Here is a 54963-nt window from a genome sequence, read left to right on the forward strand (position 1 = left end):
GACGACAAGCGCGCGCTCGACGCCTATCGCAAGGCGCTGGCCGTCAATCCGCACCTCGAAAAGATTCCCGACCAGGTCAAGTCGCTGACCGAGAAGGTCGAGGGACGAGATATTTAGCCTCAAACTCCATTATGTCTCGAGTGAACGCGGCTGCTTCGGATTAACCACGATCGCAAAGCGCGGCATCGTGAGCCCTATTGCCGGTGCCGCAGCAGGCCTACCTGCATGGCAGGAGCAAAAGCCATGAAGCGTTTGATCTTTGCAGGTGTGTTGCTGCTGGCGTCGGGAACGTTGAGCTTCGCCGACGGACTGTTCTGGGTGGTCGGCAACCGCGCCACCGGAAAATGCAATATCGTGACCAGCAATCCGGTCATCATCGGCGATATCTGGTTCGGCGACGGTCCCTACAAGTCCAAGGCCGATGCCAAGCTTGCCCGCTCGACCATCCGCGCCTGTCCCGCGCCCACGCCGGACGAGGAAAAGGAAGAGGACGGCACGAACTAGTCTGCCATCAATGCAGGGCGTTGCCGCCGCGTTCGACCGGGCCGCGATCGATGGCCGCGGCGTAGGCCTTTGCCAGCTCCGTTTCCAGGTGCTCGTTGATCAGCAGCAGCGCCCGCACGGCACCGCGCAGATCGCCGTTGCAGCTCGCCACGATCTCGTCGATCGCAGTGTCGTTCGATCTGAAGCTCATCGAAAATCCTCCGGTTCAACCAGGACGAATATGCCGGTCTTTCCTAACAATCTCCTGAGGTTGCGAGGAGGATCGGCGCCCACCCGCACATAGATGGCGGAACCGACCATGGCGATTATAAGGAAGCCGCGATGACGGCCGGATGAAGTCGATCCCCTCTTGTGCTTCTCCGGTGATTGATGTTGATTTCATTGAGCTTTTCATTCGGCAATTGTGCACATATCCACAGCCCGGCATTTTCGGTGGAAGACGGCAGGCCGCCCCAGCGAAACTGCCACCCAGTAAGCTCGTAACTGCCCTGTGCCCAGGATCACCCGGATTCCCTTCATGATCGTGATGTCAGTCGTGACGGCGCTGGTTCTGCTGGCGCTGGTCACGCAGGCTGGAATCGTCGCCGTGCAGTGCGCCTACCCGCCGCAGGGCGAGATGGTCGAGGTCGACGGCGCGACGCTTCACGTCGTCGATATCGGCCCGCGCGATTCAGGATTGCCGATCGTGATGCTGCACGGTGCGAGCTCCAATCTCGAAGCGATGCGGCGCCCGCTCGGCGACCTCCTCGCCAAAGACCACCGCGTCATCCTGGTCGACCGCCCCGGCCACGGCTGGAGCACGCGCGCGCGGCGCCACGATTCCACGCCGCAGATCCAGGCGCGGATGATCGACGAGGCGTTGGGCAAGCTCGGTATCGATCGTGCGGTTTTCGTCGTTCATTCCTGGAGCGGTGCGCTCGGCGCGCGGATTGCGCTCGATCATCCCGGCCGCGTCGCCGGTCTGGTCATGCTCGCACCCGTCACCCATCCCTGGCGCGGCGGCGTCGGCCGCTACAACGAGATCATCGCAAAGCCGGTGATCGGTCCGCTGCTCGCCTACACGATCACCCTGCCGCTCGGTTACTTTCTGGCCGAGCCTGGTGCGCGCAGCGTGTTCCTGCCGCAGATGATGCCGGATGGATTCGTTCAGGATTCCGCGACACCGCTGCTGCTGCGCCCGCGCGAGTTCATCGCCAATGCCTATGATCTGGTCACGCTGAAGCAGGCGGTGACCGAGCAAGCCGCACGCTACGGCGAGATCTCGGCGCCGGTCACGATCATCGCCGGCGAGCCGGACAAGACGGTGAAGACCGACATCCATGCCCGCCCGTTTGCGGCCATGGTGCCGCAAACGAAGCTGATCGTGCTGCCCGATCTCGGCCATATGGTGCAGAACGCGGTGCCGGACCTCGTGAAGGCGGAGATCGAGACGATGCTCGGCGGGATCCGACGGGCCGCGCGGGGCCAGGATCCGGCCGGTTCAGCTTCAACGAGAAATCCCTAGCTGCGGAATTTGCCGTCCTGATGGAGCAGTGGCAGGCTGTCGCTGCTGCCCGAGGCAACCACCCTTCCGATAAAGATCGAGTGCGTACCGAATCCGGTCTGCTGCTCGACCAGGCACGCGAAGTATGAAGTGCAGTGCTCGATGATCGGGCAGTGGTTGGAGCCGAGACTGTAAGGTACATCCGCGAACGGCTCGACGGGCGTCGAGGCAAAGTGCGTCGCGAGCCGCTCCTGTTCAGCGGAGAGGACATTCACAGTATAGGCGCCTGATCGTTCGATCAGCGCGTGTGAGCGGTTGGCCCTGTTGACCACGATCAGCAGCGACGGCGGATCGGCGGACACGCTGCACACCGCGGTGGCGGTCATGCCGTTGAACAGGCCGCCGCTGCCGCTGGTGATGACGCTGACCGTCGCCGCCATGCGCCGCATCGCAGCCTTGAACGCCGCTGGTGCGATACTGGCGAGGAGGTCGACGTTGCTGCCCTGCGCAGGCTGCACCTCACGCTGTCCCATCGGCGATCCCGAGATGGTCGCGCAACGTGACGCCGGCATAGTCGCGGCGGAACAGGCCCTTGTCCTGGAGGATCGGTACCACACCGTCGACGAAATCCTCGAAGGTGTCGGGGAGAAACGCCGGCGACACAACAAAACCGTCTGCGGCGCCGGAGGCGACGATATCGGCCATCTCGTCGGCGACGTCCTTGGCAGTGCCGACCAGCCGCGGGCACATCACGCCGCGGCCGTAGATGCGCCCCGCGTCGGCGATGCTGATCGGCTCGCCTGCCGCGATGCTCTTCAATGCATTGATGTTGCCCTGACTGCCCGACGACGTGACCGACTCCACGGACTCATCGAGCGGCAGTGCGGAGAAATCGGCATTGGCGTGCGCGCCGAGCGTGGACAATCCGACCAGCGGATCGACCAGCGAATCGTGCAGGTCGCGCTTCTCCTCTGCCTCGGCGCGGCTCTCGCCGATGAAGGGCATGATCGCCATCAGAATCCGGCTGGCATCGGCGGGCCGGCCCTGCTGCGCCAGCGCAGCGTGAACTTCGGCGGTGAACTTGTGCATCCGCTCCATATTCGGCTGCAGTGCAAAGATCACCTCCGACCAGCGTGCGGCGAATGCCTTGCCGCGCCCGGACGAGCCAGCCTGGATGACCACCGGCCGTCCCTGCGGACCGCGCGGGATATTCAGCGGGCCGCGCGATTGGAACCATTTTCCGGAATGGTTGAGATAGTGCACTTTGCTGGGATCGGCGTAGATGCCGCGGGCGCGGTCGAGGACCAGCGCGTCGGGCTCCCAACTGTCCCAGAGCTTGAAAGCCACTTCCATGAACTCGTCGGCACGGTCGTAGCGCTCGTCATGGCCGAGATGCGGCACGTTGCCGTAATTGAGCGCCTCGCCGTCGTTCATCGACGTCACCACGTTCCAGGCGGCGCGCCCGGCGGAGATGTGGTCGAGCGTGGCGAATTCGCGCGCGATATTGTAGGGCGCGTCGTAGGTGGTGGACCTCGTCGCGCCGAGGCCGATGCGGCTGGTCACCGCCGCCAGCGCCCCCAGGATCGGCATCGGGTCCATCCGTGTCGCATCCTGGTCGCCATGGCGAATGCCGGTCACATGGCTTGCGCCGTAGCGGTCGGCGATGGCCAGCCGGTCGGCGAAGAACATGAAGTCGAAGCGCCCGCGCTCCAGCACCTTGGCGATGCGCGTGTAGTGCTCGAGGCTGAGAAAATCCGTGGTGTGTTTCGGATTGCGCCAGATTGCGTGGCTGTGAACCACCGGGCCCGCGATCAGGAAGCCGCAGAGATGCATCGTTTTCGATTTGGCCAATTTGTCCTCCCGCATAGGTTCGCGTGTGGCGCCGGCGGCAGCCGGCGCCTTGTCCTTCTTCCCAGTGTCTCGTCGTCTTCAGGTCACGACTTCGACGATCTTGTTCTTGCCCTTCTCGATGACCTGATGCAGGAACGAGCGGTTGAGCTGGTCGCCGCGTTCGTCGAAATCAACGGTGGCACCGGCGCCGACGAAGTTGATCTTCTTGCCGGCCCGCACCATCTCCAGCGCTTTCAGGATGTCGTCGACTTCCTCGCCCGGTGGATTGCACACCTCGCGGATCGATTTCACCCATACCGCAGCTTCCTGGGTCTTGGCGTGCTCCATCGCCAGCGCGGTGACGCAGACCTGGTCATGGGTGTTGCCGGCGAACAGGAACGCGGTGCCTTCGGGGGCGCCCATCAGCTTGACGAACTTCTTGTAGGCGGCCGAGTCCATCGGCGGCGCCGGCTGTAGATGGTGGATGCCTTCGGCCACTTCGGGCGTGACGCTCCTCAAGTAGGCGCCGTCGGCGTCGGCACCTGTGCCGAGCCCGAGAATCTTTGACTTGAAGCCGCCACGATAGACTTCCTTGCTGATGGCGACGAAGTCGGTGAGCAGCGACAGGCAGAACACGCCGTCGGGCTCCGGGCCGAACGCCTTCTCGACTTCGGCGCGATACGAAGCCTGATCCGGATTGTACTGGACCACGTCGATGACCTGGCCGCCCAGCTTGGCCATCTCGGCCTTGAACGGCTCGATCATCGAGATCACGAACGGGTTCTGCTGGGCGAGAATAGTGACCTTCTTCAGTTTGAGGCTGGTCATCACCTTGGCGCCGGCGGGACCCCACTGGCTGCTCTTGGCCTGGAAGCGGTAGATCAGACCCTTGGTGTCGCCGTCAGTGATGCCGTTGGCCGAGGCCGAAACCATCTCCACTTTGTTGGCGGCGAGGATCAGCGGCTTGGCCGCCAGCGCGATCGGGCTGCCCCAGAAACCGCCGACCAATTCGACCTTGTTGACATCGAGCAATTTGCGTGTCGCGGTGACACCGACCGTCGGGTTGGTCTCGGAATCCTCGACGTAGAGATGCAGCTTGCGCCCGCCCAGGATTCCGCCGGCATCGTTGATGATCTTGACGACGAGATCGGCGGCTTTTTTCATGTCGGGCCCATAGGGGCCGGTGGCACCGGAGAATGGCAGAACCATTCCGATCGGGATTTCCGCGGCCTGCGCCAGTGCCGACGCTCCGGTGAGGCCGGTCAGCGATGCCGCACCCAGTCCGGCGAGCACGTGTCGCCGGCTGATCGTTGAATCCATCATCGCAAGTCTCCGTTGTCATCAGTTGAGGAAATGTGGGGTGGAAGAATCGGTTGAGTGTCCTGGGGTTCAAGTGGAGCAAGGAAAGCCGCGAGCCGGTCGGCGGCGCTGCCGTCGTCGATCTGCAGCGCATCGTTGAAGCGGTTGTAGAAGCCGGCAAGTGCGATACGCAGCGTCAGCTCGACGATTTCGGCCTCGGAGAAGTGCCTGCGCAGCCGATCGAAGACGTTGTCGCGGATCCGCCCGGCGTTCTGCGTCACCAGCGTCGCGTATTCGACCACAAGGCGGTCGACCTCGTCGAAGGCGGGATGGTCGGTGCTCGGAAGTGCGGCGATCGCGTCCGCCGGCAGCCCTTCGACCGCGAGCACCGGCGAGTGGCTGGCGACGCAATAGTTGCACGCGTTGAGCTGGGAGACCACGACGATGGCGAGTTCGATGTAGCGCCACGTCACGCCGCGCCGCGCCTTCAACTCCATCAGCATACGGCAGAGATGATCGAGCGCAGGAGGCACATGCGCAAGCACCGCGGCCTGATCGCGGAAAGGGCCGTAGGACACGAAGCGGTCGTAAACTTCGGCGATCTCAGGTGCCAGTGCTGACGAAGGCAGGGGGGTGACGCGCGGCATCAGGACGTCCCTTCATGATCGGGGAAGAAGTCGTTGGCTTTCCGTTGCGGCTCCGGCAGCAGGCCTTGCGGGCGGAGGATCAGCAGCAGGACGATACCGAGGCCGATCAGGCCGAGCCGCAGCGCCGCCAGCTGGGTGCCGTCGATCACGGCAAATGCATCCTTGAGAAAACGGGTGGCCTCGAGCAACACCATGATGGTGCCGGCACCGAAAAGCAGGCCGAAATTGGAACCACGACCACCTGCAATCACGGCCATGAAGGCGTAGGCGGTGATGATCGAGGTGAACTGGCTGGGATCGATATAGGTCAGGTAGAAGGCGTGCAGCGCGCCTGCCGTGCCCATCACCGCGCCGCCGGTTGCGAATGCTTTCACCCGTAGCAGCAGCACGGGCTTGCCGAGCGCCGCCGCCACAGTGGCGTCGTCGCGGACCGCTCGCAGCGCGCGCCCAAAAGGCGAGCGCACCAGCGTCTCCAGCAGCACAAAAACGATCGCCACCAGCACCAGGGCGAACGCGGCCAGCATCAGGTCGTACTGCCGCGGCGGCACCAGGTTGACGAAGGGACGGGGAATGTCGGCGATGCCGACGGCGCCGCCGGTCAGCCAGCTTTCGTTCAGCAGCAGGATGCGGACGACTTCGCCGAAGCCAATGGTCACAATCGCGAGGTAATTTTCCTCGAGCCGGATCGACAGGAAGGCGAGCACCGTGCTGATCATCGCGCACAGGGCGGCGGCGGCGATCATCGCGGGGAACCATCCCAGCGGCGGTGCCAGCAGCGCGGTGGTGTAGGCGCCGAGCGCGACGAAGCCGACCACGCCGAAATTGACCAGCCCGGCGACGCCCCATTGCACGTTCAGCGCCAGCCCCACCAGGGCGGAGACTGCGACCAGGACGATCAGGGTGGTGAGATAGGCGATCACTTGCGCACCGCCTTCCCGCCGAACAGGCCGCGGTTGCGCACCAGCAATAGCAGCAGGATCACCGCAAAGCTGACGATCTGCCGGTAATTGGTGGGCAGCACCAGCGAGGACAATTCTTCAGCAAGCCCGATCACGATGGCACCGACGATGGCGCCGGTCGGACTTCCCAGTCCGCCGAGGATGGCCGCGGCGAAGATCGGAATCTGGTAGTTCCAGCCGAGCAGCGGATCGACGGCGCGGTCCAGTCCGGCGAGGACGCCCGACAAGGCGGTGAGGCTTCCCGCGATACACCAGGTGATACGCGCGATGGTCTGGCGCTCGACGCCGCGCACCGCGGCCAGTGCCGGATTGTCGGCCACTGCGCGCATCGCCCGTCCGAGCGGCGAGGCATGAAGCAGCAACTGAATCAGGATCACGCAGGCGATCACGACGATGGCCGTGATCAACTGCTCCTGGTTGATGCGCAAACCATGCCATCGGATCGGCCGGGCCACCTCAAAAGCGAAATTGCGGGTCGCATTGCCGAACGCGAAGCGGCAGATGTTCTCCAGGACCAGCGATATTCCGAGCGAGGACACCAGCAGCGTGATCGATCCGCGGTCGCGCAGCCGGGAATAGACCAGCACGTCGCAGAGCATCGCGACCAGCGCCATGACGACCGCCGAGGCCACGGCGGCGACTGCGAGCGGCATGCCGAGCAGGCTGTTGGCGACCCAGGCGGCATAGGCGCCAAACGTCAGCATTGCGCCGATGGCGAAGTTCGGGAATTTCAGGATACCGAAGGTCAGCGTCAACGCCAAAGCCGGCAGCGCCAGCAGCAGGCCCGTAACAAAACCGTTGAGGACGAGTTGCGCGATCATCTCAGCCTGCCTTCGCGAAGAACAGGTCGGCAAGATCGGCGTTCGAGATGTCCTTGGCCGGCGCCCGCAGACTCTTGCGTCCGGCCACCAACACCATGACCTCGTCGGCGATTCGCAGTGCTGCCGCGACGTTTTGCTCAACCAAAAGCACGGTGACGCCACTCTCGCGCACCCGCACCACCGCTTCCATGGTTTCGCCGACGAATTTCGGTGAGAGCCCCGCCGACGGTTCGTCGAGCAGCAGCACTTCGGGATTGGCGAGCAGCGCGCAGGCAAAGGCCAGCATCTGGCGCTGGCCGCCTGACAGATTGCCGGCCAGCAGTTTCGGCCGCGCGGCGATCTCCGGAAACAGCGCCATCACCAGTTCCCGCTGCGCCGGTCCGACGCCGGGACGGCCGCGCAGGAATTCGGTCGCAAGCTTGAGGTTCTCGCGGATGGTGAGGTTGCCGAACACATTGGCTTCCTGCGGCACATAGGCAAGCCCGGCCATGACGCGCCGTGCCGGCGACAGGGCCGTCACGTCGCGGCCGGTCACCGCGATGATGCCGGCACGAGGCCGCAGCAGGCCGGCGAGCGTCTTGACGAAGGTCGACTTGCCCGAGCCGTTCGGACCGATCACCGCCAAAACGGTTTCCGGCGCCTGATCGATGTCGATGCCGCAGACGATGTCGCCGCCGTTGCCGTAGCCAGCGCGCAAGCCCTGCACCGAAAGTGCTGGAGTGACCGGAGGCATGCTCATACCCCCAACCCGAGATAAGCGTCGATGACGCGGGCATCCGCGGTGACTTCGGCAAAGCTGCCCGAGATCAGATTGGTGCCTTCCGCCAGCACGTGGACATGGTCGCAGATCGCACCGATCAGGTGCATGTCATGCTCGACGATGCCGAACGAGATACCGTCGGCCTTCAATTCGCGGATCAGTTCGATGATGTCCTTCAGTAACGGCGGCGCGACTCCGGCGGCAGGCTCGTCAAGCAGCACCAGCGTCGGCTCCAGCAGCAGCACGCGCGCCAGTTCCAGCAGCTTCTTTTGGCCGCCCGAGAGCGCCGAGGCCGAATGATCGGCCAGTTTCCACAGCCCGATCCGCTTCAGCACGTCGCGGGCCTTGGCCGCGTGGCGGGCTTCCTGCTCGCGCACCGTGGCGCGGGCGAACAGCGCTCCCGAGATGACCTCGCCGCGCTGGTGAAACGGTGCCAGCAGCAGGTTTTCCAGAACCGTCAGGCCGCCGAGTTCGCGCACGATCTGGAACGTTCGGACCAGCCCGAGCGTGGCGACCCGGTGCATCGGCTGTCCCGTGACGTCGCGGGCGTCGAAATGAACTGTGCCATTGTCCGGCTTGACCAGGCCCGAGATGACATTGAGCAGCGTCGTCTTGCCGGCGCCGTTCGGCCCGATCAGGCCGGTGACCTGGCCTCGTTTGAGCGACAGCGAACAATGATCGAGGGCGGCGAGGCCGCCGAAATGCTTGCTGACATCTCTGACTTCGAGCAGCGCCGTCATATGAAGCGCTCGCGAAGTGGTACAGGGAAGCGCCGACGCGGGCGATAGGCTTGGCTACAAAATAGGCGCATGTGCTCGCTTATTGGGCGTAAGCTATTTACTTTGCTGAGGAATTTTGACGGTACTTGATGCCGAAGGCAAATTTATTGTGCTTCGCGATAAGCCAAGTTTTGCTTATCAAGGGCCATGCGACGCCCGCTCGAAATTGCTCTGCTGCGGACCTTTGTGATGCTGGTCGAAGAGCGCGGCGTCACCCGCGTGGCGCGACGGCAGAATCTCACCCAGCCAGCGGTCAGCCTGCAATTGGCGCGATTGGAAGAGGCCGCCGGGCAGCGCATCTTCGAACGGGACCGGAGACACCTCCGATTGACCCGACATGGCGAGATCCTGCTGCCCTACGCCCGGCTGATGCTCAAACTGCACGACGACGCCCGCGCGCGGTTGTCGGCGGAGGACATCGCGGGCCGGGTCACTCTCGGCTGTCCCGACCTCTACGCGGCGTTCCTGCTGCCCCAGACCCTGGCGCGGTTTCGCGCCTCCTATCCCGGTGTCGAAGTAACGGTGCGCTGTGCGCTCAGCGCGCAACTGGCCGAGGAGATATCAAACGGGCGGCTCGATGTCGCGCTGGCGACCCGTATGCCGCACGTCCATCCCAAGGTCGGCAGCGTCACCCTGCTGCGCCATGAGCCGCTGGTCTGGCTGGGCGCCGAGAATGGCGCCGCCTTCAAGGCCGATACAATTCCGCTGGCCATGCTGCCTGACGGCAATCTTTACCGCGACTACGCGCTGGCTGCGCTCAACGAGGCTGGCCGCACGTGGCGAATTTCCTGCATCTCGGAAAGCATCGCTGGGATGGAGGCAATGGCGCTGGCCGACGCCGCCGTGATCGTGCTGGCGGCGTCGGTCAAAGTGAACGGACTGCGCCGACTCGACGCCGAAGACGGCCTGCCGCCGCTGCCTGATGTCGATCTGATGTTGTGGCAGCGCGAACCGGGATTAATCCCCGCCGCCGATCATCTGGCAGCTTATATCATCAAGGATATCGGGACGACCGCTGGGAGAGATGCCTGAACGGCGGCCCCTCCACGCTTACTGCTTGATCTTCCCGTCCTTGTCGAACTGCGACACATAGGTCCAGAGATTGTTGATCTCGGTCTCGTTCTTGATGCCGGCGAACGCCATCTTGGTGCCGGGGATCTTCGCCTTGGGGTCCTTGATGTATTCCTTGAAGGTGGCTTCGTCCCAGGTGATGCCGGAATTCTTGTTCGCGTCCGAATAATTGTAATCCGGAGCGGTTCCCGACTTGCGGCCGTTGAGACCGTTGAGCTCGGGGCCCACCTTGTTCTTGGCGCCTTCGCCGATCGCGTGACAGGCCAGGCATTTGTTGAACGACGTCTTGCCGGCCGCGGCATCCTGCGCCATCGCGGCGGGTGCGGTGGCAATCGCGGTGAGGATCGTCAGTGCGCCAAAAATCAGTTTTGTCATCGGGTGCTCTTCGTCTCTTCCCTGGTGGGTGTGGCCTGGTCAGTCTCTTGCCTGATCGGCAATCGCCCGGCCTGCCGGTTTTGGCAGGCCTGCTTGGCTTGGACAAGCCACCAAACCATGACAGGTTTCATGATTTCCTGCTTGTCCCAGAGCGAACTCGCTTGAGATCGTCGATCAGACTTTCGGATGGCCTACCCAAACAGGCGCGGACGTGATTGATTTGCCGAGACAAATTGATCGTTCCGGCGCGAGCCGGAAGGATATGCCATGAAGGATTTGATATGGCCATCATGATGCCTGCGAGCGACCAGGCCGTGCTCGCGCGGCGCGCCGGGATCATTGCTGCGTTGCGTGCGATCGTGCCCGGCGAGGGCGTGATCGATACGCCTGCCGAGATGCGGGCCTATGAATCCGACGGGCTGACGGCCTATCGGCAGCCGCCGATGGTCGTGGTGCTGCCCGATACCACCGAGCAGGTCTCGCTGATCCTGAAATATTGTGCAGAGCAAGGCATCAAGGTGGTGCCGCGCGGTTCCGGCACCTCGCTGTCCGGCGGGGCACTGCCACTCGAGGACGGCGTGCTCCTCGGCCTTGGCAAGTTCAAGCGCATCCGCGAGATCGATTTCGACAACCGCGTCGTCGTCACCGAGCCCGGCGTCACCAATCTCGCCATCAGCCAGGCGGTCGCCCATGCCGGCTTTTACTACGCGCCCGATCCGTCCTCCCAGATTGCCTGCTCGATCGGCGGCAATGTCGCGGAGAATTCCGGCGGCGTGCACTGCCTCAAATACGGCATGACCACCAATAACGTGCTCGGCTGCGAGATCGTGCTGATGAGCGGCGAGATCCTGCGCATCGGCGGCAAGGGGTGCGAAAATTCCGGCTACGACCTGATGGGCGTCATCACCGGCTCCGAAGGCCTGCTCGGCGTCATCACCGAGATCACGGTGCGTATCCTGCAAAAGCCGGAGACGGCGCGCGCGCTGATGGTCGGATTCGCCGAGGTCGAGGCGGCCGGCGAATGCGTGGCGCGCATCATCGGCGCCGGCATCATTCCCGGCGGCATGGAGATGATGGACAAGCCGGCGATCCACGCCGCCGAAGCCTTCGTCCATGCCGGCTACCCGCTCGACGTCGAGGCGCTGCTCATCATCGAGCTCGACGGTCCCAAGATCGAGGTCGATGAGCTGATCACGCGCGTCGAGACCATCGCGAACGCCTGCGGCTCGACCACCTGCCAGATCTCGACCTCGGAGGCCGAACGCAACCTGTTCTGGGCTGGCCGCAAGGCCGCCTTCCCGGCGGTGGGCCGCATCTCGCCCGACTATCTCTGCATGGACGGCACGATTCCACGCGGTGCGCTGCCGAAGGCGCTGGCGCGCATCCGCGAGCTCTCGGAAAAATACCAGCTCGGCTGCGCCAACGTGTTCCATGCCGGCGACGGCAATCTGCATCCGCTGATCCTCTATGACGCCAACAAGCCCGGCGAGATCGAGCGCGCCGAAGCCTTCGGTGCCGACATCCTGCGCGCCTGCGTCGAGTTCGGCGGCGTGCTCACCGGCGAGCACGGCGTCGGCATCGAGAAGCGCGACCTGATGCCGGAGATGTTCACCGAGATCGACCTCAACCAGCAGCAGCGGCTCAAATGCGCCTTCGACTCGCAGGGCCTGCTCAATCCCGGCAAGGTGTTTCCGACCCTGCACCGCTGCGCCGAGCTCGGCCGCATGCATGTGCATGCGGGTAAGCTGGCGTTTCCTGATATCCCGCGGTTCTAGCGTCGGTCGCTACAACGCGCCAAATTTGCTTTCCGCTCTCAACTTGGATACCGGCTTAGTCGTGGATACGCTTAAAGTCAGAGACGCCAAAGACGTCGAAGAGGTGGTGCGCGCGGCGATTGCCAATGAGCAGCCGCTCGAGATCATCGGTCATGGCAGTAAGCGCGGCATCGGCCATGCCATGGCGACCAATGCGGTGCTCGACGTCTCCGCGCTGAATGCCGTCACCGCCTACGAGCCCAACGAGCTCATCGTCACGCTCCAGGCCGGCGCGCCGCTCGCCGACGTGCTGTCGCTGATCGATGCCAAGAACCAGCAATTCGCTTTCGAACCGATGAACACGGCGCCGCTGCTCGGCACGCCCGCGCTTGGCACCATCGGCGGTATGATTGCAGCCGGGCTCGCCGGCCCGCGGCGCATCAGGGCGGGCGGGGCGCGCGACCATCTGCTCGGGGCGCACGCCGTCTCCGGTTTCGGCGACAGCTTCAAGACCGGCGGCAAGGTGGTGAAGAACGTCACCGGCTACGACCTCTGCAAGCTGCTGGCGGGCTCCTGGGGCACGCTGTCGGTGATGACCGAGGTCACCCTGAAGGTGATGCCCAAGCCGGAGGCCGAGCGGACGCTGCTGCTGCGCGGGTTAGATGATGCCGCCGCCAACAAGGCCATGACCGCGGCGCTCGGCTCGCCCTTCGACGTTTCCGGCGCGGCGCATCTGCCGGCATCGACCCTCCGGGGCGGAACCGAGGCGCTGGGCGATCTCGCCGCCGAGGGTGGGTCGCTGACCGCGCTGCGGCTCGAAGGCATCACGGCCTCAGCCGCTCACCGCGCCGGTTCGCTGCGTGAATTGCTGGCGCCGTTCGGGGCCGCAACCCTGATCGAGGACGCGGCCTCTGCGTCATTGTGGGCGACCATCCGCGACGTGCTGCCGTTCGCGGCCGGCGGCGCGTTCGGGCCCTGGCCGGTCTGGCGGATCGTCTGCCCGCCGGCCTCAGGCGCTGCGCTCGGTACGCTCTTGGCGCGGGAGACGGGAGGCGACGTGATCTACGATTGGGGCGGCGGGCTGATCTGGGCGGCATTGCCGCCGAAGGACGACGCGCATGCACCGGCGGTGCGGATGCGTGCCAATGCCGTCGGCGGCCACGCCACGCTGATCCGGGCGGCCGAGGATGTCAGGCGCGATGTCGACGTCTTCCATCCGCAGGCACCGGGTGTTGCTGCACTAAGCGAGCGGGTGCGCGCCAGCTTCGACCCGAAGACCATTCTCAACCGGGGACGCTTGAGGCGGGGCGCTGCTGAATGAAGACCGAATTCTCACTGGCGCAGCTCGCCGACCCTGATATCGCGGAAGCCGACAAGATCCTGCGCGCCTGCGTCCATTGCGGCTTCTGCACCGCAACCTGTCCGACCTATGTGCTGCTTGGCGACGAGCTCGATAGCCCGCGCGGCCGCATCTATCTGATCAAGGAGATGCTGGAGAAGGACCAGGCGCCGACGGCCGAGGTGGTCAAGCATATCGACCGCTGCCTGTCGTGCCTGGCCTGCATGACGACCTGCCCCTCAGGGGTGAACTACATGCACCTCGTCGACCAGGCCCGGGTCAGGATCGAGCAGCGCTATCAGCGGCCCCTGGCCGAGCGGCTGCTGCGTCAGGTGCTGGCTTTCGTGCTGCCGCACCCGCAGCGCTTTCGCGCCAGCATGCGGCTGGCGCGGCTGGCCCGCCCCCTTGCCGTGTTCCTGCCGACGCCTCGTCCCTCGGCCACGCCGGGCCTGATCCAGCGCCTCAAGGCGATGCTGGCGCTGGCCCCGAACCGGCTGCCGTCGCCCGGCCCCCTCCCGGGCAGTGTGTTCGCGGCGCTGGGCAAGAAGCGCGGCCGGGTCGCGCTGCTGCAGGGCTGTGCCCAGCAAGTGCTGGCGCCGCGCATCAACCAGGCTGCCATCAGTCTTCTCACCCGGCACGGCATCGAAGTTGTCCTGGTCCGGGACGAGCAATGCTGCGGCGCGCTGACTCATCACCTTGGTAACGACCACGATGCGCTGGCGCGGGCTCGCGCCAACGTCGCGGTATGGTGCGCGGAGGCCGCCGGCGAGGGGCTCGACGCCATCCTGGTGACGGCGTCCGGCTGCGGCACGGTGATCAAGGACTACGGCTATCTGCTGCGCGAGGACGCCGCATTCGCGTCCGATGCGGCGAAGGTGTCCGCGCTTGCCAAGGACATCACCGAATACGTTGCCGGCCTCGGTCTCGCGACCACTGCGATAGGCGACAACATCGTCGTTGCCTATCACTCAGCATGCTCGTTGCAGCATGGGCAGAAAATCACGGGGCTTCCGAAAGAATTGCTTTCCAAGAATGGATTCGTGGTGAAAGATGTACCGGAGAGCCATTTGTGTTGCGGTTCGGCGGGGACCTACAACATTCTCCAGCCCGAGCTTGCGGGCCGGTTGCGCGATCGCAAGGTCGCCAACATCGCAAGCGTCAAGCCGGACATGATTGCCGCGGGCAATATCGGCTGCATGGTGCAGATTGCCAGTGGCACGTCAGTTCCGGTCGTACACACGATTGAGCTTCTCGATTGGGCTACGGGCGGGTCGCGACCGGCATTGAACGCGCAAGTTTGAGCTTTCAAGCCCGAGCTTTCGTCCGGAGGCGGCGCTGGAACGACGCCCGATCGACCATTGTTCGTCGACAACAGGAGGACCACGATGGCGAAAGCGAAGAAGAAAAAAAGCAAGAAGGCCAAAAAGGCGAAGAAGGCTGTAGCGGCGAAGAAATCCGCGAAGAAGGCGGCCAAGAAGTCCGCGAAGAAATCTGCCAAGAAGTCTGTCAAGAAATCCGCCAAGAAAGCTTCGAAGAAGGCCGCGCCGAAGAAGGCCAAGAAGGCCGTGAAGACGTCGGCCAAGAAGGCGGCCAAGCCGGCTGCACCGAAGAAGGCTGCGAAGAAAGCGGCACCGAAGAAGGCGAAGGCAGCTCCCGCGCCGAAGCCGTCAGCGCCGGCGGCAACTCCGGCTCCCGAGCCGGCCGCCGAGACGAGCTGGGCGATGCCTTCGTCTTCTGCGGAAGCCGCACCGGCCGAGGGGCAAGGCTAGCTCCCATCCAGCGAGCGCGATCGCCAACAGGGAAGGCCGCTGCGGTGACGCTGCGGCCTTTTTGCATCGCCGCAAGGAGCTCCGGAAGCCGTCTCCCCCTCGCCCGTCTGATTCGTAGCTTGATTGTCACGCCATCTGCCGTCCCCGTACTTGCACGGACTCCTCGTGCACCTTGGCATGCAAATAATGTGATCGAGAAGACACACAGCCCGACAACCTTTCGTGGAATCGTCAAAACGCCCAAAAAGTCGGCAGATGCCCGTGATTTTTGCTTCACGACCCTCGTCTCTCAATCCAGATTGCCGCGGTAACGCAATTTTGCAGACAGGTCGTTTGCCCCGGGGGCTTCCGGGATCCGACTGGGTAGAACTGGCGATGGGGATCGAAATGAAAAAAGTGGCTTTGTTGGCAACGGCGCTGGCAATGGTGACGACGGGTTCGGCATTTGCGGCGGACATGGCGGTGAAGGCCAAAAAGGCTCCCCCGGTTGTTGCCTTTGACCCCTGGGATATCGCCTTCGGCGCCGCGATCATGAACGACTACATCTTCCGCGGTATCACCCAGTCGAACCACAAGGCGTCAGTCGCGGCCTATTTTGAGCCGCGCTACAACGTCACCAAGGACCTGCAGCTGTACGCCGGTGTGGCCGGAGAGAGCATCTCCTTCCCCAATCGCGCGGCCGCCGAGATCGACATTTACGGTGGTATTCGCCCAACCTTCGGTGCCTTCGCCTTCGACGTTGGTGTTTGGGGTTATCTGTATCCGGGCGGCACCTGCTACTATGGCGGTGGCGCTGTCACCGACACCGCAGGAAACGCGCTGAACGCAGAGTGTATCGCCAACACCCTGACCAACCTCAACGTCGCGAAGAGGGATGCGAGCTTCTACGAAGTCTACGGCAAGGTGACCTACACCGTGAACGATAGCTTTTCGTTCGGCCTCAACGAATTCTATTCGCCGAATTTCCTCAATACCGGCGCTTGGGGCAACTACCTGTCGATCACCGGCAAGTGGATCGCGCCGAGCACTATATTTGGCGCGAGCGGCGTTGGAATGTACGTTTCGGGTGAGTTCGGCCGCCAGTGGTTCGGAACTTCGGATTCCTTCTATGGCGTGGCTCAGCTTGCTGGCTTCCCGAACTACACGGCAGGTATTCCCGAGCCCAGCTATAACACCTGGAACATCGGCGTCGGCTTCACCTATAAAGTGATGACGCTGGATCTGCGTTACTCCGACACCGATTTGAGCAAGGGTGATTGCAACGCCTTCACCAGCGCGTTCAACGCCACCGGCACCACTAACGTCACCCCGATCAATCCGGGCGGTGCTAGCTCCAATTGGTGCGGCGCGGCCGGCGTTGCCAAGCTGTCCTTCGACCTGACCGCGATGACCAACCTGAAGTAAGTTCCTCCCGGAACGACGTGGCGAGGGCGGCAGAGCAATCTGCCGCCCTTCGCTTTTCTACGCTCGTCCTTTTATACGCTCGTCAATGGCCGGGCTTGACCCGACATTGACCCGCGACCACGCAGCGCTCTGGTCTCAACGCGCCGCGGTCGGCTCCTGCGCCGGCGCATTGGCTTTGCCGAGCACGTGGATATCGCCGTCATTCGCCAAAGCCACCTTGCGGGTGTGGAAAGCATCCAGCGTCGAGCGGTGGCCGATCGAGACGATGGTGGCCTGGGGCAGCTTCTCCGTCAGCAGCCGATAGAGCCGGTCCTCGGACGGCTCGTCCAGCGAGGCGGTCGCCTCGTCGAGGAAGAGATAGTCGGGGACGTGCAGCAGTGCGCGGGCAAGGCCGAGGCGTTGCTGTTCGCCGAGCGACAAGGTCCGGTTCCAGTGACCGTCCTCGTCGAGCCGCTCAGCCAGGCGCGGCATGCCGACCGCAATCAGGGCGTCGCGGATCTTGTCGGGCGTGATCGAGCCGTGCTCGGCCGGATAGATCACGGCGTCGCCAAGCGGTCCGACCGGGAAGTAGGGTCGCTGCGGCAGCATCATCAGCTTCGACGTCGCAGGGATGGCGATCTTGCCGCTACCAAATGGCCAGACCCCGGCAATGGCCCGGAACAGCGTCGACTTGCCCGAGCCCGACGGGCCGGTCACCAGCACGCGCTCCGAGGGCTGGATCGTGAAGCCGTCGGCTGCGACCAGAGGTGTGCCGTTCGGCAGCTTGACCAGCAACTGCTCCAGCGCGATCGCCTTGCCGTTCGATGGTGCGACGTCGATGGTCGGCTCGAGCGCCGCGCCGTGGGTGGCAGAGCTGACCGACATCTCGAAGCCATCGAGGCGGGCGATCACCGCGCGCCACTCTGCGAGCGAACGATAGGCGGTGACGAAGAAGGACAGCGCGTCCTGCACGCTGCCGAACGCCGAGCCGGTCTGCATCATGTCGCCGAGCTGGATGCGCTTGGCGAAATAGGCGGGTGCCACCACCACATAGGGAAAGATCGTGGCGGCCTGGCCGTAGCTCGCCGTGAAGGCGGTGAGGCGCTTGGTCCGGCTCATGATCGCGTACCAATTGCCGATGACGAAGCCGAAGCGCTGCAGCAGACGCCCTCGCTCGGCGTTCTCGCCCTTCAACAGGGCGATCTGCTCGGAATTCTCGCGCACGCGGATCAGGTTGAAGCGGAAATCCGCCTCATAGCGTTGCTGCTCGAAATTGAGATTGATGAGCGGGGAGCCGATCCAGTGCGTCAGCGCGGTACCGACAATCGCGTAGGCGAGTGCGCACCAGACCAGAAAACCGGGCACGAGGATATCGGTGCCGTAAATGTACAAAGGTGCCTTGTAGGACAGACCCCAGAGGATGACGACGAACGAGGCCAGCGTCACGATCGAGGACAAGAGGCCAAGGCCGATGGAGAGCGTCTGTTCGACGAAATTCTTGACGTCCTCGGTGATGCGCTGATCCGGATTGTCGGCGGCGTCGCCCTTGAGCTGCATGCGGTAATGCGTGGCGCCGCGGAGCCATTCGCCGAGATAGTGCTGCGTCAGCCATTGCCGCCAGCGGATCTGGAGCCATTGGTTCAAATAGAGCTTGTAGACGGCCAGTGCGACGAAGGTGAAGGCGAGGCCCAGGAAGATCCAGACCTCCTTGACGAATTCGGGCAGATCGTAGGCCTGCAGGGCGCTGTAGAATCGGTTTTGCCACTGATTGAGCAGCACGTTGATCGCGACCAGCACCAGCTCCATCGCGACCACGACGGCGAGCAGGCCGCGGCCGACCCATTTGTCCTCCGACCGGAAATAGGGAATCGCGATTCGCCAGACGATTGCGAGCGTGGCGCTGATGTTCTTCACAGAGCAGGGTCTCCTGGGGGGTGCATAAATGCCCTGCGCCAAGGGTTTGAGGCAATGGCGGAAATGGGCGCGCTTAGACTAAAGTCGCAAGTGCTGCAATTTGCGTTGTCTTGTCGCAGCCCGCAACCCTAGCATGGGGTTCGACGGCGCGGGGTGGGGTGCTTCGGGATTTCGCGAGCTTGTGAGCGGGACGGGAACCGCCGCATTCGCGAGGAATTCGCGTCCAGCTCGGGGGTTATCGCTTCCAGCGTCAAGCAGGTCGGCTCTCCACGCGGGCCGTCTGCCACAAACATGCGTGGGGGAGGAAGACCATGTGGAATCAAGTCTATGATCCGCTGCACAGCCCTGTGCTGTCGACGATTGCGGCGGCGGTGCCGGTCGTCACGCTGCTGGTCCTGATCGCCAGCGGCCGCGTCCAGGCGCATATCGCTGCGGTCATCGCCGTGATCGTGGCCAACCTGATCACGATTTTCATCTTCACCATGCCGGCGAACATGTCGATCCGCGCCTCGGTGCTGGGGATCGTCACCGGCTTCTTCCCGATCGGCTGGATCGTCCTCAACGTCATCTTCCTCTACCAGGTGACGGTGAGCACGGGACGCTTCGAATTGCTCAAGCGCGCCATCGGCGGCGTCACCGAGGACCGGCGGCTGCAATTGCTGCTGATCGCGTTCTCCTTCGGCGCGTTTTTCGAGGGCGCCTCCGGCTTCGGCACGCCGGTCGCCATCACCGGTGCCGTGCTGATCGGCCTAGGCTTTTCGCCGCTCGCAGCAAGCGGCCTGTCGCTGATCGCCAACACCGCGCCGGTCGCCTATGGCGCGCTGGGCACGCCGATCCAGGGCCTCGCCTCGGTCACCGGGCTCGATCCCTACATCCTCGGCGCGATGGTCGGCCGGCAATTGCCGTTCTTCTCGCTGATCGTGCCGTTCTGGGTGGTGTGGGCGTTCGCGGGCTGGAAGGGCATGAAGGATATCTGGCCGGCGATCCTCGTCACCGGCATCTCGTTCGCAGTTCCGCAATTCGTGATCTCGAACTACATCAATCCCTGGATCGTCGACATCGGCGCGTCGCTGATCTCGATGGGCGCGCTGATCCTGTTCCTCAAGGTCTGGCAGCCGAAGCAGCTCTGGCTGTCGCCGGCGCTGCGCGGCCGCGATGAATCGGCAGCCACCATGGCGGCCGCAAAGCCGCTCGACAAGACGCCGCTGACGCAGGGCGAGCTGTTCAGCGCGTTGCTGCCGTGGATCATCGTCTGCATCGTGATGCTGGTCTGGGGCAATGGCGGCTTCAAGACCTGGGCGAATTCGATCTTCGTCTGGAATTATCCCGTCCCGGAACTGCACCAGATGATCAACAAGGTGCCGCCGGTCGCGCCCAAGCCGACGCCTGAGGGAGCGGTCTTCGGCTTCACCTACCTGTCGTTCACCGGGACTGGCATGCTGATCGCGGCGATCATCTCCGGCATCCTGATGGGCGTCGGGCCCGGCCGGCTGGTCACGGAGTATGGCCGCACCATCCGGCTCTGCGCGATCTCGCTGATCACGATCTCGGCGATGCTCGCGATCGGTACCTTGACGCGCCTGTCCGGCGTCGACGCGACGCTTGGTTTGGCGTTCGCCGCGACCGGCGTGCTCTATCCCTTCTTCGGCACGCTGCTCGGCTGGCTGGGCGTGGCGCTGACGGGATCGGACACGGCGTCCAACGTGCTGTTCGGAAACCTGCAGAAGATCACCTCAGAGCAGCTCGGCCTGTCGCCGATCCTGATGGGCGCGGCGAACTCGTCCGGCGGCGTGATGGGCAAGATGATCGACGCGCAGTCGATCGTGGTCGCCTCCACGGCCACCAACTGGTACGGCCATGAGGGCACGATCCTGCGCTTCGTGTTCTGGCACTCGATCGTGCTGGCCTGTCTCGTCGGTGTGCTCGTGACGTTGCAGGCCTATGTCTATCCGTTCACGGCAATGGTCCTGAAGTAGCAGGCCACGTCCGGCTGCGATGCAAATCCCCGCGGAAGTCTCCGCGGGGATTTTTGCGTGCGAGCGAACCTTCTCAATGAGCCCGCAGTCTTATAGAAGGTGCCGCAAATCAGGTCGGTCGAGAGGTCTCATGGTTTCGCTCAAGCGATTGGTGTGTGCTGCGGTTGCAATGCTCGCGATGTCCATCGTCGCGCGTGCCGAGGACGGCTTTCCGTTCGGCACCGAGATGACGCTGGAAGCGCTGCCGCAGGCAGGCTCGAAGCGGATACCGAACATCGAGATCGGCGACCATGGCGAGGTCGTGCTGGAGCTCTGGTGCAAGGGCGGCAAGGGCCAGTTCTCGGTCGCCGGCAACACCGTGATCTTCGTGCCCGGCCAGATCCAGGATCGCAACTGCCCGCCCGCGAGGGCCCAGGCCGACGACGAACTCGTCACGGCGCTCAGCAGTGTCGAGACCTGGAAGCGCCAGGGCGACGTGCTGACGCTGATCGGCCCGAAGCCGCTGCGTTTCAGGACGACGGGGAATTAGCCACGGGCGTGTCCCGGACGCGCTGCAACGCGTAGCGTTGCTGCGCAGAGCCGGGACCCAGGACTTTATCGGCGACTTCGCTTGCGGCCTCTGGGCCCCGGCTCGCAGCGCTTGCGCGCTGCGTCCGGGGCACGAGAGCCTACTTCCACACCGATTTGTCGGCGTCCCAGCGCTGGCCCTTCAGCTCCTTGGCGAGCGCCTCGATCGAACCGTTGTCGTCGGGCTGATCGCCTTCCTCGTCGATCGAGGCGTCGTCGGAGAGATTGAGCTTGGCGCCGCTGCTCTCGTCACTGGTCGTCGTCGCGGGACTGCCGATCCAGAGCATGAGCTTGTCGGTCGTGCCCGGTCTGTCGGGCGAGACGAGCCCCGCAACCTCGATCGTGTCGGTGAGATCGAGTGCGGGGAAATCCGGGTTCGGCCGCTTGAACACCAGCTTGAGCTTGCCCGTGGCGGGGTTGAAGCTCTGCGAGACCGGCTTTGCCGCGAGCGTCCGGCTCAAGACGTTCGCAACAGTGGCCGCGAGCTTGTCCTTGCTGATCTTGTCGCCCTCGCGCCAGTCGGCAGCAGTGAAGCGGATGGTGCGGTCCATCTCGGTCATGCCCGCGGTCCAGCCCACGGCGGTGACGCCCGGCATCGCCTTGAACTTCGCCAGCAGCGCGCCGGCGCGCTCGGGATCGACCGACATGTTGATGGTCTGCTCGCCCGCACGCAGCGCATCGCAGCCGACGGTAAGGCTCGCCAGCGTCACCTCGACCGCCTGGCCCTTCAGGCTCTTCAGGAAGTCGGTCGCGGCGTCGAGCTTGACCTTGACCGCGATTGCCTCCGGCGAGACGTCGGTGAAATCCTTCGGCTGCGGCGTGATGCCGTCGTCGGAGGTCTGGTTGTCCTGGAACTCCTTCTCGCTGAGATCGGAATTGTCGGGCGAGGTCACCTCGGTCACCACCTGGCCGATGCTGATCTGGCCGCGGAATTCGAAGCTGTCCCCGCTCTGCTTGCGCAGCAGCTTGACGCTGACCGGCGCCTTCTCGTTCATGCTCTGCGTGGTGCCGGTCAGGGTCTGGCCCGCGACCTGGAGGTTGACGACGAAGCGGTCCTTGCGGTCGGAATTCTTCGCGACGGGGTAGCAGACGTCGAGCACGGCCGCCGTCACCGTCTTGCCCTGTCGCGTCTCTTTCAGGATCACGTCGGCATTGCCGTCCATCAGCCCGTCGATCGAAGTGAAATAGCGTGTCTCCGGACCATTGGGCGTCGTGGCCTTCGGCGACAGCTTCATCTGGGCGGAAGCGGGCTGCGGAGAAACTGCAAGCAGGGCCGCCAAAAGGGCTGTCGAACAAACCAGAAGCGCACGCATCGATGAAATCCTCGCGCAACGGGCATGATCCGGGAAAAGTGTGAAGCGGTTTTCCGGGAGCATCATGCCCAAACAATTCGAATCGGCGCGTCACCGTAGTGGGTTTTGGCCACCGGTTGAATCGGAAAGCAGGGTCGGCAAAAAAGAAGGCCGCCCGGAGGCGGCCTTCGCAATGCTGTGATGGAACGGAGGCTTAGAAGCCGCCCATGCCGCCGCCGGCGGGCATCGCGGGCGGGGCTTCCTTCTTCGGCGTTTCGGCGACCATGGCCTCGGTGGTGACCAGCAGGCCGGCCACGGAGGAGGCGTCCTGGAGCGCGGTGCGCACCACCTTGGCGGGATCGATGATGCCCTTCTCGATCATGTCGACATAGTCTTCGGTCTGGGCGTCGAAGCCGAAGGTCTCGGACTTGTTCTCCAGGATCTTGCCGACCACGATCGAGCCCTCGACGCCGGCATTCTCCGCGATCTGGCGGATCGGGGCTTCCAGCGCCTTCAGCACGATGTTGATGCCGGCCTGGACATCGGCATTGGCGTTGGTGAGACGGCCGACCGCCTTCTTGGCACGCAGCAGCGTGACGCCGCCGCCGGGGACGATGCCTTCCTGCACCGCGGCGCGGGTCGCGTTGAGCGCGTCCTCGACGCGGTCCTTCTTCTCCTTGACCTCGATCTCGGTGGCGCCGCCGACGCGGATCACCGCGACGCCGCCTGCGAGCTTGGCGAGGCGCTCCTGGAGCTTCTCACGGTCGTAGTCCGAGGTGGTTTCCTCGATCTGGGCCTTGATCTGGCCGACGCGGGCCTCGATCTCCGGCTTCTTGCCGGCACCCTTGACGATCGTGGTGTTCTCCTTGTCGATCACGACCTTGCCGGCGCGGCCCAGCATCTTCACCGTGACGTTCTCGAGCTTCATGCCGAGGTCCTCGGAGATCAGCTGGCCGCCGGTGAGGATCGCGAGATCCTCGAGCATGGCCTTGCGGCGGTCACCAAAGCCCGGCGCCTTCACCGCGGCCACCTTGAGGCCGCCACGGAGGCGGTTGACGACCAGGGTGGCCAGCGCCTCGCCCTCGACGTCCTCGGCGATGATGACGAGCGGCTTGCCCGACTGCACCACGGCTTCCAGCACCGGCAGCATGGCCTGCAGGCCCGAGAGCTTCTTCTCGTGCAGCAGGATGAAGGCATCCTCGAGCTCGGCGGTCATCTTCTCGGGGTTGGTGACGAAATAGGGGCTGAGATAGCCGCGGTCGAACTTCATGCCCTCGACGATGTCCACCTCGGTGTCGAGCGACTTGTTCTCCTCGACGGTGATGACGCCCTCGTTGCCGACCTTCTGCATCGCCTGGGCGATCATCTTGCCGATGGCGGCATCGCCGTTGGCGGAGATGGTGCCGACCTGGGCGACCTCGGAGGAGGCGGCGACGGGCTTGGCGCGCTTCTCGATGTCCTTGATGACGGCCGCAACCGCGGTGTCGATGCCGCGCTTGAGGTCCATCGGGTTCATGCCGGCGGCAACCGCCTTGGCGCCTTCGCGCACGATGGCCTGGGCCAGCACGGTCGCGGTGGTGGTGCCGTCACCGGCGAGGTCGTTGGTCTTGGAGGCGACCTCGCGCAGCATCTGGGCGCCCATGTTCTCGAACTTGTCCTCGAGCTCGATCTCCTTGGCGACGGTGACGCCGTCCTTGGTGATGCGGGGCGCGCCGAACGACTTCTCGATGACGACGTTGCGGCCCTTGGGGCCGAGCGTCACCTTGACGGCGTTGGCGAGAATATCGACGCCGCGCAGCATGCGATCGCGCGCGTCTCCGGAAAACTTGACGTCTTTGGCAGCCATTTCTGCAATCCCTCGTGTTTGGTGATGTGTTGTTTCGTGCTGCGGCGCGCTCTCTTCGTCATTGCCGGGCTTGACCCGGCAATCCATCCCCTGGCGAAGATTGATGGATGCCCGGGTCGTCTAGCGCGAAGACGCGCTTCGCGCTTCTGCCCGGGCATGACAACGGCGCATTCAGCGGCTGTTCAGGCGGGTGGCCTTAGGCCATTACGCCCATGATGTCCGACTCCTTCATGATCAGGAGCTCTTCGTTGTCGATCTTGACCTCGGTGCCCGACCATTTGCCGAACAGCACGCGGTCGCCGACCTTGAGGTCGATCGGGGTCAGCTTGCCGGTCTCGTCGCGGCCGCCGGGGCCGACAGCGACGATTTCGCCCTGGGACGGCTTTTCCTTGGCGCTGTCCGGAATGATGATGCCGCCCTTGGTCTTTTCCTCGGCGTCGATACGTTTGACCACGACACGGTCATGCAGCGGACGAAATTTGGATTTAGCCATGACGTTTCCCTCTGGAGGCTCGCTTCGGAAGTAGTGGAAGTGGGTGGGCGGCGCTTCCGTCCACCCCTATCCCAGGGATCGAACGGCGCGCTTAGCAATCGGGCTTTCCGAGTGCTAATAGTGGGCCCGGAAATATGGCTTGGCCGCGATCCTGTCAAGCAAAGGTGGTTAAGCGATTGGTGAGGCGGATATAGGATGGTGGTATTGGAAACTTGTTCGGGGCGCCGGCGTATCAAAGGACGTCATTGCTCCGGCAGCGTTTTTACGCTTGGCTGTAGGAGGGGTGCGGCCATGGTCTTGTCCGGGGGAATGCCATGATCAGTTCAGCTCACGCGCGCACGGTTGCCAATCTGGCCGCCGCCTCTTGTCTGGCGCTGCTGCTGGGCGCCTGCGGCGGCGGCTTGAGCCTGCCGTCCTTCTCGTCGTCCTCGCCGCCGCCCGAAGCCGAGCCCGGCACCGGCCCGGAGATGCCGGCGACCATTCGCGCCGACGAGATCGTCGGCCGCTGGGGTCTCGCCTCGTTCCAGAACCCGGCCGACCGCGCCCGCACCGAGGCTGCCGCCCGGGCCCAGTGCAAAAATCCCTACGTGATCACCGCCGGTTCCTCCGGCGGCGTGATCATGCATCTGGCCGACCAAGCAACGCCGCAGGAGCTGCGGCTGAAGGGCTCGCCGAGCGGCAAGAACTACATCGGACCGGCGGGCCCGACCCCCGGCGAGCAGGACCGCGAGATCGTCTCCTTCGACGGCCGCGTCCTGATCACCCGCTTCATCGACAAGGACGCCGCCACCCGCTACGGCAACATGGTCTACGTCCGCTGCGCGCCAAGGGCCTAAAGGCGACGGTGCGACTTTCCCTTCTCCCACAAGGGAAGAAGGAAGGGAGCCGCGGCGCTCTCCAAAAACAAAAAACGCCGGCCTCAGGGCCGGCGTTTTGTTTTTCTCTCTGTCGGGTCCGCTTAGTCGAACAGCGCGTCGATGTCGTCCTGCGAAGCGTCGCCGGCGATCCACCGGGCGTCAGTCGCGCGATATGGACTGCCCCGCGAGGAGCGGAGCGTACGCAGCGAGCCTGCGGAATACGAATTCAGTAAAGAGCCGCACGCGCTTCGTCTTGCGTGTCTCCCCCTGCGTGAGAAGCCAGAGCGTTCCATGCATGTGCAGGCCGGTGCCCGGCACCCTCACCAGCACAGGGTCGGCATCTCCAACAAAGCACGGCAGTATCGTCATCCCGAGCCCTTGTCGTACTGCAACGATCTGCGCCTCGCCGTCCGTGGTCTTGAACGGAACACCTGTGGTGCGAACTTCACTCTCGCGGGCCCAGTCGGGGATGCCATGGCTGCTTATGACGATCCACCGGATGGGATTCGGCGCACCCGCCTGCCAGGCGGCTAGTCGGTCGCGGGAAATGTAGACGCCGCCGAACAGATCCGGTCCCTTCAAGCCGTGAAGATTGAGCGGCAGGGTTTTGCGGTCGTAGACGACGCGGATCGCGACGTCGGCCTCTCGGTTAGTAAGATTTGCCAGCTCGCCGGACGACAAGATTTCCATCTCGATGTCCGGATGCAGACGTGCGAAATCGGCGAAGTCCGGCATAAGCAGGTGGGTCGCGAGGGTCGGCGCCGTCGTCACCCGCAGAAGTCCGCGGACGCTCTGGTCGCGCCCGAATACCCGCGTCTCCAGCTGGTGGGACGACGCTTCCATCTGGTTCGCGAGGTCGAGGACTTCCTCGCCCGCAGCCGTCAGGCGGTAGCCCGCGGGCAGCTTTTCGAACATCAACGCCCCGAGGCGTTCCTCAAGCTGGGCGACGCGTCTCAGTACGGTCGCGTGGTTTACGCCAAGGCTCTTGGCGGCAGTCCGCACCGAGCCTCCGCGCGAGACGGCAAGAAAGTAGCGAATGTCATCCCAGTCGATCATGGTGCAATCTAGCACCACATGGTGGCCCTTCCAAAGCCCTTAGCTAGGGAATCATGTCGTAAATCATAGCCTTCGGTGCAAGCTCGGGCGACCGCAGCAACCGATTATCGTGGGCGGTGTTAATCGCCGGACCGGATCGTTTTCGCACCACCGATGTGCGCTTTTCCGCACTCACTGCCTGACGCCGGCAGATCTATGTCGAGGCTGTCGGGGGCATCCCCAACGATCAGAGGCGGAAGCCTGGAAGGAAGCAGTCATGGGTAAGCTTGAAGGTAAGGTTGCAGTCATCACGGGCGGATCGAGCGGCATGGCGCTGGAGAGCGCCAAGCGGTTCGTGGAAGAAGGCGCGTACGTCTTCATAACGGGCCGGAAGCAGGAGGCGCTCGACGAGGCGGTCAGGCTGATCGGCCGCAACGTGACCGGCGTGCGCGGCGACGCGGCCAATCTCGGCGACCTCGACCGTCTGTTCGACACGGTCAAACGGGAAAAGGGCAGGATCGACATCCTGTACGCGAGCGCTGGCACAGGCGAAGCCGTCCCACTGGGCGAGATTACGGAGCAGCATTTCGATGCGACCTTCGGCCTGAATACGCGCGGCACGCTGTTTACGGTCCAGAAGGCGTTGCCGCTGTTCAACGACGGCGGATCGATCTTCATGACCGGGTCGGTCGCCTCGCTCAAAGGCTTTCCCGGCTACAGCGTCTATGCAGCGAGCAAGGCGACGCTGCATGCGTTCGCCCGCGGATGGCTCAACGAGCTCAAAGGCCGGAACATTCGGGTGAACGTGCTGCACCCGGGGCCGATCGCCACGCCGATGCAGGACCAGGTGCTCAGCGCGGAGGCGAAGAAGATGTTCGAATCCCTGATCCCGCGGGGAACGATGGGGCGTCCCGAAGAGATCGCCGCGGTCGCGGTCTTCCTGGCATCCGACGATTCCAGCTTCGTGAACGGGTTGGAGCTGTCCGTCGACGGCGGCTTCTCGGCCGTCTGACATCGCGCCGAGCAAAAACGGAGAGATACGATGAGCACCGAAGAGAATGTCCAGCTCGTGAAGAATTTCTTTGCAGCCATGGGCAGCAGCAACGCGCGCGATCTGTTGGCGTTGGCTGCCGAAGATATCGAGTGGATCATTCCGGGCGAAGGCTGGCCGCTGGCAGGCACGCACCGCGGGCACGCCGAGCTGGCGGCTGTGCTCAAGAAGGCGTCCGAAGCGGTGGAAACGCGATACCCGAAGCCCCCCGAATTCGTGGCGCAAGGAGACCGGGTTATGGTCGTGGGCGTCGCTACGGGAACAATCAAAGCCACGAACACGCCGTTCAAGGACGAGTGGGTCTTCGACATTACCGTTCGAGACGGCAAGGTCGCCCACATCCAGGAGTACATCGACACGCAAGCACTGGCGCGGGCCTCGCAGATCGTCGCAAGGACCTAGCCGCGCGATCGTCGAATGCCAACCATCAAGGAAATACCGATGTACGACCAATCCAGGCTATCCGAGTTGATCCGGTTCGCACGCGTAAAGGCGGGCACCACCGTCATCGACGTTTACCCAGGCGACGGCGACTGGACCCGTCTCTTCTCCGACATCGTTGGACCCGAAGGACGAGTCTACAGCTTCGTGCCGGCCGAAGTCGCCCACTTCAAGAACGATCCTGTCGGCCGCATGCGAACGCTTGCGAAAGAGCCGGGCCGTGAGAACGTCGAAGCCGTCTCGGCGGACCTCGTGGCTATGCCGGAGGCCACGCAATCAGCGGACGTCCTGTGGCTGCACCTGTTCTATCACGATCTCCACACCACGCTGATCCAGGCCAGGGGCGCAACGGCAGCCCAATTCAATCGAGCCGTCTACGAGCGGCTGAAGCCCGGTGGGTCCTACGTGATCGTAGACCACGCCGCCGCCGCCGGGGCCGGTACAAGCGACGCCCAGTCGCTGCATCGGATTGAGCCTGCATCCCTTCGCGAGGAGGTGGAGGCGGCCGGCTTCGTACTGGACGCGCAAAGCACCGTGCTCGCGAACAAGGACGATCCGCACTCGATCAAGGTTTTCGATCCCTCGATCAAGGGCGAGACCGATCGTTTCGCCTATCGGTTCGTGAAACCCTGACAGGTCCCGTGGAAATAGCGGACTTCGCGAGCTGTCAGTTCGGCCGGCTAATGGGTTCACGGCCAAGTGCGCGATTGCACACGGGGGCGGGGCAACCAGTACGCCGCGGCTTCTCGGATCAATCACTGCCGTTTCTGGAATAATGGATCGTGCGCCTGCGTGGACGATGACAGCGGAGGGTCCAAGCAAAAACGCCGGCCTCAAAGCCGGCGTTTTGTTTTTCTCTCTGTCGCGTCCGATCAGTCGAACAGCGCGTCGATGTCGTCCTGCGAGGCGTGGCCGACGTCGCCGGCGAGCTTGGGGCCGTTGAGAAGCTTGTCGTCCTCGCTGCGATTGTCGACCTGCGGAACGACGTGGGCCTTGATCGCATCGACGCCGCCCCAGATGTCCATCATCGAGTTGATGTGCTGCTCGATGAACTTCATCGTGGTCATGACCTTGCTGATGCGCTGGCCGGTCAGGTCCTGGAAGTTGCAGGCCTCGAAGATCGAGATGACGCGTTCCTGGATGTCGTCGGAGAGCCGCTTCTGCTGGTCGACCGAGTCCACCTTGGACATTGCGCTGGCGGCCTGGTCGATCGATTCCGCGGCTTCGAGGATCTGTTGGGTCGCCTGCTCGGTGCCGCCGACCACCGCGCCGAGCTCGCCATTGACCTTGGCCATTTCGCCGCCGTCAAAGCTCTTGCCGTGCAGCGTCGCGATCTCGCGCTTGGTGCGATCGATGGCGTCATGGATCAGGTCGAGCTCGACCTTCAGCTTTTCGCACTGCTCGATCTGGGCCCGATAGGTATCGAGCATGGTACGAGCCTCCGCGAGCTCGTGGGCGGTGGAGGCGTCGATCGCCGCCATGGCCGCGCTGCCGGACAAGGGCGCTGGCATGCTGCCCTTCGCCATCTGTGCACGGATCGCGCGCAGCTCCGCCATGATCTCGCTATGCATCGGGATTGCCTCTTCAGTAACGTCAAAATTCGGCATCTCGCCGCCACCAGCGATATCCTCGACGCGAAAACGTTTGCGGTGAACAGCCATCAGGATACTCCCCCCACCTCACTCACGCGTCTTTGTAGGCAGAAGCGATTTAACACGAAGTTCACGGCCGGAACTGTTGTGCGGTTGCAGGCGACGGCGTGCAAAGAAGCGATTAACCATGGCCGCGCGGCGTTCATCGAAAATAAACGCTGATCGCCAAATTGGCCCCCCGCTCGCGACGTGGTGAATCAAAACGCGACTTCCGTTTACCAAACAAAACGCCTTTTGCTTTTTATTGACCACGTCGCGGACGCCGATCAGCCATCAGCCCTCCACGGCGCATGTGATCTAGACGAAACAGTACAGAGTACGTCGATGTTCAAGAAAATGTCTGTTGCGCTGCTCGGCAGCGCTTGCACCTTCATTGCCGGCGCAAACAGTGCCAGCGCCTTCGACAATTCGGTGCCGAACGATCCGCCCGCGGTGCTTTACCAGCCGCAGGTGCCGCCGGCGCCGATGCGCGTCGCCTCCAATGCGAACATGGGCGGCGGTTTCATCGAGTTCCTGTTCGGCGACGGTCCCGGCCGCGGTCCGGCCTACGCGCCGCAGCAGCCGGTCTATCAACAGCAGCCCGGCTATTACGACCAGCGCCGCCTGCCGCCGATGGGCGAGCCGCAACAGGGTGGATATCAGCAAGGCGCGGTTCAGCAGGAGGCGGCCGACCCGCGTCAGCGTCAGTTCGACCCGAGGTTCGAGAAACAATCCGTTGACTATAGCGGCAAGGAAAGTGCCGGCACCATCGTGGTCGATACCCCGAACAAGTTCCTCTATCTCGTCGAGGGCAATGGTCGGGCGATGCGCTACGGCATCGGCGTCGGGCGCCCCGGCTTCACCTGGTCCGGCGTGAAGGCGATCACGGCCAAGCGCGAATGGCCGGACTGGACGCCGCCGGCCGAAATGATCGCGCGCCGCCCCGATTTGCCCCGGCATATGGAAGGTGGTCCGGAGAACCCGCTCGGCGCCCGCGCGATGTATCTGGGCTCGACCCTGTACCGCATCCACGGCTCCAACGAACCCTGGACCATCGGCACCAACGTCTCCTCCGGCTGCATCCGCATGCGCAACGAGGACGTCATCGACCTCTACGGCCGTGTCAATGTCGGCACCAAGGTCGTGGTGATGTGATCTCTTCTTCCCCTCTCCCGCAAGGCGAGGAGGAAAGGCACCTGCGCAAGAATTGGAAAATGAAAACGGGCGCCTCGTGGGCGCCCGTTCTTGTTCGCAACGCTGATCAGCCTTACGCGTAATCGCTGCCGCCATCGTCGTCGCCGCCGAAATCGCTGTCGTCGGCCACGTCCATATTGCCGTCGTCGTTGTGGTCGCCATAGTTCTGATCGTCGTCGTTACGATCGTTCGACGCCTGGTCGGAGAAGCTCTGGCGGGACTCGCGGTTCGAGCCGATGTCGTCGAGACCGGCATCGCGCGCGAGCGAGCCGCCGGACTGGTCGCTGCCGCCCCAAGGACTTCCACCACCGCTGCGGTCGCCGAGGGCATTGCTGTCCCCAAAAGCCTGCTGATGCGATCCGCCCATCATGCCGCGGATGCTGGAGAGCAGCAGCGAGCCGCCGACGACGCCGGCGGCAGCGGCCGCCGCCGTGCCGAGGAACGAGCCGCCGCCACCGCCCATCGGCGGTGCGCCATAACCCTGACCGGGGCCCGGGCCCTGACCGGGACCTTGGCCGTAAGCCTGTCCGTAAGGCGGCTGGCCGTAGCCCGGCTGGGTCTGCTGCATCGCTCCGCCGCTGTTCCAGACCGGCCGCGCGTCCCGCGGCGGCACGTTCGGAACCGAGCCGCGCGAGGGGCTTCCGCCGAACAGCGTGTCGCGCATGGTGTCGAGGAAGCCGCCGGACTGCGCCTGCTCGGGCGCATGGGCCGCTTCCAGCTCCTGGATGCGATTGTGGGCGCGCTTCAGCGCCTCGTCCTGCAGCAGCGTGGTCTGCACCAGCGCATAGACCGCGCCGGGCGCCTTGCGCAGCCCGTCGGAGATCGCTGCGATCGCATCGGGATCGCGCGGTGCATTTTCCAGTTTCGAAAGCCGGTCGAAAAGCTCGTCGACGAGCTGGCGTTCCTGCGGCGTCATGGTCTGTCTCCCTCGCGCAAAACAAGCGCGACGCAGATGTAGGGTTCCATTGTGGCCCCAACAGTGCCGGCCGGATTAAATTTCGGTATGCGACAAGCTGCCCTGCGGCTTGTTTTCCGCGGGCTTCATCCCAGCGTGGCGCCGCTGTCCGCCAGCAGACGCGCGAAGGCGTCACCCGAGAGATAGGCGTGCTCGCGTTCGCGGACATCCGTCATCGGGTCGAGGCCGGCGAGGACGTCGTCGACGAAGCCGGGATGGCACATCACGAGGCCGCCATCCGGCAAGCCTTCCAGGAATTGCCGCATCAGTTCGCCAAAATCGGCCGCCCGCGTGAAGTCATAGGCGCCGGCGAAGCCGGGATTGAAGCTGAGGCCGGCGCTGCCGGCCCGGCGGCGGAATTGCGCGCTGAAAATATCGAGCACGATCGCCTTGGGTGAAGCGAGGCGCTGCCTGAGCGGCAGGTCGCGGCCGCCCTGGCGCACCCAGGCGTTCGGCGCGGCCTCAACGACCGCTTCGACGAAGCCGTCGCGCACCTGCGGGTAGAGCTGCACATGCTGATGGCCGTCGACGAAGTCGGGCACCCGGCCGAACGCTTCGGCGAAGGCGGCGAGCTGCGCCTTCACCTCGTTGCGGAAGAATTCGCGATCGAGCCGCCGCAAGACGCCTGCGCGCAGCAGCTTCGGAAACGGCATGAACATGTCGCCGTCGAGCGGACGAAAATGCATGGTGAGGGGGCGGAACGGCGCCGACAGCGTCACGTGCAATCCGATCGCGCAGCGCGGGCTCGCCGTCGCGGAGGCCTGGAGCGCTTCGATCTCGCTGCGCGCGATCGCCGGGCCCACCATCATCACCGAGGTGGCGTTGAGGCGGCCGCGTTCGATCAGGTCGCGGATGGCGCGGTTGACGCCCGGGCTGATGCCGTAATCGTCGGCACAGAGCCAGATCCGCCGCAGGCCCGCGGCCGCGCTCATTCGGCGGCCGTCCTCTTCGCGGCGTCGTCGGCTTCGAAGTGCTTTTCACTGTGCTCGGCGACGAAGTAGATCGGGCGCGCCTTCATCTCGGAAAGGATCTTGCCGATATATTCGCCGACGATGCCGATCATGATGAGCTGCACGCCGCCGATCGTCATCAGGCCGATCACCAGCGAGGGATAGCCGGGCACCTGCTTGCCGGTCGTGAGCACCTCCCAGAGGATCGAAAGGCCGAACAGGAAAGCGCCCGCTGCGAGAATGACGCCGAGCAGGCTGGCGAAGCGCAGGGGGGCGACCGAAAACGAGGTCAGGCCCTCGATCGACAGGCCGAGCAGGCTTGCGGCGTTGAAGGTGGTGACGCCATGGACGCGCGCCGAAGGCTCATAGTCGACGCGGATCTGGCGGAAGCCGATCCAGCTGGCGAGGCCCTTGAAGAACCGGTTGCGCTCGGGCAGCTGCCTGAGCGCCGTGACCGCGCGCGGCGACAGCAGGCGGAAGTCGCCGGCGTCCTCGGGAATCTTCTGCCGTGCGCCCCAATTGATCAGCGCGTAGAAGCCGTGCACGGCGATCCGGCGCAGGAACGGCTCGTTGTCGCGATGCGCCTTGGCGGTGTAGACGACGTCATAGCCGTCATCGATCCAGTGCCGCACCAGCTGTTCGATCAGGGCCGGCGGATGCTGGCCGTCGCCGTCCATGAACATGACGGCGCCGAGCCGGGCATGGTCGAGGCCGGCCATCAGCGCCGCCTCCTTGCCGAAATTGCGCGACAGCGACACCACCTGGACGTCGATCGCATCGGCCGGCAGCGAACGGGCGATCGTCAGCGTCGCATCCTTGCTGCCGTCGTCGACATAGACGACCTCGCAAGCCAGCCGATAGCGCTCCCGCAAGGTCTTTGCGAGATCGCAGATGCGCTGGTGCAGGGCGGCGAGGCCCGCCGCCTCGTTGTAGACGGGGACGACGATCGACAGTCCCTTCGCCGCGGCGGTGGCTGCGGTGGTCGTCATGCCGGAAACGTCGGAGCCCAGCGTCATCGATCAAGTCCCAGAGGCGTTCAAAGTCATCTCAACAGCATATGGTAGCTGCCGCTTGCTGTCGCAAAGCTGAACGGAAAAGCCGGGCGAACCCGGGGCTCACTGCCGCAGGAACGCCTCCAGCCTGGCGAACAGCGGATTCTCGCGGTCGAACACGTAGTCGAGCGAAACCACCGAGACGGTCTCGGCGCCATGCTCGCGCAGGAAGCTTGCCAGCGCATAGAGCTGCCCCGGCGGGCAGTGCAACGTCAGCATGCCTGACGAGGTCGGCCCGCCGAACGGAGCCTCGACGCCGAACCGGCTGTGGGCTTCGCCGAGCAGGGCGGCGTCGCATTGCCGGAAGCGGGTGCGGACCTCGCGGTATTTGTTGGCCCGCGCCCTTGCCGCGATGTGATCGAGGATGATTCGCGCGGTCTCCCGCGCCTGCGGCGTCCAGTCCGCGTCTTTCGAAGCGACCAGATTGGCCTGGCTGCGCAGGATCACGCCGTCGTCGAGCACCCGCAGGCCGTTGGCGGCGAGGGTCGCGCCCGTCGTGGTGATGTCGACGATCAGCTCGGCGCTGCCGGCCGCCGGCGCGCCTTCGGTCGCACCGGTACTTTCGACGATGCGGTAATCGGTGATGCCGTGGCTCTGGAAGAAGGCGCGGGTGAGGTTGACGAACTTGGTCGCGACCCGCATCCGCATGTGGTGCTGCTCGCGGAAGCCGGTGGTGACGTCGTCGAGGTCGGCCATGGTGCGAACGTCGATCCAGGCCTGCGGCACCGCGACCACGACGTCGGCGTAGCCGAAGCCGAGCCCGTCGATCAGCGACACCCGCTTGTCGGCGTCCGCGATGTTCTCGCGCACCAGATCTTCGCCGGTGACGCCGAGATGGGCGAAACCGCGCGACAATTGCGAGGCGATCTCGCTCGCCGAGAGATAGGCGACCTCGACATGATCGAGGCCTGCAAGCGTGCCGCGATAGTCGCGGGCGCCGCCGGCCTTCGACAGCTTGAGGCCGGCACGCGCGAAGAAGGCCTCGGTGTTTTCCTGCAGGCGGCCCTTGGAGGGAACGGCCAGGACGAATGGCGCGCTCATGACTTAAGCTCCCACCTTGCGGCCGATCTTCGTCAGCGCATCCACCCAGACCGAGAAGCCGACCGCGGGGATCGGTTCAGCCGATCCGAGCTGGGTCATCAGCCCGTCATAGCGGCCGCCGGCGACCAGCGGCTCGGCGCCGTTGCCGCGGTGATGCAGCTCGAATTCGAAGCCGGTATAATAGTCGAGGCCGCGCCCGAACGCGGTCGAGAAGCGCGTCTGCTTCACGTCGATGCCGCGCGCCGCCATGAAGCCGATCCGGCTCTCGAACTGGTCGATCGCAGCCGTGAGGTCGAGCCGGGCGTCGGCCGCGAGCGCGCGCAGCTCGGCGACGGAATCGTCGGGATTGCCGGAGATCGTCAGGAAGCGCTTGAGCACGGCGATCGCCTCGCGCGGCAGCGCGCCGCCCTTCAGCGTCGATTGCTCGAGGAAGCGATCGGCGATCTCGGCGGTGGTGCGTCCCCCGACATTGGTGGTTCCGGCGATCGACATCAGGTCGGTGACGAAGGCGAGCGCCGCCTTGCGGTCGGAGCCGGCGAGGGCTGCGAGCACGCCCTGATATTCGCTGGGGCTTGCGGTGGTCGAAGCCGCGAGCTTCTCCAGATCCTGCTCCAGGCTGATCTTGCGGTTGAAATCCTTGACCAGGCGGCGGCGCCAGACCGGATACAGGTTCAGCGCATCGAGCAGCCCGTTGAACAGCCCCACGTCGCCGGTGCGGATCTCGACGTCGTGGACACCGAAGGCCGCGGTCGCTTCGAGCCCGAGTGCCAGCGTCTCGGCGTCGGCCGCGGCGCGGTCCTGGCGGCCGAACGATTCGATGCCCGCCTGCAGGAATTCGCTGGCCTGGCCATTCCGGTAACGGAACACCGGGCCGAGATAGCTGAACCCGGCCGCCTGCCCGGCACGACCGGAGGCGAGGTAATCGCGCGCGACGGGAATGGTCAGGTCCGGGCGCAGGCAGAGCTCTTCGCCCGTGAGGTCCGTGGTCAGGTACAGGCTCTTGCGGATGTCCTCGCCGGAGAGATCCAGGAACGGCTCGGCCGGCTGCAGGATGGCGGGCTCCGCCCTGACGTAACCGGCCTGCGCGAACGACAGCAGCAGCGTATCCGCCCAGGCGGCGGAGCCGGCAGCATTTGGGGTGGCAGTCGCGGTCATAGCTGGGTCCATCGTCCCGGTGGAACCGGGCAGGGCAAGGAGGAGGCTAGGGGAGGCAAGCGAATTGCGCTGCCCTTAGCATGGCCCGAAAGCGGTTTCGACCTCCAAAGGATCAATCGCTTAACGAGTTCGAAGCGAGCCTCGGCCCGCCGGTCAGCGGCTGAAAACGGAGATTCCCCGTCACGCCAAGCGAGGTAATAAAATACCTTGTTGCGCCAGCGCCTGGGGCGGGCGGGACGGCATCATTCGGCCTGGCCCGGGGACGTCTCCAGCCGGCTCGACGGATGATGCGCCGGCACGGCCGGTCCGGTCGCGGCGGACCCGGCTTCTTCCGCGAGCTGCTCCGCCAGTTCGAGTACCCTCTGCCTTCGGCCGGGGTCCCTGAGGCGGAGAAACGCTCTGATGAGCCGCAGCTCTTCGCATCCCCTCGCGTCCCGCACGACATCATCGTTCATCGTCACGCCTTCCATCGCGCGCCACCTCGATGCGGCCCCGGCATCGAACGGTCGAATCCGCGATCGTGCGCCAAAGTCATGTCGGCCACCGCGTCCGCAGCATGTCGAGGTCCAACCTTCATGGCGCTGCGCGAACGCGTCGGCGAGCGATTTCGATGCGGCCGGGGCCGAGCTTCACAATGAGAAATTGAGGACGGCTGGCAAGTCGTCGCATACTCATTTTGGGTATGGCGGACGATCCGTTCGCCGCAGCCTTCGTTTACAACATGAATGTGGAATTCGATTCATGCGCAATGCTTCAGACATCATCCGCACGGTCTCGCGACACACGCTGGCCTATATGTTGTTTTCGATCAGTGAGTTGTTTCGGCACTACGATGAATTCGATCCGCTGGACCTTCTGATCGTTCATGCGGTCCTGAACGCGAATGTCATCCATGTGATGAACGATCCGGTGTTGGACGAGCAGTTCTCCAGCATTCACGACGTCGAGCCGGATGTGATCAAGCAGGGGGTCTCACGTGCGGCACTGTCTCGCTTCCTCAGCCTGCCGCTCGAGACGGTTCGCCGTCGCGTGACGGGGCTGAAGCGGCGGAAGATCCTCGAAGAGACCGAAGCAGGACTCATCGTGACCGAGCAGAACGCATTCAGGTTTGGAAACAACCATGAACTGCAGAAGACCAACATGCTGCTGCTGACGAAGCTGCTTCGCGATCTCAAGCGCGCCGGTATCAACGGGCCGGATGATCTGCGCGCATCCAGGACGGCCACGTCTGCAAGGAAGGCAAAGTAACCGGCACGACATGAATCAGGGCCATTTCGAGACCGCGCGCGACGGGGCGCAAACGCTGGCGGCGGACCGCTTGATGTCCTTTCAGGGGCTCAAGCCATCGTCGGCCCTCGAGCTCCGGGCGTATGACATCGACCATTACGGCGAAACCGAGAGATATGCCGGCGCATCCAGCATGCCGCTGGCGGTCGGGGCTACAGCCATCATGCGCGCCCGGCTCAGCCTGCCGACCCTGACCTTGTCTCTGGTGAAGACTTTTCCGCGGATCGTCCGAGGCTATCAACTGACGAATGCCATCGCTATCGCGGTGCCGATGGATCACGTCACCTCGGCCCGCATCAACGGGCAATCAGTCGGTCGTTCGATCGTCATTCTGAAGGGCAATTCCGATTGCCTGGTCCATGAGCCGGAGGGTCGGCTGATAGCCGTCGTCTATTTCACTCCGCCCCGGCGCGAACCCTGGGCGCAACTGGATGACGGCTACCACCTGGCGAACCCCACATCGGACGCCCTTGCCTCATTGCGCCGTCTGGTCTCCGTCACGCTGGAAACCGCAGCGCATGACCCGGACTTCCTGAACGAGCCGATATCGTCGAGCGTCGTCGAGCAATCGTTGCTCAGCACGATGGAAACTGCGCTAACCACCAGCGTGAGAGCCGCACCCGTGTCGCCCGCGATGGACGGCTATCGCCGGATCGTCGCAAACATGGAACGGCTGATCCGGCAGGATCTGACGATCTCGCACAAGACGCCTGAACTGGCAGAGCAGGTGGGGGTGTCCGTCCGCACGCTCCAGAGCGCAACACAGGCCATTTGCGGCATCAGCCCGCATCGCTATAGCCGGATTCTGCGGCTCTGGTCGGTGCGCAAGCAGCTGCGCATCGGTGTGGGTCGGCGCAGCGTGAAGGCCTGCGCGATTGCGCACGGTTTCTGGCATCTGGGCGAGTTCGCGGCGAGCTACAAGGCTGCGTTCGGTGAGCTGCCGTCCGAGACCTTGCAGCGCGCGATGCGGGAAACGATCTAGCCGTCTCCGCCGCCCCAATCGCCCAATACGGCCTGCACCAGCGCCAGCGCCGCCACCGCGGCGGTGTCGGCCCGCATGATCCGCGGACCCAGGGCCAACCGCAGGATTTTCGGCTGCCGCAGCAGCAGCGCCCGCTCTTCCTCGGCAAAGCCGCCTTCGGGGCCGATCAGCACGTCGATACCTTCTCCGGTCTCGCAGGCGCCCCGCAGGCTCTGAACGGGGTCGCGGACCTCCGCCGCCTCGTCGCAGAAGATCAGCAGGCGGCCCGCGGGCCGCTGACTGAGATACCGATCCAGCGGCACCGGCTCGGCAACGCCGGCGATGCTCAGAATGCCGCATTGCTCGGCCGCCTCGACCACATTGGCACGCATCCGCTCGGTGTTGACCCGGGAGGCCTGGGTGAACCGGGTCAGGACCGGGTGCAGGGCGGCGGCGCCCATCTCGATGGCTTTCTGGACCATGTAGTCCAGCCGGGCATGCTTGAGCGGGGCGAAAACGTAGGCGACGTCAGGCAGCCTGTCCTGGGGCCGGGTCTGCTGAAGGATCACGAGGCCGTCCGGCCGCTTGCGCCCTTCGATGGCGGCCTGCCACTCGCCGTCCCGGCCGTTGAAGGCCAAAACCTCGGCTCCGGCGGCAAGTCGCAGCACATTGCCGAGATAATTGCTCTGGTCGCGGTCGAGCGGGATCCTGGCGTCCTGGGCAAGAGGAGCGTCGACGAACAGGCGGGGGCCGCGAAAATCGTGGGAGGGCATCGTTCAGGGGTCCGATTTGCGGCCGTTCTTAACCGAAAGCAGCCATTCCGGGGGTAAAAATTGCCGAAACGGTGCGTCCCCGCGCCGCGCTCTTGCCCTATTCAACGGGTTGTTAAGCGTCGGCGGGAATCGTAAAAACGCGAACACGCTGGTTGCGCTTCAATTGGGAAGGCGCCGAACCCCGTAGCTCCTGCCGGAGAGACTATCTTGATGATCCGTCATTTGATGGTTCCGATCACTGCCGCCATGGTCACCCTGAGCGCCGCGGGCGCCTTTGCGCAAAGCGCCTTCCCGGCGCCGCTGCCGAACCAGGCCCCAACCAGTTCCGCGTTTCCCCCGGTGAACGGCTCGGCGCCGATTGCTTCGGTCGGCACGGCGCCGCAATCGTCCTTTCCCGTGAACGGCGCCGCGCCCGTCGGTGGCGCTGGCGCGTTCAGCGCGGCCCCGCCGACCCAGGGCGGCCCTGGGGAGGACTGCATGAAGGCTTTCATTCCCCTGCGCGAGGAAGCCGAGAAGCGCGGCAAGCTGATCAAGGCCGCGAGCGATCGTCACGCGCCTCCGGACGAGGCCTGCAAGCTGATCCGCAATTTCAGCCAGGCCGAGTCGAAGATGATCAAGTATATCGACACCCACGCCGCCAAATGCGGAATCCCGCCGCAGGTTGGCGATCAGATGAAGTCCGGCCACAAGAACACCGAGGCCATGACGACGAAGGTCTGCAACGTCGCGCAGCAGATGCAGAACCAGCCGCGCGGCCCGGCGGGTCCGTCGCTGAGCGAGGTGCTGGGTTCGGGCTCGGCGCCCGAGGCCAATGCCGGCAGGAAGGGCGGCAGCACCTTCGACACGCTCAACGGCAACGTCCTCACAAGATGAGCGACACATCCGCCCGCGTTGCCGATTCCACCGGCAACTGGGTCGATACGCTCGCGCCGCAATGGGCGCGGCCCTATTTGCGATTGTCCCGCTTCGATCGCCCGATCGGCTCCTGGCTGCTGCTGATGCCGTGCTGGTGGTCGGCGGCGCTCGCGAGCGGCATGGCGCATGACGTCCGCGGATTGCCGCTCACCATCGTGCTGTTCTTCATCGGCGCCTTCGTGATGCGCGGGGCGGGCTGCACCTGGAACGACATCACCGACCGCGACCTCGACGCCAAGGTCGAGCGCACCCGCTCGCGGCCGCTGCCCTCGGGGCAGGTCAGCACGAAGCAGGCGCTGGTCTTCCTGGTCGTGCAGGCGCTGATCGGCCTTATCGTGCTGCTGCAGTTCAACCGATTCGCGATCGCGACCGGCATTGCCTCGCTCCTGATCGTCGCGATCTATCCCTTCATGAAGCGGATCACCTGGTGGCCGCAGATCGTGCTCGGGCTCGCCTTCTCCTGGGGCGCCCTGATGGGATTTGCCGTCACCTTCGGACGCATCGACGTTACCGCGATGGTGCTCTATGCCGGCGCGATTTCATGGGTGATCGGCTATGACACGATCTACGCGCATCAGGACGCCGAGGACGACGCGCTGATCGGCGTCAAGTCCACCGCGCGCCTGTTCGGCGCGCACACGCACCAGGCGCTGATCCTGTTCTACGGGCTCGCTGTGATGCTGATCGGCGTCGCGCTGGCCTCCGCCGATGCGCGCTGGGCGGCCTGGCTCGGGCTGATCGCCTTCGCCGCACACCTGGCCTCGCAGATCGTGCGCTTGCGGATCGAGGATCCCGAGCTGTGTCTGCGCCTGTTCAAGTCGAACAGGGATGCCGGCTTGCTGCTGTTTGCGGGATTGCTCGCCGACGCGGTGATGCGGGCGGCGTAGGTCTTGTAGGGTGGGCAAAGGCGCCCTTGCGCCGTGCCCACGTTCTCTCAATGATTGATAGAAAAGGTGGGCACGCTTGCGCTTTGCCCACCCTACGGCACCTTCAATTCCGCGCGATGATCTCGCGTTCGCCGTGATGAACCATCACCTCGCGCGCCATCGCAACGCGGCGGCGCATCAGGAATTTCGGGCGGCGGGCGCGGATCGCATTGGCGCGGCGGCGGCGAGGTGCGGGCTTGCGCGCGCCTTCGTCGAGCTGCGGGAGCGCGAACAGCTCGCTCCAGATCGCCAAGGCCTCGACGAGTTCGTCGCCATCGTTGCTGACCAGCAGCGGAACGGAGAGTGAGGGATCGCGATGCACGAGGACGAGGGTCTGTGCCTCGTCATTGCCGCGCAATGCGACGCCGGTGAAATCGCTGACGCGGACGTTGATCGCCATCTGCATGCCGCGAACGGCACGGCGAAGCACGACGCGTTCGCGATGGAGCTCGATTTGCCTCGTGTATCCGTCGGCGCGCGGATCGTGCGCATCGAAGCGGACCGGAAGGGAAAGGGGGTCGAGCCGCAGTGAGCGGCTCGACCCGGCGGGAGCGATCCCGCATGTTGCTGTTTGACGCCTCACGGCTTTAGTTCTCCCCGCCGGGATTATGTTCCCGGTCGATGCGAGGACCTTAGCGCGCGGCGTTCCGAAACCGCTTAAAAAGGCTGGTTAACCCACCGTCACTGCTGCTCATGATTGACAAGAGCTTGGCACGCATGATTGACGAGACGTTGCGCCAAAGCTGCGAATCTGAGCTTTTGGCAGGCTGAAAATGCTTGAAGTCCGCGCGATCAGGGCACATCTGTGGGTTCCGGTCCCGAACCCCCGCCCCAACAGGATTTCGTTCGTGAACTCTTCACCATCCGCAAGCTCGACGTTTTCGTCCAAGGATTCCTCCAAGGGGTCAAACAACGGGTCAAAGGCCAGCCGCGACCTGTTCGACCAGTCCGCTTTGTCGGATCTGGCGCAGCGGCTGGTGGAGGCGGCGAAGCGCGCCGGCGCGGACGCGGCCGATGCAGTCGCGGTGCGCGGCGTCTCGCAAGGCGTCGAGGTGCGCGACGGACGCGTCGAGGAATCCGAACGCTCCGAGGGCGACGACGTCGGCCTGCGCGTGCTGGTCGGCCAGCGCCAGGCGGTGGTTTCGACCAACGACGCCAGCGGCGATGCCGTCACCAAGCTCGCCGAACGCGCGGTCGCGATGGCGCGCGTCGCGCCCGACGACAAATATGTCGGCCTCGCGGACCCATCGCTGCTCGCACGCGACTTCCCCGATCTCGATCTGCTCGATCCCGATGTGCCGGCCACCTCCGAGCTCGAGCGCCGCGCGCTCGAAGCCGAGGCTGCGGCCCTCGCCGTGAAGGGCGTCACCAAATCCGGCGGCGCCTCGGCGTCCGCGGGCATGGGCGGGATGGTGCTGGTCACCTCGACCGGCTTCCACGGTTCTTACCTGCGCTCCAGCCAGGGCATCTCGGCGACCGCCATCTCGGGCGAAGGCACCGGCATGGAGCGCGATTACGACTTCACCTCGGCGCCGCATGCCGCCGACCTGTTGTCGCCTGACATCGTCGGCCGTTCCGCCGGCGAGCGCACCGTGGCGCGCTCCAATCCGCGCAAGGTCGAGACCTGCAAGGTGCCCGTGGTGTTCGATCCGCGCGTCGCCGGCTCCCTGGTCGGTCACGTCGTCGGCGCCATCAACGGCGCCTCGATCGCGCGCAAGACCAGCTTCCTCAAGGACAAGCTCGGTCAGCAGCTGTTTGCGAAGAACATCCGCATCATCGACGATCCCCTGCGCAAGCGCGGCCTGCGCTCGCAGACCTTCGACGCCGAGGGCGTTGCGGTGAAGAAGATCGCGCTGATCGACGAGGGCGTGCTGACGACCTGGCTGCTCGACTGCGCCACCGCGCGCGAGCTCGGCCTTGCCACCACCGGCCATGCCCATCGCGGCGTCTCGTCGTCGCCTTCGCCCGGGCCGTATAATCTGCATCTCGAACCCGGCACGCCGACCCCGGCCGAGCTGATCGCCGACATCAAGCAGGGCTTCTACGTCACCGATCTGATCGGCTCCGGCGTCAACGGCGTCACCGGCGATTACAGCCGCGGCGCCTCCGGCTTCTGGATCGAGAACGGCGAGATCACCTATCCCGTCAGCGAGGTGACGATCGCCGGCCATCTGTTCGAGATCTTCAAGTCGATGCAGCCCGCGAACAATCTCGAGTTCCGCTACGGCATCAATGCGCCGACGGTGCGCATCGAGGGATTGACGCTTGGCGGACGTTGAGGCGAACGCCCCGGGCGAGACCATTCAGACGCGCGATGCGGCGCTGCTGCAGGACACGGTGCGCGAAGCAGGCGCGCTGGCGCAATCGATGTTCCGCACCGAATTGAAGAAGTGGACCAAGGGCGCGTCCTCGCCGGTGTCGGAAGCCGACATCGCCGTCAACGATTTGCTCGAAGCGCGTCTGCGCGGCGCGACGCCGGATTACGGCTGGCTCTCGGAGGAGAGCGCCGACGATGCCGCGCGGCTGTCGCGGCGGCTGACCTGGATCGTCGATCCCATCGACGGCACGCGCAACTATCTCAATGGCCATGAGGATTGGTGCGTCAGCGTCGCGCTGGTCCAGGATACCGCGCCGGTGCTGGCCGCGGTGTTCGCGCCTGTGAGCGGCGAGTTCTTTTTCGCCGCACGCGGCCGGGGCACCACGCTCAACGGCGCAGCCGTGCAGGCTTCGCCCGGATCCACGCTCGACTTCTCCCGTGTCGCCGGCCCGAAGCCGATGGTCGAGCGGCTCAACAGCTCGGGCGGCGAGATCAAGCTGCATCCGCGAATCGGCTCGCTGGCGCTACGCCTGTGCCGGGTCGCCCATGGCGCGCTGGATGCGGCCTTTGCGGGGGGCAACAGCCATGATTGGGACCTTGCGGCGGCCGATTTGATCGTGCAGGAAGCCGATGGTAGGATGAGCGACCTCTCCGGAGAACCCATCCTCTATAACCGCCGGGAAGTGGCGCACGGGGTGCTGGTGGCAGCGGGACGCGATCGTCATGCGGGCATTGTCGCGCATTTTCGAAACCGTCCCTTGGCCTAAAGCGCTTTTTGTCGTGCTTCTCGAACACTGCTTTGCCGGGCAGCCCGTTAGGAACAGAACTCATGCCAGATAGTGCCCCGCAACAACTGCTTCACCTCGTGATCGGCGGCGAACTCGTCGACCTCACGCAGAACACCTTCAAGAATCTCGACGACGTCGAGATCGTCGGCCTCTATCCGAATTATGCGACCGCCCACGCCGCCTGGCGGGCCAAGGCGCAGAGCACGGTCGACAACGCGCAGATGCGCTATTTCATCGTCCATCTCCACCGGCTGCTCGACCCGAATCAAGAACCGGCGCGTTGAAAAAGCTGCTTCGCAATACGCTGCGAAGCAGCTGGTTTCAGCGTGCCGTCGGGGTTCTGGCGGCCGAATATCTGCGTCTGGTCTGGCGGACCAACACATTCACGCTGGATCCGCCCGACGTCTATGACCAGGTCGAGCCGCAGCTCCCTGCGATCTTCGCGTTCTGGCACGGCCAGCACTTCCTCACGCCCTTCATCAAGAACCAGAACAAGGCCTCCTATCGCGCCAAGGTGCTGATCTCCCGCCACCGCGACGGCGAGTTCAATGCGATCGCCGCGGAGCGGCTCGGCATCGGCACCATCCGCGGCTCCGGCGATCATGGCGGCGCCTTCCACCGCAAGGGCGGGGTCGGCGCCTTCAAGGAAATGGTGCGCACGCTCCAGGCCGGTTGTAATGTCGCGCTGACCGCCGATGTCCCCAAGCGCTCGCGCGTGGCCGGGCTCGGCATTATCATGCTGGCACGGGAATCGGGGCGGCCGATCATGCCTTTCGCAATGGCGACCAGCCGCTTCGTCCGGCTCAAGAACTGGGACCGCACCACCATCAATCTTCCATTCGGGCGAGGCGCATTGGTCGGCATCAAGGAAATCCATGTTCCCGCCGATGCCGACGCCGCCATGATGGAAGCGTTGCGGCTTGAGCTCGAAGAGACGCTGAACGAGGCGACCCGCCGCGCCTATGCGCAACTCGGCCGTCCTGGGCCTCAAGATGGCTAAATTGCTTCCCAAGTCGTTGCCCAAGTCGTTGCCCGGCTCGCTGCCGCTGACGCTGCGGCTGTATCGTCGCCTGGCCTCCGGCCTGGTGCCGCTTGCGCCCGCACTGATCAGGCGGCGGCTGAAGCAGGGCAAGGAGGATCCCGCGCGCGTCGGCGAGCGGCGTGGCCTGTCCCGGGACGTGCGGCCGCATGGCCCGCTGGTCTGGATCCACGGCGCCAGCGTCGGCGAGGTGCTGGCCGCGGCGGCGTTGATCGAGCGCCTGCGCGATCTCAATCTGCGCATCCTGCTGACCTCGGGCACCGTCACCTCGGCGACCGTGGTCGCAAAGCGGTTTCCGCCCGACGTGATCCATCAATACGTGCCGTATGACTCGCCGCGCTATGTCGCGCGCTTCCTCGACCACTGGCAGCCGTCGCTGGCGCTGTTCATCGAATCCGACCTGTGGCCGAACCTGATCCTGGCGGGCGCGACGCGCCGGGTGCCGATGGTGCTGATCAACGGACGGATGTCGCCGCGCTCGTTCCCGCGCTGGCGGCGCATGCAGGGCACCATCTCGGCGCTGCTGTCGCGCTTCGACATCTGCCTCGCGCAGTCGAGGACCGATGCCGAACGCTTCGCCACGCTCGGCGGCCGCGACGTCGTCACCACGGGCAACCTCAAGCTCGACGTGCCGGCGCCGCCGGCCGATCCCGCCAAGCTCGAACGGCTGATGGCGATGACGCGCGGGCGCCCCATCATCGTCGCGGCCTCGACCCACCCGGGCGAGGACGAGATGCTGGTCGCGGCGCATCGCAACCTGTCCGGCTTCTTCCCGCAGCTCCTCACCGTGATCGTGCCGCGCCATCCCGATCGCGGCTCCTCGATCTCGGGCCTGGTCACGGCCTCGGGCCTGAAGCCGGCATTGCGCTCGCGCGAGGAGCTGCCGACCGCGACCACCGACGTCTATGTCGCCGACACCATGGGCGAACTCGGCCTGTTCTACCGGCTGTCGCCGATCGTGTTCATGGGCGGATCGCTGATCCGCCATGGTGGCCAGAACCCGATCGAGGCGATCAAGCTCGGGGCGGCGGTCGTGCATGGCCCGCACGTCTTCAACTTCGCCGATGTCTACGAGGCGCTCGACGGCAGCGGCGGTGCGCGCCAGGCCGACACGCCGGAGGCGCTGGTCAAGCAGCTCGGCCTGCTGCTGGCCGAGCCGACGGTCCGCGAGAAGATGCAGCGTGCAGGCGCGGGCGTGGTCGAGGATCTCGGCGGCGCGCTCAACCGCACCATGACCGCGCTCGAGCCGTATCTGCTGCAGCTGCGGATCGAGATGGGAGCCGCCAATGCGTGAGCCGGCCTTCTGGTACCGGCCACGTTCTCTTCCGTCATTCGCGTTATGGCCGCTCGGAGCGCTCTACGGCGCGATCACCCAACGGCGCATGCTGCGCCAGGGCACGGATGCCGGCATCCCCGTGATCTGCGTCGGCAATTACCATGTCGGCGGCGCCGGCAAGACGCCGACCGTGCTGGCCCTGACCAGGCTCCTGCGCGAGCTCGGCGAGACCCCGGTGGTGCTCAGCCGCGGCTATGGCGGGCGCTTGCAAGGCCCGGTCATGGTCGACCGCATACGCCACACCGCGGCCGACATCGGCGACGAGCCCCTGATGATGGCGCGCGATGTCCCGGTCGTGGTGGCGCGAGACCGCCTCGACGGCATCGCGCTGGCGAAATCGCAAGGCGCCACATTGGTCCTGATGGACGACGGCTTCCAGAACCCGCGTTTGCTCAAGGACGCCTCGCTGATCGTGATCGACAGCGAACGCGGCCTGGGCAACGGCCAGATATTTCCGGCCGGTCCGCTGCGCGCGCCGCTGAAGGCGCAGCTCGACCGCACCGACGCGCTGGTGCTGATCGGCGACGGCCATGCCGCCGACGATGTCGCCTCCGCGCTCGCCAGCCGCGGCAAGCCGGAATTGCGCGCGCGGTTGAAGCCGGATGCAGCCTCGCTCGCGCAACTGTTCGGCAAAAATGTTCTCGCTTTCGCCGGCATCGGCGATCCCGAGCGGTTCTTCCGCACCCTTCGCGCGAGCGGCATCGCGGTCGCGCGCACGCGGCCCTTTGCCGACCACCACATGTTCTCCCGCGAGGAGATCGCAGCGCTCGCCGCGGATGCCGCGCGCGAGCAGCTGACGCTGGTGACGACCGAAAAGGACCTTGCGCGCCTGCGCGGCAGCGAGGGCGTGCCCGATGGAATCGTGCCGTTCGCGGTTCAGCTCGAATTCGACGACCCGGCCAAGCTGCGGCAATTGATCAGCGACCAGCTCTACAAGGCGCGCGAGCGAAGGTTCTCCAGGCGGTGATCTGGTAGGGTGGGCAAAGCGAAGCGTGCCCACCATCTCTCGTCGAATGTGAAGTGAGATGGTGGGCACGGCGCTTTGCGCCTTTGCCCACCCTACGGCACCAGCTACGGCAACTGCATTCAGGCGACATTCATCGCGCGACTCGTACTGATCTCATCCGATCAGGAGTTCTCTCATGCAACAACCGCCGGCCGTCTTACGCCTGCGGCTTCAGCTCGCCCGGGAAATGCCGCTGCAGCACCGCGGCGGGCGTGGCGTAGGCCTCCTGCAGATCGACGCTCCAGTATTTCAGCTCGTCGAGCGGAATCCTGACGTCGGTGATGGCACAGCGCACATAGGTCCCCGGCGAGATCACGCGGAAGTCGCCGTCGAGATATTGCACTTGCGCTTCGCCATGGCCCGAGGGGCCGAACTTGTTCAGCACGGTCGAAAGTCTCCGCGGAAGGCCGCTGCCAGGAAAAACTTAAAGGAAACCTTTAACGGGAAACCCTGGAGGGCACGATGTGTTGGATGGGATGTAGCATAGATAGGGTGGCTTGTCCGCCCGGTAAACCCACCGGTTTGTGATGTTTTGCCGCCGTGTCTGCATGATAGGGCTTGCGGCCGTGCGGCACCTCCTGCGACAGAATCCGATGCGCCTTCGACTGACCGCCTTGTTCCTGATGCTGCTGATGTCGGCCGCGTCCGCCGCGCCTGCGCCGCAGCAGGTCGACATCCCGCTGTCGTCGGGAATCCTGCATGCGCAGCTGTTCAAGCCCGAAGGCGAGGGGCCGTTTCCGACCGTGATCGCGCTGCATGGCTGCGGCGGCCTCGGCAGCCATTCCGAACCCGTGCTGCCGCGCTACCGCGACTGGGCGATGCGTCTGCTCAAGACCGGCAATGCCGTGCTGTGGCCCGACAGCTACGGCTCGCGCGAGCTCGGGCCGCAATGCCGCGTCAAGGAGATGCACGTCAGCGCGCGACGCGAGCGCGTCATCGATATCGCGGCATCGCGCGCCTGGCTGATGAAGCAGTCCTGGGTGGCGCGCGACCGCGTCAGCCTGATCGGCTGGGCCAATGGCGCCAGCGCGCTGCTGTGGGCGGTGCGGCCGCAAGTCGCGACGGCGCGCGATCCGGGGCCGGATTTTCGCGCCGCCATCGCATTCTATCCCGACTGCCGGATCTCCGCCGGCCTCGGCTGGAGCACGCGGGTGCCGACCCTGGTGCTGATCGGCGCCAATGACGACGTCTCCTCGCCGCCGGCCTGCCGCCAGATGGTCGAGGGCGCGCATGGCCGCAGCGCGCTCGCACGCATCGTGGTCTATCCCGGCGCCTATCACGATTTCGACCGCGCCAACACGCAGCTGCACGCAGCCGGCGGCAGCAACGACGCCGCCGCGCCCGAGCACGGCCATCTCGGCACGGATGCCGAAGCGCGCGCGGAGTCGCAGAAGGACGTCGCGCATTGGCTGACGCGGTAATTCGGTAGCCCGGATGAGCGCAAGCGATATCCGGGGCGAGGGGTCCCGCATATCGCTGCGCTCATGCGGGCGACATCTTCGGGCTCCAGAAGCGGGGCCGCCCGGGGAACAACAGGAGGCGGACAGCCCCGCATCGGCCACCGCCCTGCATGGAGAAGGGCCGACCGTGAATCTACGGATCGCGCGCGATGCGGGTTTCAGCAGGTGACGGCGCCTTAGTTCGACCACGATGTCGATTAAACGCAATCCTCATGCGCATTACACTCTTCTCCGCATTCGCCGTCTTCACCGTCGCGATCTTCCTCTACGAGGCCCACGCCGGCGCTCCCTTGCGCGCGGCGGAGCATTGCGGCTTCTGGACCACGATCGACGCGGGATTGTCGTGCCGCTGAAGTTCACCAATCCATCGCCGTCACCCTGAGGTGGCCGCTTCTCAGCGGCCCTCGAAGGGCGACAGCCCGGCTGCATCGCGGCCGTACATCCTTCGAGGCTCACCTTGCGATGCGTTCGCATCGCAAGCCTCGCACCTCAGGATGACGGGTCTGAGACTACGCGCTGTCTCCAGATCGTCGTGCAAGGGCTCCTCGCAATGACGGGAATGGAGCACTCGCTTCTCGCGCCTCAGAACAGATTGCCCTGACCCACCGGCTTGGCCACGCGCTTGGGCGCGGGCTTTGCGTCCGACGCGGCCGGCTTAGGCTGCGCCGGCGCGTGCTTGGCCGTTGGAGCTGCACGATCCGCATCCGCCGTCGCACCCACGCGGCCATCGGCGAACTCGATCTCGAGGCGTGCGCCGGGCCCGACGCTGTCCGCCGCATGCACGGGATGTCCGGCTTCGTCCCGCACCAGCGCAAAGCCGCGCGCGAGCACGCTGCGATAGGACAAGGCGGACAGCAGCTTGCCGCTGTTGTCGATGCGGGCCTCGAGCCGCTGCAGCAGCGTGAGCAGCGCGCGGCCGGCGCGTTCTGAGAGGCGATGCGTGCGCTCGCGCTGGCGGGCAATGGCGTTGCGCTGCGCCTGCGCATTGGCGAGCTTCGAGGCGCGCAGGCGAATTTCCAGCCCGGCAAAGCGATCGCGCCGGCGCCGCAGCAGCGAGCGTGCGGACAGGCCGAGCCGCTCGCCGCACACTGTCAGGCGATGATCGGCCTGCGAGATCTGGCCGTGCAGCACCCGCAGCGTCAGCTTCGCGCTCGCGGCGGTGAACCTGCGGAAATGCGCGTGCGTGTTGGCCTTGAGACAGCGGGGCAGCGACGCGCCCGCCGAATCCAGCCGCTGCCTGGGAATGGCGAGCAGGTCGCCGGCCGCCGGCAGCGCGCGCGCGGCGGCGCGCAGCTCGCTGCGGCGGCTCTCCTGGCTGCGCTGCCAATAGGCGCGGGTGCGGCGGCCGAGATCGGCGACCTCGACGAACAGATCGCTGCGCACCGGCACCGCCATCTCGGCGGCGGCGGTCGGCGTCGGCGCGCGCTTGTCGGCGACGAAATCGATCAGCGTGATGTCGGTCTCGTGCCCCACCGCGGAGATCAGCGGGATCATGCTCTCGGCGGCCGCCCGAACCACGATCTCCTCGTTGAACGACCAGAGGTCCTCCAGCGAGCCGCCGCCGCGCGCGACGATCAGGACGTCGGGCCGCGGAATCCTGCCGCCCTCCGGCAGCGCATTGAAGCCGCGGATCGCGGCCGCGACCTGCTCGGCCGAGCCTTCGCCCTGCACCTTCACCGGCCACACCAGCACGCGGCGGGGGAAGCGGTCCTCCAATCGGTGCAGGATGTCGCGGATCACCGCGCCGGTCGGCGAGGTCACCACGCCGATCACCTCGGGCAGCCACGGCAGCAGCTGCTTGCGCGCCTCGTCGAACAGCCCTTCGGCGGCGAGCTTCTTCTTGCGCTCCTCCATCAGCGCCATCAGCGCGCCGATGCCGGCCGGCTCCAGCGCCTCGATCACGATCTGGTATTTCGAGGAGCCCGGATAGGTCGTGAGCTTGCCGGTGGCAATGACCTCGAGCCCCTCCTGGGGCTTGAAGCGCATCCGTCCGTGCACGCCCTTCCAGATCACCGCCTCGATCTTGGCGCTCTCGTCCTTGAGCGCGAAATAGCAATGGCCGGAGGAGTGGGCGCCGCGAAAGCCGGAGATCTCGCCGCGGACGCGGACATGGCCGAAAGTGTCCTCCACCGTCCGCTTCAGGGACTGGGAGAGCTCGGACACGGTGAATTCGAAGGCGTTGTTGAGTTGTTCCGCGGGGGGCATCTGCAAGCGATTCGGAGTGTTGGGGGCAGACCCCACGTTAGGGATTTTCGCCCCGCGGCGCCAGCTAGGGAGTTCACCTCTCCTCGCTGGGGAGGTTCGGGTCGCCGCACGAGCCAGCTTCTTCACACGACGCTCCGGAGCGTCCTTCTCGGAGCCAGCGTCTGGTTCGGCCGTGCCCACATTCTTGATGCGCCCCAGTGGATCGCCGAAAACAATAACTCGCAATGATGGATTTCAATTTCACTTAGCGGGTCTGTCCAACGGAATCGTGGAACAGCGCACAACAAGATGGCTATGTCCGCATCGACCGCCGTCGGAACTGGCTCCTCTCACAACGTCGATATATTTGCAAACTTCTGGATGGTTTATTTTGGCCCAACCAGCCACGTCCGTTCCACAATACAAAAAAGCTTCTGCTGGTGGACCGCCGTGACTAGTGTCTTCCGCTACCAGAACCGGGAAGTTTTCCTGCTTTACCTCCACTGGCCAATCTACGTCAGCCCAATCAGACGTGGCTTTTTCGCATCGCAACTGGATTTTGCCCTCTTGAGGAAATTCCTTCCTAAGAATGACAAACGAGAAGCGCTTGAAGCCATTATGCGTGTCTCTCTTTTCCGTTATGTCCTCACTTTTTGGGTACTTCTTGCCCGGACCGATGTTGAGATCGGCTTGGCACATTCCCAGTGATTTATTCGTCGCCACCACGTCTACAAATGCCCTGTAGTCATTGTCGCCGGCGGGCTCGCGATAGACCAGCTTTGCAGAGCGCAGCTTGAACTCGTCTCCTTGGAGGAAATCCAACGCATAGCTCTTTAGCTGGTCACCCGTCGCTCTGAGCTTCGCCACATCGATCCCAGCTACCCAACCGAAAAATGTGGTTATCGCCACTGCGGCGGCAACAATCCAGGCCCACCAGCCACGTTGCTTAGCTTTTGTCTGCTCTGGTCCTGATGATGTCGCTGGCTCGCTGTTTGGCTTATCAAGCATGTTACGGGCCCCTAGAAATGACGCACATGCATTAAATTACAACTAGAGCGAGCTCGTCAATGTTGTTCGCGTAGCGGACCTGATGGCGGAGCTCGACGACATCATCCACCAGCCGCTGCGGCTGAAGATCATGGCGGCGCCGAATGCGCTGCCCGTGTCCGCCGGCTTAGAGTTCTCCCGACTGAAGAAGCTGACCGGTGCCACCGACGGCAATCTCGGCGCGCATATCGAGACGCTGGCCAAGGCGGGTTACGTGTCGGTGAAGAAAGCGTTCGTCGGGAAGAAGCCGCAGACGAAGGTGACCGCGACCGCGGCGGGCCGCGGGGCGTTCGCGCGGCATGTGGCGAAGTTGCAGGAGATTATTGCGGGGAAGCAGGTTTAGGTTCTTGAGTACCTCTCACACACCCAGTAATCGCCGGAATCTCCCGACGGCTCCACGAGCTTCGTCTTCGGCAAGAGGCTTGAGGCGGCTGATTGCAAGCTTGGCGTCGTCTAGGTCTATAGGAGCATCGAGCTGTGTGTTGATCCTAAGCATTCTAGCGCCTGAAAATGTGCTGTCATCGAGCAATGTTCCGACCGTTTGATCGGCAAGTTCACTCTGTGTGGCGAACATCATGTTGAGCGTTGGCTTCAACATTCGCGCGCGCCACATGCTGTTGAAGTCAAGGCCCACGCTCCCGCCCGGGATCTCACCATTGCCAACGCTTATGACGCGCATGTCGGCAAATGGAGTATCCAGGCATCGCCGTGCAGTCATAACAGCCTGGAGAACCGGATTGTTGGCCCAAAGTCCTCCGTCCGTATACGACCGTTCCTCAGTTCGTATCTGTTCGTCTGATGAACGCCGACCGCGCGGGCGATAGGCCGAAAAAAAGAGCGGCGCTGCTGCACTTGCGAGCGCCACGTCCGCTGCAAATAGCTCTCCATCGAGACTTTCGGGGGCGCCGCACCGTGCGAGAGTAGTAAAGGACCTAATTTGATAACGGTCCAGTATCGTAGCCGGTATAACCACGGGGGGCACACAGTCTCTCAGTTGAAGCTGTCGGCCGTCGTCTGAGAAGACTTCAGTCAGCAGGCTGTGAAGCCGCGCTTGCTTGTAAATGGGCCCTTTGCAGGCGTACGAGAGTGTTCGCTGGCTCGCGCGCCTCACGTTTTCGGGAAAAATCTCACCGCCGTGCTTTTCGAATAAATCCACCACGTCGCCCAGTGGCACGTCGAGTGCGATACCGAGCGCAATGATAGCGCCCGTCGAGGTTCCGGCAATTAGATCGAATTGTTCGCGGAGCGGTACCCCAAGTTGTGACGCGATTTCCCGAAGGAATACTGCTTGAAAGATGCCACGAATCCCGCCTCCGCTTAGGCTTAAGATTTTCACCGGCATTCGGTCTATCCTACGGGAGTGGCACTTCCTTCAGCATACGTACATACTCTCCAACACCCTTTAGCATCCAAGAATCCTTTGCAAATCTTTCGGATTCGAGGCGAGGCGCGAGAGCGGTGTTACCCCCGCGTTGCAGCGTCACTAGCCCGGGGTGTTCTGCTGTAAAGCGTCCGATTCGATGCGCGGATGCTTTCGACGCATTAGCCAGTTCAAACAACCGATCTTCATGCGCAGGCGATACAGCAAGAATGACGTTCCAATCCCCCCACCCTAACCAGTAACGCGCAGCATTGCTGCTCTCTTCTGCGGTTAGACCCGGAACAGTGAGTGCTTCAAGGTTTAGGACGATCCCAAGGCTATTCTTGCTTGCTAGCTCGTTTAAGCTTGGAAGAAGGCCATCGCTGTTGTCCATCGCCGCCCTGACGAGATGCTCCCGGGCTAAGCAGTGAACGAAACCAATTTGAGATATGGGCTTAAAAACTGGAGAGCTGTCCTTCGGTCCAAAGTCCTTACCGTCCAAGAGTCGCAAGGCGTCACGCCAAAAGACCCCGCCTTGGCCGATGCTAATGATGGAGTCCCCCTCTTTGGCGCCTACCCGCGTTAAGGGTGAGTATGAATCACATATTCCAAATGCTGTGCCGACCGCTGACAGCCGCGAGGCCTCCCGAAGGTTGCCTCCAACGTAAGGTATCTGAGCCGCCGCACAACTTGCCCGTATGCCCTCCAACAGACGCTCAAAGGACTCGGTTGTCCTCTCAGATTCGCATTCTATGGCCGCTAGAAAACCCAGCGGGACGGCTCCCGCTGCTGCCAAATCCGAGACGTTAATTGTGACGAGGAGCCAGCCCATCCAGAAAGGATCATTGTCTCCTCCAATAGCAGCGGCTGCAGGAGGCGGCACGGGATCGGTGGTGACCACAAGATGCCCGCCGGAAGTTTGGAGAATGGCACAATCATCTCCAGCGCCTTCCGCAAACCGGGGAATGATCTGCTTAAGGATTTCTCGCTCGCCTAGGTCGATGAGTTTAGACATTCGTTGCTCACGCAAAAATGAGGAGGTGCTCCGTTTGTAGGCTGGGGTTCTGTCGGCGGCCTGTCGAGATTTTACGAGACTGCTTATAAAGTAGCTTGAAGTGACAGCTTTCTACGACCTGCTCAAACTTTTCGTTCATCGGGGTTCGATCACCTGATTCACCAAAGACGACCGCACAAGCTCTGCCTCGGTCAAGGACCTCCCGGCATCCTTCAAACACGCGCTTGCATTCGGCAAGGTATTGTTCAGCCGCAACCAATCGGTGCCTCTTGCTTCGCGCTCCAATCTCTTTCTGACGCAGTGGTTCGATTTCTACTCCCTGCCAC

The 54963-nt window shown here is 64.4% G+C and carries 58 protein-coding genes (2 of these 58 only partly in view); 29 read left to right on the forward strand and 29 right to left on the reverse strand.

Translation table 11 applies throughout. The annotated features are described in order from the left end of the window. Together CIT40_RS05445 and CIT40_RS05450 are read left to right on the forward strand one after the other, a co-directional pair. Nucleotides 1–117 carry the 3' end of a tetratricopeptide repeat protein gene (locus CIT40_RS05445; RefSeq protein ID WP_094894801.1) on the forward strand. It extends 522 nt beyond the left edge of the window, so 117 of the gene's 639 nt are visible here — the last part of the coding sequence; its start codon lies beyond the left edge, outside the window; the stop codon is at nucleotides 115–117. Nucleotides 118–243: 126 nt separating this feature from the next. Then, nucleotides 244–504: a hypothetical protein gene (locus CIT40_RS05450; RefSeq protein WP_094894804.1), complete on the forward strand. Its 261-nt coding sequence runs from the start codon at nucleotides 244–246 to the stop codon at nucleotides 502–504. Nucleotides 505–511: 7 nt separating this feature from the next. On the opposite strand, the gene CIT40_RS05455 is transcribed toward CIT40_RS05450, so the two are convergent. Beyond that, entirely contained in the window at nucleotides 512–694 is a 183-nt protein-coding gene (locus CIT40_RS05455; protein ID WP_094894807.1) for a hypothetical protein, read from the reverse strand. 327 nt (nucleotides 695–1021) lie between these two features. Between CIT40_RS05455 and CIT40_RS05460 the strand changes: the two genes are divergently transcribed. Then, the gene (locus CIT40_RS05460; RefSeq protein WP_094894810.1) at nucleotides 1022–2008 is read left to right on the forward strand and encodes an alpha/beta fold hydrolase; all 987 of its coding nucleotides are present in this window, start codon (nucleotides 1022–1024) and stop codon (nucleotides 2006–2008) included. Here CIT40_RS05460 and CIT40_RS05465 read toward each other — a convergent pair. The 8 genes from CIT40_RS05465 to CIT40_RS05500 form a co-directional block, all read right to left on the reverse strand. Continuing rightward, complete coding sequence (locus CIT40_RS05465) at nucleotides 2005–2520, reverse strand: flavin reductase family protein (RefSeq protein ID WP_202975465.1); 516 nt, start codon at nucleotides 2518–2520, stop codon at nucleotides 2005–2007. The genes CIT40_RS05460 and CIT40_RS05465 overlap by 4 nt on opposite strands. Further along, entirely contained in the window at nucleotides 2507–3838 is a 1332-nt protein-coding gene (locus CIT40_RS05470) for an LLM class flavin-dependent oxidoreductase (RefSeq protein WP_202975466.1), read from the reverse strand. The genes CIT40_RS05465 and CIT40_RS05470 overlap by 14 nt, the downstream gene beginning before the upstream one ends. A gap of 78 nt (nucleotides 3839–3916) precedes the next feature. Continuing rightward, entirely contained in the window at nucleotides 3917–5140 is a 1224-nt protein-coding gene (locus CIT40_RS05475) for an ABC transporter substrate-binding protein (protein WP_094894816.1), read from the reverse strand. After that, complete coding sequence (locus tag CIT40_RS05480; protein WP_094894819.1) at nucleotides 5137–5763, reverse strand: carboxymuconolactone decarboxylase family protein; 627 nt, start codon at nucleotides 5761–5763, stop codon at nucleotides 5137–5139. The genes CIT40_RS05475 and CIT40_RS05480 overlap by 4 nt, the downstream gene beginning before the upstream one ends. Further along, nucleotides 5763–6683, reverse strand: a complete 921-nt coding sequence (locus CIT40_RS05485) for a branched-chain amino acid ABC transporter permease (protein WP_094894822.1) — start codon at nucleotides 6681–6683, stop codon at nucleotides 5763–5765. Before CIT40_RS05485 ends, CIT40_RS05480 begins: the two co-directional genes overlap by 1 nt. Next, nucleotides 6680–7543 (reverse strand): branched-chain amino acid ABC transporter permease, encoded by an 864-nt coding sequence (locus CIT40_RS05490; protein ID WP_202975467.1) that lies wholly within the window; start codon nucleotides 7541–7543, stop codon nucleotides 6680–6682. The genes CIT40_RS05485 and CIT40_RS05490 overlap by 4 nt, the downstream gene beginning before the upstream one ends. A 1-nt stretch (nucleotide 7544) precedes the next feature. Further along, entirely contained in the window at nucleotides 7545–8282 is a 738-nt protein-coding gene (locus CIT40_RS05495; RefSeq protein WP_094894825.1) for an ABC transporter ATP-binding protein, read from the reverse strand. After that, nucleotides 8279–9043, reverse strand: coding sequence for an ABC transporter ATP-binding protein (locus tag CIT40_RS05500; RefSeq protein ID WP_094894828.1), 765 nt, complete (start codon nucleotides 9041–9043; stop codon nucleotides 8279–8281). Before CIT40_RS05500 ends, CIT40_RS05495 begins: the two co-directional genes overlap by 4 nt. A 228-nt stretch (nucleotides 9044–9271) precedes the next feature. On the opposite strand from CIT40_RS05500, the gene CIT40_RS05505 reads away from it, so the two are divergent. Beyond that, the gene (locus CIT40_RS05505) at nucleotides 9272–10114 is read left to right on the forward strand and encodes a LysR substrate-binding domain-containing protein (RefSeq protein ID WP_162307360.1); all 843 of its coding nucleotides are present in this window, start codon (nucleotides 9272–9274) and stop codon (nucleotides 10112–10114) included. 18 nt (nucleotides 10115–10132) lie between these two features. On the opposite strand, the gene cycA is transcribed toward CIT40_RS05505, so the two are convergent. Beyond that, nucleotides 10133–10528, reverse strand: a complete 396-nt coding sequence (gene cycA, locus CIT40_RS05510) for a cytochrome c-550 CycA (RefSeq protein WP_094894834.1) — start codon at nucleotides 10526–10528, stop codon at nucleotides 10133–10135. Between the two features lie 281 nt (nucleotides 10529–10809). Between cycA and CIT40_RS05515 the strand changes: the two genes are divergently transcribed. The 5 genes from CIT40_RS05515 to CIT40_RS05535 all read left to right on the forward strand — a co-directional run bounded on the left by CIT40_RS05515 (nucleotide 10810) and on the right by CIT40_RS05535 (nucleotide 16794). Next, nucleotides 10810–12303 carry an FAD-linked oxidase C-terminal domain-containing protein gene (locus CIT40_RS05515; protein ID WP_094894837.1) on the forward strand — a complete coding sequence of 498 codons (1494 nt, stop codon included), beginning with the start codon at nucleotides 10810–10812 and terminating at the stop codon, nucleotides 12301–12303. Nucleotides 12304–12364: 61 nt separating this feature from the next. Beyond that, a complete protein-coding gene (locus CIT40_RS05520) occupies nucleotides 12365–13603 on the forward strand; it encodes an FAD-binding protein (protein ID WP_094894840.1) in 1239 nt (412 codons plus the stop codon). Then, complete coding sequence (gene glcF, locus CIT40_RS05525) at nucleotides 13600–14922, forward strand: glycolate oxidase subunit GlcF (RefSeq protein WP_094894843.1); 1323 nt, start codon at nucleotides 13600–13602, stop codon at nucleotides 14920–14922. Before CIT40_RS05520 ends, glcF begins: the two co-directional genes overlap by 4 nt. An 84-nt stretch (nucleotides 14923–15006) precedes the next feature. Beyond that, nucleotides 15007–15390 (forward strand): histone, encoded by a 384-nt coding sequence (locus tag CIT40_RS05530; RefSeq protein ID WP_094895154.1) that lies wholly within the window; start codon nucleotides 15007–15009, stop codon nucleotides 15388–15390. A gap of 387 nt (nucleotides 15391–15777) precedes the next feature. After that, entirely contained in the window at nucleotides 15778–16794 is a 1017-nt protein-coding gene (locus CIT40_RS05535) for a TorF family putative porin (protein WP_094895155.1), read from the forward strand. Between the two features lie 135 nt (nucleotides 16795–16929). On the opposite strand, the gene CIT40_RS05540 is transcribed toward CIT40_RS05535, so the two are convergent. After that, nucleotides 16930–18687, reverse strand: a complete 1758-nt coding sequence (locus tag CIT40_RS05540; protein ID WP_094894846.1) for an ABC transporter ATP-binding protein/permease — start codon at nucleotides 18685–18687, stop codon at nucleotides 16930–16932. 311 nt (nucleotides 18688–18998) lie between these two features. Between CIT40_RS05540 and CIT40_RS05545 the strand changes: the two genes are divergently transcribed. Together CIT40_RS05545 and CIT40_RS05550 are read left to right on the forward strand one after the other, a co-directional pair. Beyond that, entirely contained in the window at nucleotides 18999–20663 is a 1665-nt protein-coding gene (locus tag CIT40_RS05545; RefSeq protein ID WP_094894849.1) for an L-lactate permease, read from the forward strand. A 130-nt stretch (nucleotides 20664–20793) separates the two neighbouring features. After that, a complete protein-coding gene (locus tag CIT40_RS05550) occupies nucleotides 20794–21192 on the forward strand; it encodes an META domain-containing protein (protein ID WP_162307361.1) in 399 nt (132 codons plus the stop codon). 139 nt (nucleotides 21193–21331) lie between these two features. On the opposite strand, the gene CIT40_RS05555 is transcribed toward CIT40_RS05550, so the two are convergent. The 3 genes from CIT40_RS05555 to CIT40_RS05565 form a co-directional block, all read right to left on the reverse strand. Next, on the reverse strand, nucleotides 21332–22543 hold the full coding sequence (locus tag CIT40_RS05555; RefSeq protein ID WP_094894855.1) for a hypothetical protein: 1212 nt from the start codon (nucleotides 22541–22543) through the stop codon (nucleotides 21332–21334). Nucleotides 22544–22736: 193 nt separating this feature from the next. Further along, a complete protein-coding gene (gene groL, locus CIT40_RS05560) occupies nucleotides 22737–24368 on the reverse strand; it encodes a chaperonin GroEL (RefSeq protein ID WP_094894858.1) in 1632 nt (543 codons plus the stop codon). Nucleotides 24369–24564: 196 nt separating this feature from the next. Then, nucleotides 24565–24861: a co-chaperone GroES gene (locus CIT40_RS05565; RefSeq protein ID WP_094894861.1), complete on the reverse strand. Its 297-nt coding sequence runs from the start codon at nucleotides 24859–24861 to the stop codon at nucleotides 24565–24567. Between the two features lie 314 nt (nucleotides 24862–25175). Between CIT40_RS05565 and CIT40_RS05570 the strand changes: the two genes are divergently transcribed. Further along, nucleotides 25176–25697 carry a hypothetical protein gene (locus CIT40_RS05570; protein WP_094894864.1) on the forward strand — a complete coding sequence of 174 codons (522 nt, stop codon included), beginning with the start codon at nucleotides 25176–25178 and terminating at the stop codon, nucleotides 25695–25697. A 180-nt stretch (nucleotides 25698–25877) separates the two neighbouring features. Here CIT40_RS05570 and CIT40_RS05575 read toward each other — a convergent pair whose 3' ends face one another. After that, on the reverse strand, nucleotides 25878–26774 hold the full coding sequence (locus CIT40_RS05575; protein WP_094894867.1) for a LysR family transcriptional regulator: 897 nt from the start codon (nucleotides 26772–26774) through the stop codon (nucleotides 25878–25880). 256 nt (nucleotides 26775–27030) lie between these two features. On the opposite strand from CIT40_RS05575, the gene CIT40_RS05580 reads away from it, so the two are divergent. Genes CIT40_RS05580 through CIT40_RS05590 form a run of 3 tightly spaced genes read left to right on the forward strand, consistent with a single transcriptional unit; the run spans nucleotide 27031 to nucleotide 28878 of the window. Next, nucleotides 27031–27765, forward strand: coding sequence for an SDR family NAD(P)-dependent oxidoreductase (locus tag CIT40_RS05580; RefSeq protein WP_094894870.1), 735 nt, complete (start codon nucleotides 27031–27033; stop codon nucleotides 27763–27765). Nucleotides 27766–27795: 30 nt separating this feature from the next. Continuing rightward, the gene (locus CIT40_RS05585) at nucleotides 27796–28206 is read left to right on the forward strand and encodes a nuclear transport factor 2 family protein (RefSeq protein ID WP_094894873.1); all 411 of its coding nucleotides are present in this window, start codon (nucleotides 27796–27798) and stop codon (nucleotides 28204–28206) included. Nucleotides 28207–28245: 39 nt separating this feature from the next. Further along, nucleotides 28246–28878 (forward strand): class I SAM-dependent methyltransferase, encoded by a 633-nt coding sequence (locus tag CIT40_RS05590; RefSeq protein WP_094894876.1) that lies wholly within the window; start codon nucleotides 28246–28248, stop codon nucleotides 28876–28878. Nucleotides 28879–29117: 239 nt separating this feature from the next. Here the strand turns inward: CIT40_RS05590 and CIT40_RS05595 are convergent, their stop codons facing one another. After that, nucleotides 29118–29906, reverse strand: coding sequence for a protein phosphatase CheZ (locus CIT40_RS05595; protein WP_094894879.1), 789 nt, complete (start codon nucleotides 29904–29906; stop codon nucleotides 29118–29120). Nucleotides 29907–30221: 315 nt separating this feature from the next. On the opposite strand from CIT40_RS05595, the gene CIT40_RS05600 reads away from it, so the two are divergent. Further along, complete coding sequence (locus tag CIT40_RS05600) at nucleotides 30222–31031, forward strand: L,D-transpeptidase (protein ID WP_162307362.1); 810 nt, start codon at nucleotides 30222–30224, stop codon at nucleotides 31029–31031. Nucleotides 31032–31143: 112 nt separating this feature from the next. Here CIT40_RS05600 and CIT40_RS05605 read toward each other — a convergent pair whose 3' ends face one another. From CIT40_RS05605 to CIT40_RS05625, 5 genes are all read right to left on the reverse strand, one after another. After that, nucleotides 31144–31986, reverse strand: coding sequence for a DUF2076 domain-containing protein (locus tag CIT40_RS05605; RefSeq protein ID WP_094894884.1), 843 nt, complete (start codon nucleotides 31984–31986; stop codon nucleotides 31144–31146). A gap of 125 nt (nucleotides 31987–32111) precedes the next feature. Next, nucleotides 32112–32957 (reverse strand): ChbG/HpnK family deacetylase, encoded by an 846-nt coding sequence (locus tag CIT40_RS05610; protein ID WP_094894887.1) that lies wholly within the window; start codon nucleotides 32955–32957, stop codon nucleotides 32112–32114. After that, the gene (locus CIT40_RS05615) at nucleotides 32954–33991 is read right to left on the reverse strand and encodes a glycosyltransferase family 2 protein (RefSeq protein WP_094894889.1); all 1038 of its coding nucleotides are present in this window, start codon (nucleotides 33989–33991) and stop codon (nucleotides 32954–32956) included. The genes CIT40_RS05610 and CIT40_RS05615 overlap by 4 nt, the downstream gene beginning before the upstream one ends. 99 nt (nucleotides 33992–34090) lie before the next feature. Then, nucleotides 34091–35068 carry an ATP phosphoribosyltransferase gene (gene hisG, locus CIT40_RS05620; RefSeq protein ID WP_094894894.1) on the reverse strand — a complete coding sequence of 326 codons (978 nt, stop codon included), beginning with the start codon at nucleotides 35066–35068 and terminating at the stop codon, nucleotides 34091–34093. Between the two features lie 3 nt (nucleotides 35069–35071). After that, entirely contained in the window at nucleotides 35072–36223 is a 1152-nt protein-coding gene (locus CIT40_RS05625) for an ATP phosphoribosyltransferase regulatory subunit (protein ID WP_094894896.1), read from the reverse strand. A gap of 402 nt (nucleotides 36224–36625) precedes the next feature. On the opposite strand from CIT40_RS05625, the gene CIT40_RS05630 reads away from it, so the two are divergent. Next, nucleotides 36626–37471, forward strand: a complete 846-nt coding sequence (locus tag CIT40_RS05630) for a hypothetical protein (protein ID WP_244611913.1) — start codon at nucleotides 36626–36628, stop codon at nucleotides 37469–37471. Nucleotides 37472–37481: 10 nt separating this feature from the next. Further along, nucleotides 37482–38492, forward strand: coding sequence for a helix-turn-helix domain-containing protein (locus CIT40_RS05635; protein ID WP_244611914.1), 1011 nt, complete (start codon nucleotides 37482–37484; stop codon nucleotides 38490–38492). Here CIT40_RS05635 and CIT40_RS05640 read toward each other — a convergent pair. Further along, complete coding sequence (locus tag CIT40_RS05640; protein ID WP_094894905.1) at nucleotides 38489–39244, reverse strand: 16S rRNA (uracil(1498)-N(3))-methyltransferase; 756 nt, start codon at nucleotides 39242–39244, stop codon at nucleotides 38489–38491. The two genes, CIT40_RS05635 and CIT40_RS05640, sit on opposite strands and share 4 nt — an antisense overlap. A gap of 210 nt (nucleotides 39245–39454) precedes the next feature. Between CIT40_RS05640 and CIT40_RS05645 the strand changes: the two genes are divergently transcribed. Beyond that, entirely contained in the window at nucleotides 39455–40117 is a 663-nt protein-coding gene (locus tag CIT40_RS05645) for a hypothetical protein (RefSeq protein WP_094894908.1), read from the forward strand. Continuing rightward, nucleotides 40114–41046 (forward strand): 4-hydroxybenzoate octaprenyltransferase, encoded by a 933-nt coding sequence (ubiA, locus tag CIT40_RS05650; protein WP_094894911.1) that lies wholly within the window; start codon nucleotides 40114–40116, stop codon nucleotides 41044–41046. The genes CIT40_RS05645 and ubiA overlap by 4 nt, the downstream gene beginning before the upstream one ends. A gap of 103 nt (nucleotides 41047–41149) precedes the next feature. Here ubiA and CIT40_RS05655 read toward each other — a convergent pair whose 3' ends face one another. Continuing rightward, on the reverse strand, nucleotides 41150–41668 hold the full coding sequence (locus CIT40_RS05655) for a DUF6101 family protein (protein ID WP_094894914.1): 519 nt from the start codon (nucleotides 41666–41668) through the stop codon (nucleotides 41150–41152). A 265-nt stretch (nucleotides 41669–41933) separates the two neighbouring features. Here CIT40_RS05655 and CIT40_RS05660 point away from each other — a divergent pair, with 265 nt between their 5' ends. From CIT40_RS05660 to lpxK, 6 genes are all read left to right on the forward strand, one after another. Then, nucleotides 41934–43364 carry a TldD/PmbA family protein gene (locus tag CIT40_RS05660; RefSeq protein WP_162307363.1) on the forward strand — a complete coding sequence of 477 codons (1431 nt, stop codon included), beginning with the start codon at nucleotides 41934–41936 and terminating at the stop codon, nucleotides 43362–43364. Between the two features lie 58 nt (nucleotides 43365–43422). Continuing rightward, nucleotides 43423–44169: a 3'(2'),5'-bisphosphate nucleotidase CysQ gene (locus tag CIT40_RS05665; protein ID WP_414645421.1), complete on the forward strand. Its 747-nt coding sequence runs from the start codon at nucleotides 43423–43425 to the stop codon at nucleotides 44167–44169. Between the two features lie 62 nt (nucleotides 44170–44231). Next, complete coding sequence (locus tag CIT40_RS05670) at nucleotides 44232–44474, forward strand: DUF4170 domain-containing protein (protein ID WP_063197361.1); 243 nt, start codon at nucleotides 44232–44234, stop codon at nucleotides 44472–44474. Beyond that, entirely contained in the window at nucleotides 44471–45190 is a 720-nt protein-coding gene (locus CIT40_RS05675) for a lysophospholipid acyltransferase family protein (RefSeq protein ID WP_094894921.1), read from the forward strand. The genes CIT40_RS05670 and CIT40_RS05675 overlap by 4 nt, the downstream gene beginning before the upstream one ends. Continuing rightward, nucleotides 45183–46523: a 3-deoxy-D-manno-octulosonic acid transferase gene (locus CIT40_RS05680; RefSeq protein WP_244611915.1), complete on the forward strand. Its 1341-nt coding sequence runs from the start codon at nucleotides 45183–45185 to the stop codon at nucleotides 46521–46523. The genes CIT40_RS05675 and CIT40_RS05680 overlap by 8 nt, the downstream gene beginning before the upstream one ends. Further along, complete coding sequence (gene lpxK / locus CIT40_RS05685) at nucleotides 46516–47532, forward strand: tetraacyldisaccharide 4'-kinase (protein ID WP_094894927.1); 1017 nt, start codon at nucleotides 46516–46518, stop codon at nucleotides 47530–47532. Before CIT40_RS05680 ends, lpxK begins: the two co-directional genes overlap by 8 nt. A gap of 196 nt (nucleotides 47533–47728) precedes the next feature. On the opposite strand, the gene CIT40_RS05690 is transcribed toward lpxK, so the two are convergent. Then, the gene (locus tag CIT40_RS05690; protein ID WP_094894930.1) at nucleotides 47729–47956 is read right to left on the reverse strand and encodes a DUF2093 domain-containing protein; all 228 of its coding nucleotides are present in this window, start codon (nucleotides 47954–47956) and stop codon (nucleotides 47729–47731) included. Between the two features lie 208 nt (nucleotides 47957–48164). Here CIT40_RS05690 and CIT40_RS05695 point away from each other — a divergent pair, with 208 nt between their 5' ends. Continuing rightward, the gene (locus CIT40_RS05695; RefSeq protein ID WP_094894933.1) at nucleotides 48165–48992 is read left to right on the forward strand and encodes a dienelactone hydrolase family protein; all 828 of its coding nucleotides are present in this window, start codon (nucleotides 48165–48167) and stop codon (nucleotides 48990–48992) included. A gap of 251 nt (nucleotides 48993–49243) precedes the next feature. Then, entirely contained in the window at nucleotides 49244–49384 is a 141-nt protein-coding gene (locus tag CIT40_RS05700; protein WP_162307301.1) for a hypothetical protein, read from the forward strand. A gap of 229 nt (nucleotides 49385–49613) precedes the next feature. Here the strand turns inward: CIT40_RS05700 and xseA are convergent, their stop codons facing one another. Both xseA and CIT40_RS05710 read right to left on the reverse strand, forming a co-directional pair. Then, nucleotides 49614–51236, reverse strand: coding sequence for an exodeoxyribonuclease VII large subunit (xseA, locus tag CIT40_RS05705; protein WP_094895157.1), 1623 nt, complete (start codon nucleotides 51234–51236; stop codon nucleotides 49614–49616). A 240-nt stretch (nucleotides 51237–51476) separates the two neighbouring features. Continuing rightward, nucleotides 51477–52223, reverse strand: coding sequence for a hypothetical protein (locus CIT40_RS05710; protein WP_148667169.1), 747 nt, complete (start codon nucleotides 52221–52223; stop codon nucleotides 51477–51479). 82 nt (nucleotides 52224–52305) lie between these two features. Between CIT40_RS05710 and CIT40_RS05715 the strand changes: the two genes are divergently transcribed. Next, nucleotides 52306–52605 carry a winged helix-turn-helix domain-containing protein gene (locus CIT40_RS05715; RefSeq protein WP_094894946.1) on the forward strand — a complete coding sequence of 100 codons (300 nt, stop codon included), beginning with the start codon at nucleotides 52306–52308 and terminating at the stop codon, nucleotides 52603–52605. Nucleotides 52606–52620: 15 nt separating this feature from the next. Here CIT40_RS05715 and CIT40_RS05720 read toward each other — a convergent pair whose 3' ends face one another. The 3 genes in view from CIT40_RS05720 to CIT40_RS05730 are tightly spaced (at most 10 nt apart) and all read right to left on the reverse strand, a layout consistent with a single transcriptional unit that may run on beyond the window. Continuing rightward, nucleotides 52621–53604 carry a patatin-like phospholipase family protein gene (locus CIT40_RS05720; protein ID WP_094894948.1) on the reverse strand — a complete coding sequence of 328 codons (984 nt, stop codon included), beginning with the start codon at nucleotides 53602–53604 and terminating at the stop codon, nucleotides 52621–52623. 10 nt (nucleotides 53605–53614) lie between these two features. After that, the gene (locus tag CIT40_RS05725; protein WP_094894951.1) at nucleotides 53615–54637 is read right to left on the reverse strand and encodes a thiamine-phosphate kinase; all 1023 of its coding nucleotides are present in this window, start codon (nucleotides 54635–54637) and stop codon (nucleotides 53615–53617) included. A gap of 7 nt (nucleotides 54638–54644) precedes the next feature. Next, nucleotides 54645–54963, reverse strand: partial view of a DNA methyltransferase gene (locus tag CIT40_RS05730; protein WP_094894954.1) — the 3' end only. 830 nt of this gene lie beyond the right edge of the window; the window shows 319 of its 1149 coding nt (coding positions 831–1149); the start codon falls outside the window, past its right edge; the stop codon is at nucleotides 54645–54647.

This window comes from Bradyrhizobium amphicarpaeae, assembly GCF_002266435.3.
GTDB lineage: Bacteria > Pseudomonadota > Alphaproteobacteria > Rhizobiales > Xanthobacteraceae > Bradyrhizobium > Bradyrhizobium amphicarpaeae.

Excerpts from the sequence above, each read along its gene's own strand:
- CIT40_RS05450 (WP_094894804.1), top strand. The coding sequence starts at position 244 with ATGAAGCGTTTGATCTTTGCAGGTGTGTTGCTGCTGGCGTCGGGAACG.
- CIT40_RS05455 (WP_094894807.1), bottom strand. The coding sequence starts at position 694 with ATGAGCTTCAGATCGAACGACACTGCGATCGACGAGATCGTGGCGAGC.
- CIT40_RS05460 (WP_094894810.1), top strand. The coding sequence starts at position 1,022 with ATGATCGTGATGTCAGTCGTGACGGCGCTGGTTCTGCTGGCGCTGGTC.
- CIT40_RS05465 (WP_202975465.1), bottom strand. The coding sequence starts at position 2,520 with ATGGGACAGCGTGAGGTGCAGCCTGCGCAGGGCAGCAACGTCGACCTC.
- CIT40_RS05475 (WP_094894816.1), bottom strand. The coding sequence starts at position 5,140 with ATGATGGATTCAACGATCAGCCGGCGACACGTGCTCGCCGGACTGGGT.
- CIT40_RS05480 (WP_094894819.1), bottom strand. The coding sequence starts at position 5,763 with ATGCCGCGCGTCACCCCCCTGCCTTCGTCAGCACTGGCACCTGAGATC.
- CIT40_RS05490 (WP_202975467.1), bottom strand. The coding sequence starts at position 7,543 with ATGATCGCGCAACTCGTCCTCAACGGTTTTGTTACGGGCCTGCTGCTG.
- CIT40_RS05495 (WP_094894825.1), bottom strand. The coding sequence starts at position 8,282 with ATGAGCATGCCTCCGGTCACTCCAGCACTTTCGGTGCAGGGCTTGCGC.
- CIT40_RS05500 (WP_094894828.1), bottom strand. The coding sequence starts at position 9,043 with ATGACGGCGCTGCTCGAAGTCAGAGATGTCAGCAAGCATTTCGGCGGC.
- CIT40_RS05505 (WP_162307360.1), top strand. The coding sequence starts at position 9,272 with ATGCTGGTCGAAGAGCGCGGCGTCACCCGCGTGGCGCGACGGCAGAAT.
- cycA (WP_094894834.1), bottom strand. The coding sequence starts at position 10,528 with ATGACAAAACTGATTTTTGGCGCACTGACGATCCTCACCGCGATTGCC.
- CIT40_RS05515 (WP_094894837.1), top strand. The coding sequence starts at position 10,810 with ATGGCCATCATGATGCCTGCGAGCGACCAGGCCGTGCTCGCGCGGCGC.
- glcF (WP_094894843.1), top strand. The coding sequence starts at position 13,600 with ATGAAGACCGAATTCTCACTGGCGCAGCTCGCCGACCCTGATATCGCG.
- CIT40_RS05530 (WP_094895154.1), top strand. The coding sequence starts at position 15,007 with ATGGCGAAAGCGAAGAAGAAAAAAAGCAAGAAGGCCAAAAAGGCGAAG.
- CIT40_RS05535 (WP_094895155.1), top strand. The coding sequence starts at position 15,778 with ATGAAAAAAGTGGCTTTGTTGGCAACGGCGCTGGCAATGGTGACGACG.
- CIT40_RS05545 (WP_094894849.1), top strand. The coding sequence starts at position 18,999 with ATGTGGAATCAAGTCTATGATCCGCTGCACAGCCCTGTGCTGTCGACG.
- CIT40_RS05550 (WP_162307361.1), top strand. The coding sequence starts at position 20,794 with ATGGTTTCGCTCAAGCGATTGGTGTGTGCTGCGGTTGCAATGCTCGCG.
- CIT40_RS05555 (WP_094894855.1), bottom strand. The coding sequence starts at position 22,543 with ATGCGTGCGCTTCTGGTTTGTTCGACAGCCCTTTTGGCGGCCCTGCTT.
- groL (WP_094894858.1), bottom strand. The coding sequence starts at position 24,368 with ATGGCTGCCAAAGACGTCAAGTTTTCCGGAGACGCGCGCGATCGCATG.
- CIT40_RS05565 (WP_094894861.1), bottom strand. The coding sequence starts at position 24,861 with ATGGCTAAATCCAAATTTCGTCCGCTGCATGACCGTGTCGTGGTCAAA.
- CIT40_RS05570 (WP_094894864.1), top strand. The coding sequence starts at position 25,176 with ATGATCAGTTCAGCTCACGCGCGCACGGTTGCCAATCTGGCCGCCGCC.
- CIT40_RS05575 (WP_094894867.1), bottom strand. The coding sequence starts at position 26,774 with ATGATCGACTGGGATGACATTCGCTACTTTCTTGCCGTCTCGCGCGGA.
- CIT40_RS05580 (WP_094894870.1), top strand. The coding sequence starts at position 27,031 with ATGGGTAAGCTTGAAGGTAAGGTTGCAGTCATCACGGGCGGATCGAGC.
- CIT40_RS05585 (WP_094894873.1), top strand. The coding sequence starts at position 27,796 with ATGAGCACCGAAGAGAATGTCCAGCTCGTGAAGAATTTCTTTGCAGCC.
- CIT40_RS05590 (WP_094894876.1), top strand. The coding sequence starts at position 28,246 with ATGTACGACCAATCCAGGCTATCCGAGTTGATCCGGTTCGCACGCGTA.
- CIT40_RS05595 (WP_094894879.1), bottom strand. The coding sequence starts at position 29,906 with ATGGCTGTTCACCGCAAACGTTTTCGCGTCGAGGATATCGCTGGTGGC.
- CIT40_RS05600 (WP_162307362.1), top strand. The coding sequence starts at position 30,222 with ATGTTCAAGAAAATGTCTGTTGCGCTGCTCGGCAGCGCTTGCACCTTC.
- CIT40_RS05605 (WP_094894884.1), bottom strand. The coding sequence starts at position 31,986 with ATGACGCCGCAGGAACGCCAGCTCGTCGACGAGCTTTTCGACCGGCTT.
- CIT40_RS05610 (WP_094894887.1), bottom strand. The coding sequence starts at position 32,957 with ATGAGCGCGGCCGCGGGCCTGCGGCGGATCTGGCTCTGTGCCGACGAT.
- CIT40_RS05615 (WP_094894889.1), bottom strand. The coding sequence starts at position 33,991 with ATGACGCTGGGCTCCGACGTTTCCGGCATGACGACCACCGCAGCCACC.
- hisG (WP_094894894.1), bottom strand. The coding sequence starts at position 35,068 with ATGAGCGCGCCATTCGTCCTGGCCGTTCCCTCCAAGGGCCGCCTGCAG.
- CIT40_RS05625 (WP_094894896.1), bottom strand. The coding sequence starts at position 36,223 with ATGACCGCGACTGCCACCCCAAATGCTGCCGGCTCCGCCGCCTGGGCG.
- CIT40_RS05630 (WP_244611913.1), top strand. The coding sequence starts at position 36,626 with ATGAGCCGCAGCTCTTCGCATCCCCTCGCGTCCCGCACGACATCATCG.
- CIT40_RS05635 (WP_244611914.1), top strand. The coding sequence starts at position 37,482 with ATGAATCAGGGCCATTTCGAGACCGCGCGCGACGGGGCGCAAACGCTG.
- CIT40_RS05640 (WP_094894905.1), bottom strand. The coding sequence starts at position 39,244 with ATGCCCTCCCACGATTTTCGCGGCCCCCGCCTGTTCGTCGACGCTCCT.
- CIT40_RS05645 (WP_094894908.1), top strand. The coding sequence starts at position 39,455 with ATGATCCGTCATTTGATGGTTCCGATCACTGCCGCCATGGTCACCCTG.
- ubiA (WP_094894911.1), top strand. The coding sequence starts at position 40,114 with ATGAGCGACACATCCGCCCGCGTTGCCGATTCCACCGGCAACTGGGTC.
- CIT40_RS05670 (WP_063197361.1), top strand. The coding sequence starts at position 44,232 with ATGCCAGATAGTGCCCCGCAACAACTGCTTCACCTCGTGATCGGCGGC.
- CIT40_RS05680 (WP_244611915.1), top strand. The coding sequence starts at position 45,183 with ATGGCTAAATTGCTTCCCAAGTCGTTGCCCAAGTCGTTGCCCGGCTCG.
- lpxK (WP_094894927.1), top strand. The coding sequence starts at position 46,516 with ATGCGTGAGCCGGCCTTCTGGTACCGGCCACGTTCTCTTCCGTCATTC.
- CIT40_RS05695 (WP_094894933.1), top strand. The coding sequence starts at position 48,165 with ATGCGCCTTCGACTGACCGCCTTGTTCCTGATGCTGCTGATGTCGGCC.
- CIT40_RS05700 (WP_162307301.1), top strand. The coding sequence starts at position 49,244 with ATGCGCATTACACTCTTCTCCGCATTCGCCGTCTTCACCGTCGCGATC.
- xseA (WP_094895157.1), bottom strand. The coding sequence starts at position 51,236 with ATGCCCCCCGCGGAACAACTCAACAACGCCTTCGAATTCACCGTGTCC.
- CIT40_RS05710 (WP_148667169.1), bottom strand. The coding sequence starts at position 52,223 with ATGCTTGATAAGCCAAACAGCGAGCCAGCGACATCATCAGGACCAGAG.
- CIT40_RS05715 (WP_094894946.1), top strand. The coding sequence starts at position 52,306 with ATGGCGGAGCTCGACGACATCATCCACCAGCCGCTGCGGCTGAAGATC.
- CIT40_RS05720 (WP_094894948.1), bottom strand. The coding sequence starts at position 53,604 with ATGCCGGTGAAAATCTTAAGCCTAAGCGGAGGCGGGATTCGTGGCATC.
- CIT40_RS05725 (WP_094894951.1), bottom strand. The coding sequence starts at position 54,637 with ATGTCTAAACTCATCGACCTAGGCGAGCGAGAAATCCTTAAGCAGATC.